51 protein-coding genes and 1 tRNA gene (1 of these 52 running past the window's edge) are annotated in these 57,671 nt (G+C 58.5%); 33 read left to right on the top strand and 19 right to left on the bottom strand.

The window, feature by feature from the left end; genetic code table 11:
* The 3 genes in view from ABWV79_RS13015 to tsaD are tightly spaced (at most 1 nt apart) and all read right to left on the bottom strand, a layout consistent with a single transcriptional unit that may run on beyond the window.
* Positions 1–192, bottom strand: the 5' portion of a protein-coding gene (locus ABWV79_RS13015) for a YciI family protein (protein WP_170355578.1). Its footprint begins 78 nt before the window's first position; the window shows 192 of its 270 coding nt (coding positions 1–192); the start codon lies at positions 190–192; the stop codon falls past the left edge of the window.
* Between the two features lies 1 nt (position 193).
* Positions 194–1,150, bottom strand: a complete 957-nt coding sequence (locus ABWV79_RS13010) for an NAD(P)H-dependent glycerol-3-phosphate dehydrogenase (RefSeq protein WP_353392471.1) — start codon at positions 1,148–1,150, stop codon at positions 194–196.
* Positions 1,147–2,241 (bottom strand): tRNA (adenosine(37)-N6)-threonylcarbamoyltransferase complex transferase subunit TsaD, encoded by a 1,095-nt coding sequence (tsaD, locus tag ABWV79_RS13005; protein ID WP_353392469.1) that lies wholly within the window; start codon positions 2,239–2,241, stop codon positions 1,147–1,149. The genes ABWV79_RS13010 and tsaD overlap by 4 nt, the downstream gene beginning before the upstream one ends.
* Before the next feature lie 97 nt (positions 2,242–2,338).
* Here tsaD and ABWV79_RS13000 point away from each other — a divergent pair, with 97 nt between their 5' ends.
* Genes ABWV79_RS13000 through ABWV79_RS12990 form a run of 3 tightly spaced genes read left to right on the top strand, consistent with a single transcriptional unit; the run spans position 2,339 to position 5,864 of the window.
* Complete coding sequence (locus ABWV79_RS13000) at positions 2,339–3,052, top strand: uroporphyrinogen-III synthase (RefSeq protein WP_353392467.1); 714 nt, start codon at positions 2,339–2,341, stop codon at positions 3,050–3,052.
* A gap of 54 nt (positions 3,053–3,106) precedes the next feature.
* The gene (locus tag ABWV79_RS12995; protein WP_353392465.1) at positions 3,107–4,357 is read left to right on the top strand and encodes a COG4223 family protein; all 1,251 of its coding nucleotides are present in this window, start codon (positions 3,107–3,109) and stop codon (positions 4,355–4,357) included.
* A gap of 10 nt (positions 4,358–4,367) precedes the next feature.
* Entirely contained in the window at positions 4,368–5,864 is a 1,497-nt protein-coding gene (locus tag ABWV79_RS12990; RefSeq protein WP_353392463.1) for a heme biosynthesis protein HemY, read from the top strand.
* 39 nt (positions 5,865–5,903) lie between these two features.
* Here ABWV79_RS12990 and ABWV79_RS12985 read toward each other — a convergent pair whose 3' ends face one another.
* The 5 genes from ABWV79_RS12985 to ABWV79_RS12965 form a co-directional block, all read right to left on the bottom strand.
* Positions 5,904–6,677 carry a citryl-CoA lyase gene (locus ABWV79_RS12985; RefSeq protein WP_353392461.1) on the bottom strand — a complete coding sequence of 258 codons (774 nt, stop codon included), beginning with the start codon at positions 6,675–6,677 and terminating at the stop codon, positions 5,904–5,906.
* Entirely contained in the window at positions 6,674–7,861 is a 1,188-nt protein-coding gene (locus ABWV79_RS12980) for a CaiB/BaiF CoA transferase family protein (RefSeq protein WP_353392459.1), read from the bottom strand. The genes ABWV79_RS12985 and ABWV79_RS12980 overlap by 4 nt, the downstream gene beginning before the upstream one ends.
* Positions 7,851–9,362 carry a tripartite tricarboxylate transporter permease gene (locus tag ABWV79_RS12975; protein ID WP_353392457.1) on the bottom strand — a complete coding sequence of 504 codons (1,512 nt, stop codon included), beginning with the start codon at positions 9,360–9,362 and terminating at the stop codon, positions 7,851–7,853. Before ABWV79_RS12975 ends, ABWV79_RS12980 begins: the two co-directional genes overlap by 11 nt.
* A 1-nt stretch (position 9,363) precedes the next feature.
* Entirely contained in the window at positions 9,364–9,846 is a 483-nt protein-coding gene (locus ABWV79_RS12970; RefSeq protein ID WP_353392456.1) for a tripartite tricarboxylate transporter TctB family protein, read from the bottom strand.
* A gap of 66 nt (positions 9,847–9,912) precedes the next feature.
* The gene (locus ABWV79_RS12965; RefSeq protein WP_170355568.1) at positions 9,913–10,893 is read right to left on the bottom strand and encodes a Bug family tripartite tricarboxylate transporter substrate binding protein; all 981 of its coding nucleotides are present in this window, start codon (positions 10,891–10,893) and stop codon (positions 9,913–9,915) included.
* A 108-nt stretch (positions 10,894–11,001) separates the two neighbouring features.
* Here ABWV79_RS12965 and ABWV79_RS12960 point away from each other — a divergent pair, with 108 nt between their 5' ends.
* From ABWV79_RS12960 to ABWV79_RS12905, 12 genes are all read left to right on the top strand, one after another.
* Entirely contained in the window at positions 11,002–11,670 is a 669-nt protein-coding gene (locus ABWV79_RS12960) for a response regulator transcription factor (RefSeq protein WP_170355567.1), read from the top strand.
* A complete protein-coding gene (locus ABWV79_RS12955) occupies positions 11,660–13,021 on the top strand; it encodes a sensor histidine kinase (RefSeq protein ID WP_353392454.1) in 1,362 nt (453 codons plus the stop codon). The genes ABWV79_RS12960 and ABWV79_RS12955 overlap by 11 nt, the downstream gene beginning before the upstream one ends.
* Complete coding sequence (locus ABWV79_RS12950) at positions 13,000–14,004, top strand: ABC transporter substrate-binding protein (RefSeq protein WP_170355565.1); 1,005 nt, start codon at positions 13,000–13,002, stop codon at positions 14,002–14,004. The genes ABWV79_RS12955 and ABWV79_RS12950 overlap by 22 nt, the downstream gene beginning before the upstream one ends.
* Positions 14,005–14,183: 179 nt before the next feature.
* Positions 14,184–15,269 carry an MHYT domain-containing protein gene (locus ABWV79_RS12945; protein ID WP_353392453.1) on the top strand — a complete coding sequence of 362 codons (1,086 nt, stop codon included), beginning with the start codon at positions 14,184–14,186 and terminating at the stop codon, positions 15,267–15,269.
* A gap of 139 nt (positions 15,270–15,408) precedes the next feature.
* Positions 15,409–16,242 (top strand): FAD binding domain-containing protein, encoded by an 834-nt coding sequence (locus ABWV79_RS12940; RefSeq protein ID WP_353392451.1) that lies wholly within the window; start codon positions 15,409–15,411, stop codon positions 16,240–16,242.
* 14 nt (positions 16,243–16,256) lie between these two features.
* On the top strand, positions 16,257–16,751 hold the full coding sequence (locus ABWV79_RS12935; protein WP_170355562.1) for a (2Fe-2S)-binding protein: 495 nt from the start codon (positions 16,257–16,259) through the stop codon (positions 16,749–16,751).
* Positions 16,748–19,165 (top strand): aerobic carbon-monoxide dehydrogenase large subunit, encoded by a 2,418-nt coding sequence (locus tag ABWV79_RS12930; RefSeq protein ID WP_170355561.1) that lies wholly within the window; start codon positions 16,748–16,750, stop codon positions 19,163–19,165. Before ABWV79_RS12935 ends, ABWV79_RS12930 begins: the two co-directional genes overlap by 4 nt.
* Before the next feature lie 103 nt (positions 19,166–19,268).
* Positions 19,269–20,135, top strand: a complete 867-nt coding sequence (locus tag ABWV79_RS12925; RefSeq protein ID WP_353392449.1) for an AAA family ATPase — start codon at positions 19,269–19,271, stop codon at positions 20,133–20,135.
* Entirely contained in the window at positions 20,135–21,322 is a 1,188-nt protein-coding gene (locus ABWV79_RS12920) for a vWA domain-containing protein (protein ID WP_353392447.1), read from the top strand. The genes ABWV79_RS12925 and ABWV79_RS12920 overlap by 1 nt, the downstream gene beginning before the upstream one ends.
* Before the next feature lie 12 nt (positions 21,323–21,334).
* The gene (locus ABWV79_RS12915) at positions 21,335–22,111 is read left to right on the top strand and encodes an XdhC family protein (RefSeq protein ID WP_170355558.1); all 777 of its coding nucleotides are present in this window, start codon (positions 21,335–21,337) and stop codon (positions 22,109–22,111) included.
* 97 nt (positions 22,112–22,208) lie between these two features.
* Positions 22,209–22,661, top strand: coding sequence for an SRPBCC family protein (locus ABWV79_RS12910; RefSeq protein WP_353392445.1), 453 nt, complete (start codon positions 22,209–22,211; stop codon positions 22,659–22,661).
* 118 nt (positions 22,662–22,779) lie between these two features.
* Positions 22,780–23,760, top strand: a complete 981-nt coding sequence (locus ABWV79_RS12905; RefSeq protein ID WP_353392443.1) for a hypothetical protein — start codon at positions 22,780–22,782, stop codon at positions 23,758–23,760.
* 606 nt (positions 23,761–24,366) lie between these two features.
* On the opposite strand, the gene ABWV79_RS12900 is transcribed toward ABWV79_RS12905, so the two are convergent.
* Positions 24,367–24,453, bottom strand: a tRNA-Leu gene (locus ABWV79_RS12900).
* Between the two features lie 199 nt (positions 24,454–24,652).
* Here ABWV79_RS12900 and ABWV79_RS12895 point away from each other — a divergent pair.
* Positions 24,653–25,636, top strand: a complete 984-nt coding sequence (locus tag ABWV79_RS12895) for a complex I NDUFA9 subunit family protein (RefSeq protein WP_353392441.1) — start codon at positions 24,653–24,655, stop codon at positions 25,634–25,636.
* Here ABWV79_RS12895 and ABWV79_RS12890 read toward each other — a convergent pair whose 3' ends face one another.
* Positions 25,637–26,440, bottom strand: coding sequence for an undecaprenyl-diphosphate phosphatase (locus ABWV79_RS12890; RefSeq protein WP_353392439.1), 804 nt, complete (start codon positions 26,438–26,440; stop codon positions 25,637–25,639).
* A gap of 230 nt (positions 26,441–26,670) precedes the next feature.
* On the opposite strand from ABWV79_RS12890, the gene ABWV79_RS12885 reads away from it, so the two are divergent.
* The 8 genes from ABWV79_RS12885 to ABWV79_RS12845 all read left to right on the top strand — a co-directional run bounded on the left by ABWV79_RS12885 (position 26,671) and on the right by ABWV79_RS12845 (position 38,903).
* A complete protein-coding gene (locus ABWV79_RS12885) occupies positions 26,671–28,104 on the top strand; it encodes an NAD(P)-dependent oxidoreductase (protein WP_353392437.1) in 1,434 nt (477 codons plus the stop codon).
* 22 nt (positions 28,105–28,126) lie between these two features.
* Positions 28,127–28,561 carry a GFA family protein gene (locus ABWV79_RS12880; protein ID WP_353392435.1) on the top strand — a complete coding sequence of 145 codons (435 nt, stop codon included), beginning with the start codon at positions 28,127–28,129 and terminating at the stop codon, positions 28,559–28,561.
* Entirely contained in the window at positions 28,558–33,090 is a 4,533-nt protein-coding gene (gene gltB / locus ABWV79_RS12875) for a glutamate synthase large subunit (RefSeq protein ID WP_353392433.1), read from the top strand. Before ABWV79_RS12880 ends, gltB begins: the two co-directional genes overlap by 4 nt.
* Positions 33,091–33,269: 179 nt before the next feature.
* Positions 33,270–34,220, top strand: a complete 951-nt coding sequence (locus tag ABWV79_RS12870; protein ID WP_353392431.1) for a Hint domain-containing protein — start codon at positions 33,270–33,272, stop codon at positions 34,218–34,220.
* 39 nt (positions 34,221–34,259) lie between these two features.
* Positions 34,260–34,994 (top strand): monofunctional biosynthetic peptidoglycan transglycosylase, encoded by a 735-nt coding sequence (gene mtgA, locus ABWV79_RS12860; protein ID WP_502949863.1) that lies wholly within the window; start codon positions 34,260–34,262, stop codon positions 34,992–34,994.
* Between the two features lie 58 nt (positions 34,995–35,052).
* Positions 35,053–35,718: an FtsZ-binding protein FzlA gene (fzlA, locus tag ABWV79_RS12855; RefSeq protein WP_170355737.1), complete on the top strand. Its 666-nt coding sequence runs from the start codon at positions 35,053–35,055 to the stop codon at positions 35,716–35,718.
* 72 nt (positions 35,719–35,790) lie between these two features.
* Positions 35,791–36,828: a tRNA epoxyqueuosine(34) reductase QueG gene (queG, locus tag ABWV79_RS12850; protein ID WP_353392429.1), complete on the top strand. Its 1,038-nt coding sequence runs from the start codon at positions 35,791–35,793 to the stop codon at positions 36,826–36,828.
* Between the two features lie 71 nt (positions 36,829–36,899).
* Positions 36,900–38,903, top strand: coding sequence for a hydantoinase/oxoprolinase family protein (locus ABWV79_RS12845; RefSeq protein ID WP_353392427.1), 2,004 nt, complete (start codon positions 36,900–36,902; stop codon positions 38,901–38,903).
* Positions 38,904–38,907: 4 nt separating this feature from the next.
* On the opposite strand, the gene msrA is transcribed toward ABWV79_RS12845, so the two are convergent.
* Entirely contained in the window at positions 38,908–39,417 is a 510-nt protein-coding gene (gene msrA, locus ABWV79_RS12840) for a peptide-methionine (S)-S-oxide reductase MsrA (RefSeq protein ID WP_353392425.1), read from the bottom strand.
* A complete protein-coding gene (gene msrB / locus ABWV79_RS12835) occupies positions 39,417–39,863 on the bottom strand; it encodes a peptide-methionine (R)-S-oxide reductase MsrB (protein WP_170355545.1) in 447 nt (148 codons plus the stop codon). Before msrB ends, msrA begins: the two co-directional genes overlap by 1 nt.
* A gap of 140 nt (positions 39,864–40,003) precedes the next feature.
* On the opposite strand from msrB, the gene ABWV79_RS12830 reads away from it, so the two are divergent.
* Entirely contained in the window at positions 40,004–40,525 is a 522-nt protein-coding gene (locus ABWV79_RS12830; protein ID WP_353392423.1) for a glutathione peroxidase, read from the top strand.
* Here ABWV79_RS12830 and ABWV79_RS12825 read toward each other — a convergent pair.
* On the bottom strand, positions 40,501–41,388 hold the full coding sequence (locus ABWV79_RS12825; RefSeq protein WP_353392421.1) for a DMT family transporter: 888 nt from the start codon (positions 41,386–41,388) through the stop codon (positions 40,501–40,503). The genes ABWV79_RS12830 and ABWV79_RS12825 overlap by 25 nt on opposite strands.
* Positions 41,389–41,582: 194 nt before the next feature.
* On the opposite strand from ABWV79_RS12825, the gene ABWV79_RS12820 reads away from it, so the two are divergent.
* Positions 41,583–41,816, top strand: a complete 234-nt coding sequence (locus tag ABWV79_RS12820; protein WP_353392419.1) for a hypothetical protein — start codon at positions 41,583–41,585, stop codon at positions 41,814–41,816.
* A 60-nt stretch (positions 41,817–41,876) separates the two neighbouring features.
* Here ABWV79_RS12820 and ABWV79_RS12815 read toward each other — a convergent pair whose 3' ends face one another.
* The 4 genes from ABWV79_RS12815 to ABWV79_RS12800 form a co-directional block, all read right to left on the bottom strand.
* Positions 41,877–42,164 carry an HU family DNA-binding protein gene (locus tag ABWV79_RS12815; protein WP_039533371.1) on the bottom strand — a complete coding sequence of 96 codons (288 nt, stop codon included), beginning with the start codon at positions 42,162–42,164 and terminating at the stop codon, positions 41,877–41,879.
* A gap of 130 nt (positions 42,165–42,294) precedes the next feature.
* Positions 42,295–43,758, bottom strand: coding sequence for an AMP nucleosidase (locus tag ABWV79_RS12810; RefSeq protein WP_353392417.1), 1,464 nt, complete (start codon positions 43,756–43,758; stop codon positions 42,295–42,297).
* Positions 43,755–45,557: an adenine deaminase gene (gene ade / locus ABWV79_RS12805; protein ID WP_353392415.1), complete on the bottom strand. Its 1,803-nt coding sequence runs from the start codon at positions 45,555–45,557 to the stop codon at positions 43,755–43,757. The genes ABWV79_RS12810 and ade overlap by 4 nt, the downstream gene beginning before the upstream one ends.
* Positions 45,558–45,696: 139 nt before the next feature.
* The gene (locus tag ABWV79_RS12800) at positions 45,697–46,572 is read right to left on the bottom strand and encodes a LysR family transcriptional regulator (protein ID WP_353392413.1); all 876 of its coding nucleotides are present in this window, start codon (positions 46,570–46,572) and stop codon (positions 45,697–45,699) included.
* 109 nt (positions 46,573–46,681) lie between these two features.
* Between ABWV79_RS12800 and ABWV79_RS12795 the strand changes: the two genes are divergently transcribed.
* Together ABWV79_RS12795 and ABWV79_RS12790 are read left to right on the top strand one after the other, a co-directional pair.
* Entirely contained in the window at positions 46,682–47,437 is a 756-nt protein-coding gene (locus ABWV79_RS12795) for a class II aldolase and adducin N-terminal domain-containing protein (RefSeq protein ID WP_353392411.1), read from the top strand.
* A gap of 10 nt (positions 47,438–47,447) precedes the next feature.
* Positions 47,448–48,437: a sterol desaturase family protein gene (locus ABWV79_RS12790; RefSeq protein WP_353392409.1), complete on the top strand. Its 990-nt coding sequence runs from the start codon at positions 47,448–47,450 to the stop codon at positions 48,435–48,437.
* Here ABWV79_RS12790 and ABWV79_RS12785 read toward each other — a convergent pair.
* On the bottom strand, positions 48,434–49,375 hold the full coding sequence (locus ABWV79_RS12785; RefSeq protein WP_353392407.1) for a GlxA family transcriptional regulator: 942 nt from the start codon (positions 49,373–49,375) through the stop codon (positions 48,434–48,436). The genes ABWV79_RS12790 and ABWV79_RS12785 overlap by 4 nt on opposite strands.
* 77 nt (positions 49,376–49,452) lie before the next feature.
* On the opposite strand from ABWV79_RS12785, the gene ABWV79_RS12780 reads away from it, so the two are divergent.
* From ABWV79_RS12780 to ABWV79_RS12770, 3 genes are read left to right on the top strand one after another with little or no spacing between them, the layout of a single operon-like run.
* Positions 49,453–50,613, top strand: a complete 1,161-nt coding sequence (locus ABWV79_RS12780) for an acyl-CoA dehydrogenase family protein (protein ID WP_353392886.1) — start codon at positions 49,453–49,455, stop codon at positions 50,611–50,613.
* Positions 50,610–52,622, top strand: coding sequence for an acetate--CoA ligase family protein (locus tag ABWV79_RS12775; RefSeq protein ID WP_353392405.1), 2,013 nt, complete (start codon positions 50,610–50,612; stop codon positions 52,620–52,622). The genes ABWV79_RS12780 and ABWV79_RS12775 overlap by 4 nt, the downstream gene beginning before the upstream one ends.
* Entirely contained in the window at positions 52,619–53,398 is a 780-nt protein-coding gene (locus ABWV79_RS12770; protein WP_170355534.1) for a carnitinyl-CoA dehydratase, read from the top strand. The genes ABWV79_RS12775 and ABWV79_RS12770 overlap by 4 nt, the downstream gene beginning before the upstream one ends.
* Here ABWV79_RS12770 and ABWV79_RS12765 read toward each other — a convergent pair.
* Entirely contained in the window at positions 53,395–54,027 is a 633-nt protein-coding gene (locus ABWV79_RS12765) for a class I SAM-dependent DNA methyltransferase (protein ID WP_353392402.1), read from the bottom strand. The two genes, ABWV79_RS12770 and ABWV79_RS12765, sit on opposite strands and share 4 nt — an antisense overlap.
* Before the next feature lie 90 nt (positions 54,028–54,117).
* On the opposite strand from ABWV79_RS12765, the gene ABWV79_RS12760 reads away from it, so the two are divergent.
* Positions 54,118–54,963 carry an SDR family oxidoreductase gene (locus ABWV79_RS12760; RefSeq protein WP_353392400.1) on the top strand — a complete coding sequence of 282 codons (846 nt, stop codon included), beginning with the start codon at positions 54,118–54,120 and terminating at the stop codon, positions 54,961–54,963.
* 239 nt (positions 54,964–55,202) lie between these two features.
* Entirely contained in the window at positions 55,203–57,404 is a 2,202-nt protein-coding gene (gene katG / locus ABWV79_RS12755; protein WP_353392398.1) for a catalase/peroxidase HPI, read from the top strand.
* Positions 57,405–57,671 lie beyond the last annotated feature (267 nt).

Below are 57,671 nucleotides of genomic sequence, written 5' to 3'. Positions count from 1 at the left end.
CCAGCTTTGGGCGGCGGCCATGTCTTCCACCTCAAGGATGATCAGCGATCCGATCATTGCGTCGCCATCCAACAGGGGTCCAGCCTGTGCAACGACACCGGTTTCTTCGATGTAAGCCAGGTGGTCGGCGCGATTGTCCAGCCGGGTTTGCAATGCGCCGTCCTTGTCACGGGCGATCAGAGCGATGAGCATATTATTCCTCCTTCAGGGGTCTGTTGAGCAGAGTATCAATGGCCTGCGCCACACTATATGTGCCTTGGCTCAGGTCGGCGACAGTAGCGCTGATAGGCATGTCCAGCCCCTCGGCCCGGGCAATGTCGGACATGGCACGCGCGGTTGCGACGCCCTCGACCGTGGTGGTGGTGTTAAAGGGCTGATTTCGACCCAAACACAGGCCAAAACGATAGTTTCTGGATAACTCGGACGAGCAGGTCAGCACCAGATCGCCCAGTCCCGACAGGCCCATAAGGGTTTCGGGCCGCGCGCCGCGCATTAGGGCAAAGCGCTGCATCTCGGCAAATCCGCGCGTCATCAGCGCGGCGCGGGCGCTGTCGCCCAAACCGGCTCCGATCGCTGCACCGCAAGCGATGGCCATGACGTTCTTCAACGCACCGCCCAGTTCCGCCCCGATCAGATCGGTGGTGCGGTACAGGCGCAGGTTCGCCGTGGTCAGGTCGTGCTGCAGCTCATGCGCATCCTCAGCGCAGGCCAGCGTCAGCGCGGTGGGCAATCCGCGTGCGATATCATCGGCAAAGCTCGGGCCGGTCAGCAGGGCAGGGCGCGCGTCGGGAATGGTCTGGCGGATGACCGAGATCGGACCCAGCCCGGTGGATAGCTCGATACCTTTGCAGCAGGCCACCAGCGTTTTCCCAGCCAGAACCACGCCGTGATCCGTCAGCACACCGCGCAGTTTTTGCATCGGTACCGAGACCAGTAACGTTTGACTGCGCGTTGCCTGCGTAATGTCCGCCGTTGCGGTGATCGCATCCGGCAAGGTCACACCCGGCAGCCGCGCCGCGTTTTCACGCGTGCTGTGCATCACCCGCGCCTGTTCCGCGTCTCGCGCCCAAAGCGTTACCGGTCCGTTTCCGGCCAGCGAAATTGCCAGCGCGGTCCCGAATGCACCCGAGCCCAGAACCGAAACGCTCATGCCTTGGCCCCTTTTTTGCCACTGCCAAGCATTGCGGGACTGGTATGGTCCAAAGGCCAGCGGGGGCGGGCGGTCAAGTCCAGCCCGTCGCGCGCGCCGGTGCGGAATCGCTCGATCCCGGCATAGGCGATCATGGCCGCGTTGTCGGTGCAAAGGGCGAGAGGCGGTGCGGTGAAACGCCCGCCTTTCTCATCGCATGCAGTCTCTAATGCTGAACGAATGGCCGAATTTGCCGCGACGCCTCCGGCCACTGCAATCACCGGCTCCGCGGGGTTTTCGTTTAAATACAGATCCATCGCTCGGCGGGTTTTCTCGGCCAGTGTATCGACAACGGCCTGTTGGAATCCGGCGCACAGATCGGCGCGGTCCTGACGGGTCAGCCCGCCTTTCTCGGCCACGACCTGATCGCGCATCCGCATCAGTGCAGTCTTAAGGCCTGAAAAAGACAGATCACATCCGGGGCGGTCCAACAAAGGCCGTGGAAAGCGGAACCGTGTGGGATCACCTGCGCGGGCCTCGGCCTCGACCGAAGGGCCGCCGGGTTGCGGCAAGCCCAGTAGACGGGCGGTTTTGTCGAACGCCTCACCCGGCGCGTCGTCGATGGTGCCGCCCAGACGGGTAAAGTGGTCCGGCCCGTGGGCGATCAGGTATTGGCAATGTCCGCCCGAAACCAGCAGCATCAGATACGGAAACGCGATCCCGTCGGTCAGGCGCGGCGTCAGCGCGTGGCCTGCCAAGTGGTTCACCCCGATCAAGGGCAACCCGGTCGCGGCACTGATCCCCTTGGCGCACATCACGCCGGACATGACGCCGCCGATCAAACCCGGCCCCGCAGTCACGGCTATGGCGTCCATGTCGGACAGAGCCAAACCGGCCTCCTCAAGCGCCTGCATGACGCAAGTGTCCAGTTTCTCGGCATGAGCGCGGGCAGCAATCTCGGGGACAACGCCGCCAAAGGCACTGTGCAGTTCGTTTTGGCCTTGAACGATCGAGGACAAAACCTCGGCCCCGTTTTCGCCATGGCGCACAACGGCTGCGGCTGTGTCGTCACAGCTGCTTTCCAACCCGAGGACAGTAAGTGTTTGCACCATTGGCCTGATCCGTTACACCTTGGTTGCCAAGCGGGGTATCACCCTGTGCGGATGCAAACAATCCCAAGGCCCAAGGCGCCGACCGTTGTATTTGTTGATGACCCGCCCGCGCGCGGCCTCTGAAAGGTTCGTTGCGCAGCTTCCGACCCGCGTCAGGTCTCGGGTGCAGGTCATCTATTCCCCGATTCTGGAAATCAAACCCCTGCCGGTTCGTGTGGATACGATTGATACGCGTGGGCTGATTTTCACCTCAGCCAATGCGGTGAACGCGGCGGCCTCGGCTGGGGTTGAGCGGTCTCTGCCTGCCTTCTGCGTGGGTCCTGCAACAACAGGTACGGCAAAAGGTGCTGGGTGGGACGCGCAAATGATGGGCCAGACCGCCGAGGAGTTAATCGCAGCCCTTTTGCAAACCCGACCGCTCAGTCCGCTACTGCACCTGCGAGGCGAGCACAGCCGGGGCAATATTGCCGCGCGGCTAACCGAATCCGGCCTGACCGTGCGCGAACAGCCCGTTTACCAGCAAAACCTGTTACCGCTGACACCCGAAGCGACTGCCGCCGCAAGCGGCAAATCCGCTGTTTTGGTTCCAATATTTTCACCCAGAACGGCGCGACATTTTGCCGACATCTGGCGCGGTTCTGCCCCGCTTTGGGTAGCTGCCATCAGCCAGGCCACGGCCGAACCCCTTTATTCTTTGCCCTATGCGCGGTTGAAGGTCGCGAAAGCGCCGACACCCAAGAAAATGCGTAAGGCCGTTAAAAAACTTGTGAAACATGCGTTGCGGGTTGAGGGCGACGTGGCCACCGACTAACTTAGCCGGGTCTGTTGTTCCAAGCATTTCGGATTCGATAAGGGGAATATTGCGGTGGCTGATAAGAAGAACTCCGATCAAAAACCGGTGGATGATCCCAAGACAGATGAGTCGGTTGAAGCTGTTTCCGCATCTGAGGAACCGACTATTGACGATGCAACAGGGTTAGAAGAGACCCTTTCCGAAGCCGAAGCCGAAGCCGAAGCCGAAGCCGAAGCCGAAGCCGAAGCCGAAGCCGAAGCCGAAGCCGAAGCCGAAGCCGAAGCCGAAGCCGAAGCCGAAGCCGAAGCCGAAGCCGAAGCCAATCTTGAACGTTTCAAGGAGAACCTGTCCGAACGTCAGTCGGAAAAGAAAGGTGGCTTTGTTCCGGCGTTGATCGGCGGTGCGATTGCAGCCGCAATCGGGTTCGCGGCGGGCAGCGCTGGTTTGTTCGACTCCGGCAGCTCGGACGCGTTGACCACGCTCGAGACAAAGCTGACCGATCAAGCCAACCAAATCGATGCGCTCTCGAAATCTCTGTCCGATGGCTCGGACTTGGAAAGCAAGATTGCTGCTTTGACAGAACAGTTGGCTCCGATCACGTCGGATCTGTACGCCGTTCAATCCGGCCTTGATGGTTTGTCAGGACAGATCCAGCCTCTGGCTGATCGCTTGGCCGCGCTGGAAAGCGGCGCGCTGACCCAAGGAGCCACCCCCGAAACCACAGCCGCATTTGAAGCCGAGCTGAAAAAACTGCAGGACTCGCTGGTTGCCCAACGCGCCGAGGTTGAAAAGATGGTTGCGGAAGCTCAGGCTCTGGAAGCAAAAGCTTCGGATGAGGCTTTGGCCGCGACCAATGCAGCGATACTGTCTAAGCTCCACGGGCAGTTGGATGCAGGGCAACCCTATTCCGACCTTCTTTCCGAACTGTCTGCTGGCGGGGTCGAAATCCCGGGTGCGTTGTCCGCGGCCGCGGACAATGGAGTTGCGACGGTTTCGGCCCTGCGTGAGGATTTTGCGCCAGCCGCCCGCGCTGCTCTTGCCGACGCCCGAGAGGCGGAGAAAGGCACGGGGATCGTCGCGTTCCTCCAGCGCCAGACGGGTGCGCGTTCGGTAACACCGCAAGAGGGTGATGATCCGGATGCGATCTTGTCTCGTGCGCAAGCGGCGCTGTCCGCCGGCGATGTGGCTGGGGCTTTGAACGAACTGAAATCTCTGCCCGAGGCGGCCCGTGCTGCGCTGGCTGAATGGGAACAAGCGGCGCAGACACGGGTATCTGCCGTGGATGCCGCAGATGCGCTTGCTTCTGGCGCGAACTCGAACTGAAGGACCTGCCATGCTGTGGTCACTGATAAAAATCCTTGTATTTGTTGCCATTGTTGGCCTTCTGGCTATTGGTGCCGGGTTCCTGATGGAAACCAGCGGCGGTATTCAGATCACGGCGGGTGGCACGGAATACACTCTGGGGCCTTTGCAATCGGTTATTGCGCTGGGCGTGTTGGTCTTTGCAATCTGGGTGTTCTTCAAACTGCTGACCCTGCTGATCGCCACGCTGAAATTCCTAAATGGCGATGAAACCGCCCTGTCGCGCTATTTCGACCGCAGCCGTGAACAGCGCGGCTATCAGGCGCTGGCTGATGGGCTGATGGCACTGGCTTCGGGCGAGGGGCGCATTGCCATGTCCAAGGCCACCAAGGCCGAAAAACTGCTGAACAAGCCTGAACTAACCAATCTGCTGGTGGCACAGGCGGCCGAGATGAATGGTGACACCAAGAAAGCCTCGGACACCTATAAGAAACTGGTGACGAACAATGCCACCCGGTTTGTGGGCGTGCGTGGTATCTTGAAGCAGAAACTGGCCGAGGGTGATGACGATACCGCCCGGAAGCTGGCCGAAAAGGCGCTGGCGATCAAGCCGCGCCACGCCGAAACACAAGACATCCTGTTGGGGCTGCAAACCAAGTCGCAGGATTGGGCAGGCGCGCGTTCGACTCTAACGGCCAAGCTCAAGGCTGGTCATCTGCCGCGCGACGTGTTCAAACGCCGTGATGCAGTGCTGGCTCTGTCCGAAGCCAAGGGCATTCTGGAAGAAGGTGCCACGGTCGAACAGCAAGAACACGCGATCGAGGCCAACCGATTGTCGCCTGATCTGGTTCCTGCCGCTGCGATGGCCGCGCGGGCCTATATCGAAAAGGGCAAGCCGCGCGCCGCGACCAAGATCCTGAAAAAAGCGTGGGAGGTGCAGCCGCATCCCGATCTGGCCCATGCCTTTGCGGAAATCGCGCCGGATGAAACGCCGGATGCGCGGATCAAGCGGTTCACCGCCCTGACCCGTATCCACCCGGAAAACCCTGAAACGCGCCTGATCCTGGCCGAGTTGAACATCGTGGCCGAGGACTTCCCCGAAGCTCGCCGTGCGCTGGGCGATGTGGTCGAAAAACAAGCCGATGCCCGTGCCTATACGCTGATGGCGGCGATTGAACGGGGCGAGGGCGCCTCGGACGCGGTGGTGCAGGGATGGCTGGCCAAAGCGTTGAACGCGCCGCGCGGGCCGCAATGGGTCTGCGACAACTGCCATGATATCCAGCCCGAATGGGCTCCGGTCTGCCAGAACTGCCACAGCTTTGACACGCTGAGCTGGCAAACCCCGCAAACGCCCGAGATCGCCTCGGCGACCGGTGTTCACATGCTGCCCCTGATCGTTGGCGCGCTTGAAGACAAGGTCGAGCCGGAGGTTGAAGAGCCGGAAGAAGAAGTTGCGCCCGACGTGATCGAAATGGAGGCCGAACCCGTGCGCCCCGATGTCGAGCCTGCGGTCGAAGAGAAGGTCTGAGGACTCGGATCAATGGACACTTTAGAACCTTGATGCCACTTACGTGTCGCTGGGCAAGTACGTCCAGCGATACTTTGGCGGGGTCGGTCCTTTGTTTCGGCCACCCTGCTGAGATTGTTCCCACGCATGTGCAAGAATGCCGACAGAACGGGACAGGCAAAACAGGCCACGCGCCAATGGCGCGTCAAAACCAAGCTCGGCATAGATCACCGCTGTGGCTCCGTCGATATTCATCGGAACGGGTTTGCCTTTGCGCTGCGCCAATTCGCCTTCGATGTCGATCGCGACAGATTTGTAGCGCCCATCACAGGCACCTGCCTCAATCGCTTCGTCCACAAGGCTCATTAAACGTGGTGCGCGTGGATCCGTTGGGGTGTGAAAGCGGTGGCCGAATCCGGGCAGAATTTTCCCTTGCGCGGCAATCCAGTCATCCAGCGCCGGGCCAACGGCGGACGGGTGAGCATTGACAAACTGATACAGGGTCACCGCTTGTTCACCAGCGCCGCCGTGGATGTCCCCTAGCATATTCACCGCGCTTGCCATGGCATTGTTGAGCGGCAGTCCACACGTTACTGCCATTCGGGCCGTAGCGATCGAAGGGGCTTGTGGCCCGTGATCCACGGCAGAAACCAAGGCGGCCTCGAACAATTTCAACTGTGCGGCGGATGGCCTGTCTCCGCGCACCATGAACCAGATTATTTCCGCGAAACCAAGGTTGCCGATAAGGTCCTGAATAGGTGTGCCCCGCAGGTCTATTCGTCCGGGTTCCATGTCGATGATGGATGTTGACCACCAGTCAGCGACATCGCTCATATGATCCCCTCCTTCGTCAACGCATTTATTTCGTCGTGGCTCAGACCAAGCTCAGACCAGATCACGGCATTATCTGCCCCCAAGTCCGGTGGGGCGGCCCGGGGCATTCTGCGTTGACCATCCATCACAACAGGGCTGCCGGTCAGTTTCAGCTCGTCGCTTTGGGACGGCAAAGATCCAATCAATCCGCGGCCTGTCAGCTGTTCGTCGGCCAGCGCTTCGGGCACGGTCATCACCTGCCCGGTCGGAACGCCAATCGCGTTTAACTCGCGAACCCATTCCCGAGAGGGTCGGGTTCGCAGCGTGGCTTCAAGATCGTCCCTAAGGTTATGGCGGTTCCTCTTGCGATCTTCACGCGAGGCATAGTCAGGGTTGCCCAGCAAATCTTCCCGTCCAAGGTGTCGAGCAAGCGCCTGCCATTGTTCGTCACGATTGGCCGCGATGTTGATCGGGTTATCCGCAGTGGCAAAGGTTCCTGACGGGGCGGATGTGGTGTTTTCGTTGCCATGCGCTGCCGGTGTGACATCCCCGATCAGGTAGTTCGACACCACCCAGCCCATGGTGGAGATCACCGCCTCGGACATTGCGATATCCAGAAACGTGCCGCGTGGTCTGGCGTTCAGGGCCGCACTGATCGCAAAAGCGGCCGTTAGCCCCCCGACGGTATCGGCCAGCGGGTAGCCGACGCGATAGGGCGCTGTATCGGCTGCTCCGGTGATCGACATGACACCGCTGATACCCTGAACGATTTGGTCGTAGGCCGGGTCTTTTTTACGAGGACCATCCTGCCCAAAACCGCTGATTGCACAATAGATCAGGTTGGCATTTTCAGCGCGCAGAACGTCATAGCCAAGGCCAAGCCGGTCCATTACACCGGGCCGGAAATTTTCGACCAGCACGTCGGCGGTTTGAACCAGCTTCTTCAGCAAGTCTTTGCCCTTTGCCGGCTTCATATCCAGCGTGACGGATTTCTTATCCGCGTTCTGGGCGAGAAAACTGATGCCCATCCCGGCCTTGTTGCGGTCTGGGTCTGCGCCCAACACCCGAGCAAGGTCGCCGCCCTCAGGCCGTTCGACCTTGATCACCTCGGCCCCCATCAAGGCAAGCTGATAGCAGCAATACGGGCCCGCCAGAACATTCGTCAGGTCAAGAACTCGTATTCCTGCCAAAGGCTCAGTCGCCATCGGCGACACCGGCAGCCCGTGCCCGTGCGCGACGCGCGCGATAGCTGGGCAGCAACACCAGCAGCGCGGCGATGACCAGCAGGCCCAGCGTCATGGGGCGTTCCCAGATAAACCCGATCCCGTCATAGAGCTGCATGGACCTTGCAAAGTTGTCTTCCATCATTCCGCCAAGGATGAACCCGATCAGAAGCGGGGCCAGCGGATAGTCGGCAAATTTCAAAGCCGTGGCACAGACGCCGAAGCCCACAAGGATCAACAGCTCCGTTGCATTGTTCTGCCCGATATATGCGCCCATCAGGGTGAAGAACAGAATGAACGGGATCAAGTAGTTGCGCGGGACCGAGAGTACCTTTGCGATGTAAGGGATCAGCGGCAAGTTCAGGATCAACAGGACAAGGTTTCCGATAAACATGGACATGATCACAGCCCAGAAGATTTGAGGCTCATCCAGCATCAGACGCGGACCGGGTGTCACGTTCAGAGCAATCAGCGCGCCCAGAAGGATCGCCGTTGTGCCGGAACCTGGAATGCCCAAAGTCAGCAGTGGAACGAATGATCCGGTGCAGGCCGCGTTGTTTGCTGTTTCCGGGGCTGCCAGACCCTTGATCGAGCCTTTGCCAAATTCTTCTTGTTCCTCTTTCGGAGCGATGTTGCGTTCAACCGCGTAGCCTAGGAAACTGGCAATCGTCGCACCGGCGCCAGGAAGAACGCCGATGAAGAAACCTTGTACGGACTGCCGTCCCACAACTGGTGCAATTGCCTTGGCTTCTTCCTTGGTGATGCGCAGGTCCTTGATCTCGCCATCATCACCTTTCAGATCTTTTGGCTTCAGGACCAGAAACAGCGCTTCGGGCAAGGCAAACATGGCCATGGCCAGTGTGATGAAGCCGAAGCCCGATTGCAGGTCCATGATTCCCATGGTGAACCGAGGCAGGTTGAACAACGCGCCCTCACCAACGGTAGCCATGATCAGCCCCAGTACCGTCATGATGACAGCTTTGGCGACTTGACCGCTTCCGGCGAAGGCAGCGATGGCTGAAAGACCAACGACCATAAGGGCGAAATACTCGGCCGAGTGGAACAGCAGCGCAACAGAAGACAAAGCCGGTGCAAACACCATAAGCAGGACGGCACCCAGCGTACCGCCTGCGAAACTGGCGATTGCGGCGATTGTCAGTGCTTTCCCAGCCTTGCCTTGGCGGGCCATCGGATAGCCATCAAAACTTGAGGCCACCGTACCGGCGACGCCCGGCGCGTTCAGCAAGATGGATGACGTGGAACCGCCAAAGATCGCTCCGTAATACACCCCAGCCAAAAGGATCAGTGCGGCGGATGGGTCGCCCATCGAGATTGCAACCGGGATCATGATGGCGATGATCGACATCGGTCCAAGACCGGGCAACATCCCGATGAATGTGCCGATCAGACACCCAGCGATGACCATCAGTAGGTTTTGGATTGAGAATGCCGTTTGCAGGCCGATCAGAAGTCCTTCAAGCATGTCAGCCTCCGAAAATGCCCGGCAGCGGGCGCATGTAAATGCCAAGAACTTCCTGAACCAGATACCAGACGGCCCCCGTTGCGATGAATGCAACAGGCAGCATGATATGCCACTTGCGCTCACCCAGAATGATAGAGCCAAGTATCAGGAATGCCGACGTCGAAATCAGAAAGCCCACGGGTCGCAGGCAAAGGGCATAAATGACCATCAAAGCCAGCAGCATCAGCGCCTGATCCAGATGGTAGTCACCCAGCCGGCGATAATCGATGTCGGCTTCCTTGATCTCGGACTTTTCAAAGCCCAGCAGGATAATTGTCGTCGTGATGATACCCAGAATGGACAGCACTTTGGGGAAGGTGCTTGGCCAGATGGGATTTCTTTGCATGAAGGGGGGGAGGCTACCGTCCATCGTGAACCAGGCGGCGTAGCCATATGTTAAACAAACACCCAGCAGAACGAGCGCGATCCAGCGATCCAACGCCATGATGCCCCCTCCTTTTTTGTTGTATTTGGGGAAGGCAGAGCGGCGGTCCGCTCTGCCGATTTTTAGTTAGAGGAAGCCCAGCTTCTTCATCAGATCACCGATTTGCTGTTCCTGCTGCTCAAGGAACGTCTGGAAGTCAGCTCCCGAGTTGTGGATGTTGACCCAACCGTTACGCGCCCGAACTTCTTCCCATTCAGGAGTGTCGTACATCTTGGCGATTGCGTCTTGATATGCCGCCAGCTTGTCTTCCGGCAGGCCGGGTGCTGCGAAGAAACCGCGCCAGTTGACGAAGGTGGTATCAATACCCTGTTCCTTCATGGTCATCGCATCAGGAGCAGCGTCGACGCGTTCTTCCGATGTGACACCGATGATTTTGACTTCGCCCGCGTTCGACAGGTCAACAGCCTCTGAGAAACCGGTCGACAGAGCCGCGATTTCACCGGACAGAAGCGCCGCCATGGCTTTACCGCCTGCGTCATACGGAATGTACTTCACGCCCAGAGCGTCTTTTCCAGCGGCTTCCATGACCATGGCTGCAACCAAGTGATCCATGCCGCCCGGTACCGAACCACCACCAATTGCTGTGGCCGAAGGATCAGCGTCAAAAGCCGCCAACAGATCGTCCATCGAATTGATCGGGCTGTCTTTACCCACAACAATCGCCGCATAGTCACCGATGGTGCCTGAAACCAGAGTCAGGTCGCGGAAGTTATGCGGGAAAACACCAGTCAGCGAACGGATTACGATGGGCGTTGAGTTCACCATCAATGTGCCGTGATTGCTGTCAGCGTTTTCAATCAGAAAGCCGATGGCCTTACCGCCGCCGCCGCCTGACATGTTCTCATAGGATGCAGTGCCAACAAGACCCGCATTCGTAAGGGCTTCACCCGTGCCGCGGGCAGTTCCGTCCCAACCGCCACCGGCACCACCGGGGATCAGAAAGTGGATGCTGTCCACAACTTGATCTTCGGCCAACGTCGGGCCGGTCAGGCCGATTGCGGCCACAGCTGCGATTAGGGCGCGACGGCCCAGTTTAATCGTTGTCATGATTTCCTCCCGTTTGACAACCGGCCGCATGGCGGCTCAGATTGGATGGAACAAAAACACACCAACCTGACATCAACCTGTCACGCGGCAAAATACTGAAAAAGCCTGATGAAATTTCTACTTGTCGAAGACAACTTGGACCTCGCGAACGCGGTCAGTTCGCGCATGCGTCTGGACGGCCATGTCATTGATCACGCAGCGAATTTGGAGGACGCAACCGCCTTTGTCGAAACCGAAGAATATGACCTGATTCTGCTGGATATCATGCTTCCTGATGGGGACGGGCGAGACTTTCTGAAACGGCATCGGGCAAGTCGACTGGACACTCCCGTGATTGTATTGACCGCGCGCAGTCAGGTTTCTGATCGAATCGGTTCTTTGGATCTTGGGGCCGACGATTACGTCACAAAACCATTTGATCACGCTGAACTCGAGGCTAGATGCCGTGCCGTTTTGCGTCGCAAGTCAGGCATCACAAAAACGACGATCGAGATGGGCGGCATTGTCTTCGATCCGGTCGCGGGGCATTTGGTCGTCGCCGGGGACATTGTTTCTTTGCGGAATCGTGAATTGCGTATGATGGAGCTGTTCATCAACGCACCTGGTCATGTGTTCTCGAAACAGAAGCTGGCAGATCGGTTGTTTTCCTACGATGACAACATTTCAGACAACGCCATCGAGGTCTATGTGGGCCGATTGCGCAGGCATCTTGAAAAGTCGGACCTCAAGATAACTACTCTGCGCGGTCTGGGGTATAGGCTGGATCATGACAACTAATCCGACCGTTTCTGGGTCATTGCGAAACAGGCTGGTGCTCGCGTTGATTGGCGGTGCGGCTGTTCTTGCAATTCTTCTGTTTTTCACAGTTCGCAATTACGCGGCGCAGGTGGCACAACAAGGTCAGGACAACATACTTGAAGCTTCAGTCACATCAATACTGGATGCTGCGGCGCTCAGAGATGGTGCACTCGAGGTAGATATCCCGTACGCAGCATTTTCAATGCTGAGTACACCGTCAGATGACCGAGTGTTCTATGCGATCTTTCAGGACGGTGAGTTCCTATCAGGCTACGAAGACCTTCGGTTTGCTGGTGGGCTCGGAGAAAGCGATTGGTCGTTCAAAACTGGCGAAGTTCGCGAAGAACTTATCCGACAGGTCAGCGCCAGCCGGACTCTTGTTGGACTTGACCGACAAACCGAGGTCGAAGTCGTACTGGGTCAAACACAAGATGCGCTTTCCGAAACTCTTGATCAGATTTCGCGCAATGCTGCTTTTCTTGGGTTGGGGTTCTTTCTACTCACCGCAGCTTTATCTTTCTGGATCACGTCGACAACCATTGGTCAGCTCAACAAGTTGACGACTTCGGTAACCCGAAGGGGGCCGCAGGATCTGAGTCCTTTCAAAAAACCAGTGCCACGAGAAATGGCGCCGCTTGTCATGTCCTTGAATTCCTTGATGGGCCGGTTGGATCAGTCGCTTAGCCAATCCGAGGACTTTATCGCCGAAGCAGCCCACCGCGTCAGGACACCTTTGGCGACTGTCAGATCATACGCCGAAGCCACGCTCCACCGCGTGGAAAGAAAAGAAAACCGCGAGGCGCTGCGTGCTATGGTTCGCGCGATTGACGAAAGCTCGCGCGCGGCAGGTCAACTTTTGGATCACGCCATGATTACGTCTCGCGCGGACCGGCTAGAGCGCGAGAATGTTGACCTTGTCGAGTTGATCCAAGAGCTGGTTCAGCGTTTGACGCCCATCGCTGAAATGAAGGAACTGTCGCTCTGTCTGACGGGCGATAAATCGGTTCCGTATTCTGGAGATCCTATTCTTATTCAAAACGCTGTCAGAAACATGATCGACAACGCGTTGAAATATGCACCTGCAGACAGCATCGTAGAAATAGAGGTCACAGCGAAACCCGAGATTAAGGTCAGCGACACGGGGCCCGGCTTTCTTCCCTGCGAAGTTGACAGACTTACCCGGCGATTTGAGCGTGGGGAAAACGCTGTAGGAACCATTGGCTCTGGACTGGGACTAACCATTGCAAAGGATGTGGCGACTGCACATGGGGGGATACTGGTTTTATCGAACCGGCCAAAGGGGGGCGCATGCGTTACATTATCGCTTTGATGCTGGCTTTTCTGCCCGGCGCTGGATGGGCAGAAGACTGGGAAGATCAGTTGATTTTCAACGAGGGTGCAGAGGGTCCCAGGCTGCGGGTAATATCGAGCACGGACACAGTTCTATTTGCGCCACTGATCGAGGAGTTTGTGGCGAAGAATCCCTCAATTAGTGTCGAATACCTGGTCTCGGGCACGGCCGATATCAACATGCGGGTCCGAGCCGCTGCTGATGCATTTGACGTAGTAGTGTCCAGTGCGATGGATCTGCAACTCAAACTGGCCAATGATGGGTATGCCCTACCAATCGACGACATCGATACACCGCACTGGGCACAATGGCACAACAGCCTTTTCTCGTTCACCACTGAGCCGGCGGCCATTGTGATCAACAGGGCGGCATTTGAAGGCCAGCAAGTTCCCGTAACGCGCCAAATGTTGATCGAAGCTTTACGTAAACGCCCGGAAGAATTCCGTGGCAAGGTAGGCACTTATGATGTTCGCCAGTCCGGTTTGGGTTACCTCTTTGCAACGCAGGATGCGCGAGCTTCGGAAACCTATTGGCGCTTGATGGAAGTTATGGGCGGGCTTGATGTGCGGTTGTATTGTTGTTCGGGCGAAATGATCAATGATCTGGCCGATGGCACGATTTTGGTCGCATACAACGTGTTGGGCAGCTACGCCGCTGTCCGAGCCGAAGGTAAAGATGCGCTTGAAGTTATTTTTCCGACTGATTTTCAAACGATTATGATGCGTACAGCTTTGGTTTCCAATGCAACTCAGGAACCAGACGCAGCAGAAGCTTTCATCCGCCATCTCGTTGCCGAAAAATCTGCCGCGCAGGAAACGCAGTCCTCCCTCCCGCCGCTGACGTCTCCGGGAGGGGTGACTGACAGAGAAACGATTGGATTGAACCCGGCTTTGCTGACTTTTTTGGATGACCTTAAGCGTAAAAAGTTTCTTTCCGCATGGGAAAATGCGGTGATTCAATAGGCAGCGGAGACCATCAAGTAGATCTGAGCGCGAACTTGTAACGCGCTGAATTTCTAAGTCGCAAACGAAAAAAGGTTACGGCCGAGGCGAGCACCGAATTCGTGTTCAAGAGCCAATTGTCCCAATCAAATCCGTTTGCTAACGTCGTCCACGCGTCGGGGAGGGCGCCTAAACCAAAGATGCTGGACTATTCGCATAACGCTTGGCTTGTGGCAGCCTCGTTAGCTGTGGCGCTCATGGCGGGGTTTACTGGCCTTTATCTTACGCATGGCGCATCGAAGCTGGACGACCAACGCCGTAAGATCATCGTGGCGCTGGCTGCGGTGGTTCTGGGCGGCGGCATCTGGTCGATGCATTTCGTCGCCATGCTGGGCCTGCAACTTCCGATCCTGTTCTACTATGACGCGCTGATCACACTGATTTCGGCCCTTGTGGCGATCCTGATGGTAGGTTTGGCGCTGCTGTTGCTGCATTTCCGGCCACGTTCGGTGCAGACCATAGTGGGGGCGGGCGTGATCGTGGGCCTTGGCATCGTTGTGATGCACTATATAGGCATGGCCGGGATGGAGTTGTGTCGCCCGGTCTACAACGTGTGGGACGTACTGTTGTCAACGCTGGCCTCGGTCTTGCTGTCGGTTGTGGCGATCTGGGTGGCCTACGACAACCGCACGCAGCGTAACATCTTGCTGGGAACGGCCTGTTTCGGATTGGCGGTGTTTACAATGCACTTCGTGGCCACCGGTCTGACCGATTTCACCGTCAGCGACAGCACCGGCGGGGCCGGTCCGGCACTGAACAATCAGGTGCTGGCGATGGGTGTCACCGTGGCTGTGTTCCTGATCTGTGGAGCGTTTCTGTTAACCGGCGTTAGCTTCCTTGAACCTGCTGCTGTTGCGGCCCCTGCTGCGCCCAGCTCCGAACCCGTGACCTTGCGGGCGGGCATTCCGTTTGAGCGCGAAGGCCAGACCTTTTTCGCCACCCCGACCGAGATCGCCGCGATCCGGGCCGAAGGGCATTATACCGTGCTCTATATCGGGGCCGAGAAACTGTTCTGTCCCTGGTCCATCACCGAGGCTGAAACCCGCCTGACGCCGGACGGGTTTTTGCGCGCCCATCGCAGCTATCTGGTGAATCCCAAACATGTCTCCAGTTTCGAACGTCACAAGGACAATGGCACTTGTTATTTCGACGGTGTGGACGCGTTGACCAAGGTGCCGGTCAGCCGGTCACGCCTATCTGACATTCGCGACGCGCTGGGCCTTTGATCGCAACTCGTGCAGCCTATTCGTATTTCGTGAAACAAGCTGCGCGCCCCGTTCTCGTTGACTGGAACGGCTGACGCCGGCGTTCTTTCCTGACGTCAGGTCCCCCAAGGCATATTGCTCGGACCCAGGGAGGAAAAACATGATACCAGCCGGTTTTGAGTATCACCGGCCAGGCGATATCGCCTCGGCCATCGGCATTTTGCAAGAACACGGAGACGAAGCGCGCGTGATCGCGGGCGGGCACAGCCTGATCCCGATGATGAAGCTGCGCATGGCCGAGATGGGCCATCTGGTCGATCTGCAAGCCATCGACGAACTAAAGGGCATCGAGGTCGGCGCCGACACCGTGACCTTGGGTGCGATGGTCACGCAGCACGAGTTGATCACGCATGAAGGTCTGGCCGCTGCCATTCCGCTGATCCGCGAGGCGGCTTTGCAGATCGCTGATCCGCAGGTGCGCTATGTGGGCACCGTCGGTGGCAATGTGGCCAATGGGGATCCGGGCAATGACATGCCGGGGTTGATGCAATGCCTGAACGCCACATTTGATCTGTCCGGTCCCGATGGCAATCGCAGCGTCGCCGCGCGTGAGTTTTACGAGGCCGCGTATTTCACCGCCCGCGAGGATGAGGAAATCCTGACCCGTATCTCGATCCCGGTGCCCAGCGCGGGAGTCGGTCAGGCGTATGAAAAGCAAAAGCGCAAGATTGGCGACTATGCCACGGCTGCGGCTGCTGTGATGGTGGGTAACGGAACGGCCTCGGTCGCGATGACCAATCTGGCTGACACACCTGTGTGGTCCGAAGGCGCAAGCGCTGCGCTGGCGGACGGTGATGTGAATGGCTGCGTTGCTGCCATGTTGGATGCGATTGATCCGGTTGCCGACAATCGTGGCCCCGTCGAGTTCAAGAAACATGTGGCAGGCGTCATGCTGCGCCGCGCCATCGACCGCGCCCAAAGCCGCGCGGGTTGAGGGGAGGAGAACCCATGTCAAAAATGCACGTCAAACTCACCGTGAACGGCAAAGAGGTCGAAGGTCTGGCCGAGCCGCGCACGTTGCTGATCCACTTCCTGCGGGAAGATCTGAAAATCACCGGCCCCCATATCGGATGCGAAACCAGCCATTGCGGCGCTTGCACCGTTGATATCGATGGCAAGTCCGTCAAATCCTGCACCACCTTCGTGGCGCAGGTGAACGGTGCCGATATCACAACGGTCGAAGGGCTTACCAACGACGATGGCAGCCTTGGTGTGCTGCAGGAGATGTTCCGTGAACATCATGGCCTGCAATGCGGTTTCTGCACGCCGGGCATGATCACCCGCGCGCATCGCTTGCTGCAGGAAAACCCGAACCCGACCGAGGAAGAAATCCGTTTTGGTATGGCTGGGAACCTGTGCCGCTGCACCGGATACCAGAACATCGTCAAGGCGATCTCGGCCTCGGCTGACATGCTGAACGCTCAGAAGGAGGCCGCGGAATGAACGATCAAACTCTGACCCCCGAAGAACGCGCCGCCAACCTCAAAGGGATGGGCAGCTCGCGCAAACGCGTCGAGGACGTGCGCTTTACCCAAGGCAAGGGCAATTATGTCGATGACATCAAGCTGGATGGCATGCTGTTCGGCGACTTTGTGCGCTCCCCCTATGCACATGCCCGCGTTGTCAGCGTGAACAAAGAGGCGGCGCTGGCGCTGCCCGGCGTGATCGCTGTTCTGACTGCCGAAGACTTGTCGCCGCTGGGCCTACATTGGATGCCGACACTGGCAGGCGATAAACAGATGGTGCTGGCCGATGGCAAAGTGCTGTTCCAAGGTCAGGAGGTCGCTTTCGTTGTGGCCGAGGATCGCTATATCGCAGCGGATGCTGCGGAACTGGTCGAGGTTGAATACGAGGAACTTCCTGTTCTGACCGACCCGTTCGAGGCGCTGAAATCCGATGTGGTCCTGCGTGAAGACCTTGAGGGTCAGACCGAAGGTGCGCACGGGCCGCGCAAGCATCACAACCACATCTTCACCTGGGAACAGGGCGACAAAGACGCGACGGAGGCTATTCTGGCCGAGGCCGATGTGGTGGCTGAAGAGATGGTCTATTACCACCGTACCCATCCTTGCCCGCTGGAGACCTGCGGGTCGGTCGCGAGCATGGACAAGGTGACCGGCAAGCTGACGCTCTACGGTACGTTCCAAGCCCCGCACGCGATCCGGACGGTTGTGTCGCTGATCTCGGGCATTGCCGAGCACAATATCCGCGTCATCAGTCCCGATATCGGTGGTGGCTTTGGTAACAAGGTTGGGGCCTATGCGGGTTATGTCTGCTCGGTCGTGGCCTCGATTGTCACCGGCAAGCCAGTGAAATGGGTCGAGGACCGGATGGAGAACCTGATGTCCACCGCCTTTGCCCGGGACTACTGGATGCAGGGCAAGATCGCGGCCACCAAGGATGGCAAGATCACTGGGTTGTGGTGCCACACCACGGCAGATCACGGCGGCTTTGACGCCTGTGCCGACCCGACCAAGTTCCCTGCTGGGTTCATGAATATCTGCACCGGGTCCTATGACATCCCGACCGCTTATCTGGCCGTGGATGGGGTCTATACCAACAAGGCGCCGGGCGGGGTGGCCTATCGCTGTTCCTTCCGCGTGACCGAGGCCGCCTATTTCATCGAACGCATGATCGAAGTTCTGGCCATCAAACTGAACATGGACGCGGCCGAGCTGCGCCGGATCAACTTTATCAAGGCCGATCAGTTCCCGTATCAATCGGCGCTGGGCTGGGAATATGACTCGGGCGATTATCACACCGCTTGGGACAAGGCGCTGAAGGCCGTGGACTATGACGGTTTGCGCGCTGAACAAGCGCAGCGGGTCGAGGAGTTCAAAGCCGGTAAGACACGCAAACTGCTTGGCATTGGTCTGACGCATTTCACAGAAATCGTGGGGGCGGGTCCGGTGAAGAATTGCGACATTCTCGGGCTTGGCATGTTCGACAGTTGCGAAATCCGCATCCACCCAACTGGCTCTGCTATCGCACGGCTGGGGACGATCTCTCAAGGTCAAGGTCATGCCACGACCTTTGCACAGATCATCGCCAGTGAGATCGGGTTGCCAGCCGATGACATCACGCTGGAGGAAGGCGATACCGACACAGCACCCTATGGTCTGGGGACTTACGGGTCTCGGTCCACTCCTGTGGCCGGTGCGGCAACGGCAATGGCCGCGCGTAAGATCCGCGCTAAGGCGCAGATGATTGCGGCCTATCTGCTGGAGGTCCATGACGACGATGTCGAGTGGGACGTGGATCGGTTCTCGGTCAAGGGCGCGCCTGAGCGGTTCAAAACGATGAAGGAAATCGCCTTCGCCGCCTATAATCAGGCAATCCCGGGGCTGGAACCTGGTCTGGAGGCGGTCAGCTATTACGACCCGCCGAACATGACCTATCCGTTCGGGGCCTATATCTGCGTCATGGAGATCGATGTGGATACCGGCGAATGGGATGTTCGCAAGTTCTACGCGCTGGACGATTGCGGCACCCGGATCAACCCGATGATCATCGACGGGCAGGTTCATGGTGGCGTGACCGAAGCGCTGGCCATCGCGATGGGGCAAGAGATTGCCTATGACGAGATGGGTAATGTGAAGACCGGCACGCTGATGGATTTCTTCCTGCCGACCGCGTGGGAGACACCGAACTATATCACCGACTATACGGTGACGCCGTCCCCGCATCATCCGATTGGTGCAAAAGGTGTGGGTGAGAGCCCGAATGTTGGGGGCGTGCCCTGTTTCTCGAATGCGGTGCATGATGCGTTCCGGCCCTTTGGGTTGGTGCAGAGCCATATGCCGCATGACCACTGGCGCATCTGGAAGATCGCCAATGGGTTGGGGATGCACGGGTGAATGGGTTCGGATCGGCTTGGCCGATCCGACCGAGCGGAGGGGGCCAGCCCCCTCCGAGCCTCCCCCGAGGTATTTTTTGCCAGATGAAGAATGGATCCTGGTTTTGACTTTGAGTGATGTGCAGAACGGATTGGCCGCGCAAGGCTATGTTGCTGATGATCGGTTGGCGATGGCGCTGCATCTGGCGCAGACTTTGGGGCGGCCCTTGTTGCTGGAAGGTCCGGCCGGGGTGGGTAAGACCGAGGTGGCCAAGGCTGTGGCAGCGTCGCGTGAGGCGCGTTTGATCCGCTTGCAGTGCTATGAAGGGCTGGATGCCAGCCATGCGATTTATGAGTGGAATTATCAGCGGCAACTGCTTGCGATCCGGGCGTCGGAGGCGCAGGGAGGGGTTGGCGAGGCGCAGTTGTTTTCCGATGCGTATTTGCTGAAAAGACCTTTGTTAGAGGCTATTTCGCAGGACGAGCCTCCGGTTTTGTTGATTGATGAGATTGATAGGGCGGATGAGGAATTCGAAGCTTATTTGCTGGAAATCCTGTCCGACTTTCAGATCACCATCCCTGAGCTTGGGACGGTCGAGGCGACGGCCCGGCCCATTGTGATCCTGACCGCCAATGGGACGCGTGATTTGTCGGACGCCTTACGTCGGCGGTGTCTTTACAGTTTCCTTGATTACCCCTCGAAAGAGGTTGAAATGGCGATCCTTCGGGCGCGGATGCCCGAGGTTGAAGGCGTGCTGGCGCGGCAGATCATTGGGGTCGTACAGGCGTTGCGCAAAGAAGATTTGGAAAAGACGCCGGGCATTGCAGAGATGTTGGACTGGGCTGCAGCCCTGTCAGGTTTGGGTGTCAACGACATGGCGCAATCGCGCGATGCTGTGCAGGCGACGCTTGTATGTTTGTTGAAGACGGCTGCGGACTATGACGCGGCTCCGCCCGAGGTGATGGACCGGCTGATCGGAAAGGTGGCGTGATGCAGGTCACGCGGTTTCCTTCTCGGGCCGATGGGTTGGCAGATCGGATGTCTGGGTTCATCGCGCATTTGCGGTCGAACGGGCTTCGAGTTGGTCCGGGTGAGACCGCGGATGCGTTGTCTGCATTGTCTCAGATCACGGCGACGGATGCGGATCAGGCCCGCCGGGCGCTATGTGTGTTGCTGGCGAGCGACGCCGAGGATTGGCGCCGTTTTGACGATTTGTTCGATGCATATTGGTTCAACGTTGGAAAGCAGCGAGAAGGGGTCGCACAAACGAGCCACGTGAGGGTGCAATCTGCCAAACCCATGATTTGGCAGGATGCCGCGCATTCCGACGAACAGGGTGCGGAAAGCGCAGAGCAAGAGGGTTCTGCCGATCAGGGCGAAGGCGATGCCGAGGGGACTGATGGCAAGTTGATTGCGACACGCACAGTCAACCTGTCACGCAGGGACCTGCGCGAGTTGATGGATGACGAGGCTCTAAGACAGGCTGAAAAGGCGGCCTTGATGTTGGCACGTGCCATTCGTGATCGGCGGTCGCGTCGCAGAAAGCAAGCGTTGCGGGGCGCTACGTTGGATATGCGGAGGATACAACGGGCAAGTCTTGCACGAGGGGGTGAGCCGATTGATTTGTATCGCCGCGCCAAGCCGCCGCGTCCGATGCGGATCGTAGCGCTGTGTGATGTCAGCGGGTCGATGACTGTTTATTCGCGGGTGTTTCTGGCCTTTCTCAAAGGTCTGATCGGTAGCGGGACTGAAGCGGATGCTTATCTGTTTCACACGCGCCTGATGCGGGTGACGGACGCCCTTCGTGATCACGACTCGATCCGTGCAGCTGGGCGGTTATCCTTGATGGCCGAGGGGTTCGGCGGCGGCACCGACATTTCGGGTAGCTTGGAAAGCTTTCTGAACGGCTATGGCGCGCGTGCTTTGAACGGGCGGACCATCGTTCTGATCCTGTCGGACGGCTATTGCAGTTCGGATCCGCAGGCGCTGAGCGCAGTTCTGGCGCGCATCCGGCGCAAGTCACGGCGCATCGTCTGGTTGAACCCGTTGAAGGGATGGAAAGACTACCAACCCATCGCAGCGGCGATGCAGGCGGCCGAACCCCATTTGGACGCGCACTTGCCTGCCAACACACTCGAGGCGCTGGCAGCGCTTGAGCCGCAGTTTCGCAAGTTGTGAAAGGAGTCTGATATGGCAAATTTCGACATATTCGACACGATCGAAACCCTGCGCCGAACCGGTGAGCCTTTCTGCGTCGCCACGGTGCTGCGCACAGCGGATGCAACCTCGGCCAAGGCCGGGGGAAAGGCGGCGATTGCGCGCGACGGGCGGATATTGGGTCATCTGGGCGGTGCCTGTGTGCAGCGCGCGGTGCGCAGTTCAGCGATACAAGCGCTGGTCAGCGGTGCGCCGCAGATGATCCGCGTGAAACCCTCGGACAAGGTGGTCGACATGACGGACCCGGATGGCGTGCAAACCTTCAAAAGCGGCTGCCCCTCGGGCGGGACGGTGGATTTGCTGGTTGAACCGTATCAGCACGCGCCAAGATTGGTGATCTTTGGCACCTCGTTGATTGCCAAGGCGCTGGGCGAACACGGGACGCTCGCCGGGTTTCGGGTGACGAGCAGCACGCCCGAGACGGTCGAAGACTTGGGTATCGAGGCGCGCGACTTTGTTGTCGTGGCCTCGCAAGGTCAAGGAGACGGCGCAGCCCTTGGGGCCGCGCTGAACACGCAAGCCGCGCGGGTGTCGATGGTGGCCAGCCGCCGCAAAGCCGAAACACTCACGGAAAAGCTGATTGGTCAGGGTCTGGATCCAGCCCGCGCGGCGCGTCTGAAATCCCCTGCCGGGCTGGACATTCATGCTATAGATCCGCACGAAATCGCCCTGTCAATCCTGGCCGAGATCGTGATGTGGCGAAACACGGACAAATCGACGGAGGTTTCTCAGGATGAAAAACTTGCTTAAGCGCCTGTGGCCCGAGCGCCCGAAACAAACACCGGAACAGGCGACGGAAACCGCCCTTCTGGTTTTTCCGAAATGCTGTTGAACAGAGGAAACGTGAATGGAACTAAGTGACGAAATCCGCATCGCAGCCCCGCGCGACGTGGTTTACAAAGCGCTGAATACGCCCGAGATATTGCGGGAGTGCATTCCGGGTTGTGAAGAATTGATCCAGAACTCGCCCGAGGATCTTGAGGCCAAGGTGGTCCTGAAAATCGGTCCGGTCAAAGCGAAATTTGCCGGGCAGGTCACATTAGACAATTCCAACGCTCCCAGTGGATTTTCTTTGACCGGAGAAGGCAAGGGCGGAGCGGCTGGTTTCGCCAAAGGTGGCGCCGAGGTCACGTTGACCGAGGACGGGGCTGAGACAATTCTGGCCTACACCGCGAAGGTCGATGTCGGCGGCAAGATCGCCCAGCTTGGCAGCCGTCTGATTGCAGGAACGGCCAAAAAGCTGTCGGGCAAGTTCTTCACCCGATTTGGCGAAATCGTAGCGGAACAAGCGGTGTCCTGATCAAAAAAGGTCAAGAACCGGCACAAACTGCCGGTTCTTGCGCATTTGAGTTGACGACAGGCGTGATGAGGGCGATCACCTTGCTGGCAGAGAGTTTCTCTGTTTCAGGAGAGGTGTGATGTCCGTCGACGCGCAAGTTAGGCAGCTTGAACAATGGGTTGCGATTAAACCAGATGATGGTGCCAGTGTCCGGCGGCTTGTGAATCTGTTGGAAACACCCCGAGGATGCACGACAGCTTTTGGCGCATTCGGAACGGCCCAAAGCCAGATAAATGAATCTTTGGGGTTTGATTGGCGATTGGGCATGTTGGACCGCAGAGTATACGGCGATGCCTACCGTCAGTGGATGAGTGTTCTGGAAACCTTGGGTATTACTCAGGTTGTCCCTGTGGCCCAGATGTTCTCTGGTCGGGTCTTGACCATCAATGGTCAGCATACGCATTGCGACGTGCGTTTGAAATTCTTCAAAGAAACCAAAGTTATCCCGAGCTTGTGCCACGATTGTTTCAAAGTTCAGATTTTGCCCGAGAATCTGGATGATCTTTTTCTGGCTTATTTTCTGCTACTCAACCTCGATCTGCCGAACGACAACGCACGAAAATGCATGATAGAGCTGAGGAGTGGCATAAAGTATCCCTACAAGGGTTATATTTATTGTCAGAGCCTTGCCGAAGCTAAAAGCTGTCTTGCTGCTTTTGACGACTTGAAAACCAAGCATGCGATCTGTGGTCTGCCCGCAAAAATCTCGCACGGGTGTTCCGAGTTCGGACAGGAATATCCTGATTTCAAATACGAAGGTTCGGATGAGCAGAAGCCGTTTAAGACTCCGCAAGGCTGGGCTGCAGATGAAAAGAATTATTTCCGGGATCTAAAACTTGCGAAACCTGGACGGCAGACAAACAACAAGTCAATAATCAGTCTGCGCGATGTTTTTGTGTTCCGAACATGGGTCAGATACGCTCAGCTGATAGGGGACGAAACAAGTGCAAGATTTGGTGTCGACTCTGGTCCAAGTTTATTTCCCGCGTTCGACCAGCGTGTCAGGCGACAGTCAAAAACCAGAAACGCCGAAATGAACGAGTTGGAATGCAGATCCTGATATAGTCAATTGGTTAGGTCATGTGGGCAGTATCAAGACGGAAGTCTTGAAAGAAAACTCCGCTACGGGTGTTGTCACAACGGCGTCAAAAGTGCCCATGAAGCCCTTAGACTTAAATCACTGGTTTTCAAAACAAGTGCATTCGCTACTTGGCCAATTCTGAGGGGATCTTCGAAGGTTGATCACTTAGAGCAAGCATTCAACTTGAAAGCCCATTGCTCGTCTCAAGTAGGAAACCGCTTCATTCTAGTCCGTGCGCTCGGCTTTGTATCAGGCAGTTCGCACAGTCCGACTATTGCCGGAAAGATCAGGTTCTAGCGTGAATTTACCAACCATATTGCCAGAGGCTGTCAGACATTCGTTCAATTGGCTCAGAACGGTTTCGACTTCATCCCCATCTTTACGGATCACTGTCTGGACCGAGCCACTTACCAGCGCGCGGTCCTCGTTGTTAGTGTTTCAGGAGACCCCGAGGAACCCGCCTCTAAAGTAATAGATGCCGTTCTTGTTGAACGAAAAAGAGGACCGAATTGTCCTACGCCATGTCCTTCACCCGCACAGTTAGGACAAGTAAACTGAGAGCAATTAATACGTTATCGGGGGATTTGGTGCCCAGGAGAGGACTCGAACCTCCACGTCCATACGGACACTAGCACCTGAAGCTAGCGCGTCTACCAATTCCGCCACCTGGGCAGGTGTCGTGGAGGGGCGTTTAAGCCCACTGGCGAGGAGGGTCAACCGGATTCGGGAAGTTTTTTGAAAGTTTTTTGACCCCATCCAAAACGCACCCGAAAAAGGCAGGGTTTTTCCCCTACACGCGGCGTTATTGCGCCTTGTTCCGCGCCTCTTTGGGCGGTAGATCGGATCAGGAGCCAAAAGCAGGAGCCCTTCTATGTCAAAACTGGTCACGATTTATGGCGGATCCGGATTTGTCGGCAGGTACGTCGCGCGACGTATGGCGAACGAAGGGTGGCGTGTTCGGGTCGCTGTCAGGCGCCCGAATGAAGCGATGTTCGTTAAACCTTACGGCGTGGTTGGACAGGTTGAACCCATCCTGTGCAACATTCGCGACGATGCCTCGGTCGCGGCGGCGATGCAGGGCGCGGATGCGGTGGTGAACTGCGTGGGTGTGCTGAACGAGCTGGGCAAGAACGCGTTTGACGCCGTACAGGCCGACGGGGCCGAACGGATCGCGCGGATCGCAGCCGAACAAGGGATCACGCGGATGGTCCATATTTCTGCCATTGGTGCAGACGCGGATTCGGACAGTGAGTATTCGCAAACCAAGGCACAGGGTGAGGCCGGAGTGCTTGCTCATATGCCCAATGCCGTGATCCTGCGCCCCTCGGTTATTTTCGGGACCGAGGATCAATTCTTCAACCGCTTTGCCGGGATGACCCGGATGGGGCCGTTCCTGCCGCTGGTCGGGGCCGAAACGAAGTTTCAGCCGGTCTATGTCGATGATGTGGCCAAAGCTGCTGTTCAGGGCGTTCTGGGGCAGGCTGCGGCCGGCACGTATGAACTGGGCGGCCCTGAGGTCAAGACATTCCGTGCGCTCATGCAGCAGATGCTTGACGTGATCCACCGCCGCCGCGTGATTATCGGGATGCCTTTTTTTGCCGCGCGGATCATGGCCGGGGTTCTGGACATCGTTAAGTTCGTCAGTTTCCAACTGTTCCCGAATAGCATTCTGACACGGGATCAGCTGAAAAACCTTCGCCGCGACAACGTCGTGTCGGATGGGGCGAAAAGCTTTGCCGATCTTGGAATCCAGCCGGCCACGTTGGAGTCGGTTCTGCCGGACTATCTTTGGAAGTTCCGCCCCTCGGGTCAGTATGACGAAATTCAAAGATCCGCTGACAACCTGCGGACCTGATCAACTGTAGGCAATGGCCAGCAGAACTACGCCCAAAACAACGCGGTAAATTACGTATGGCGTAAAGCTGACGCTGCGCAGCAAGCGCATCATGAAAGACAGCGCCAGAAGGGCCGCAACAAAGGCAAAAAGCGCGGCGATTGCTCCGTCAATAGCCAGTTGAGCGTCGGCTTCTTTGATCACATCGACTGAAAGCAATATGCCCGATGCCAAGATAGTCGGAATCGACATCAACATCGCGATCCGCGCGCTGTCTTCTCGGGTGTACCCCAAGTGCCGGGCGCCCGTAATCGTGATGCCAGACCGGGATGTGCCGGGGATCAGCGCCAGCATTTGCCACAAACCCATAATGGCCGCATCTTTCAGACCCCAGTCATTTGCCTTTTTTCTTTGCTGTCCTTTCTGGTCCATCCAATAGAGCAGCAGACCAAATCCCAACATGGTCCATCCAATCACCGCCATCGAGCGCAAAGACTGGCTGAGCCCGGTTTGATAAAGTATGGCGCCAAGGACAACCGTCGGAATCGTCGCAATGATCAGACCAAGCGCAAGCCGCGCCTGTGGCGTGTCTGTTTGACCCCGCAGCGCGTCTGGCAAACCTGCTGCGGCTGATTTGACGTCAGACCAAAAATAAAGAACCACTGCGCCTAGGGTGCCCACATGAACCGCCACATCAATGGCAAGGCCTTGATCCGCCAGACCGGTTAGGTTGGGCAGCAGAATCAGGTGCCCGGATGACGAAATCGGCAGAAATTCGGTGATACCCTGAATGATCGCCGCAAGAATCAGTTGAAATAGACTCATTAACCTGCCCGTGCCATCGTCACGTGTTCTTTGCGATTCATGGGTATAAGCGTGATGAAGAAAAGGAAAGAACGCATATAGGTCCGATTCGGATCTAAATTTTTGCTTTTTTCATGCGACCCTAGGATTTTTGATCGCAAATTCACTAAATAGGTCAGCATAATTGACTTTTCATCCTAACTTGCATCACTTAAAGAAACTCGACCAAGCCAATTCATGGAGTCTGACCCGTGGCCAAGCAACCGATGCTGAAATTTGTGCAAGTCGATCGCGCCATGCCTGAAAAGCGTGCCGCTGACACGCGCAAGGAAGACTTTGACGAGATCTATGCCGAATACGCCTCGGCCAAAGCCGAAGAGCAGGCCAGCCGCTGCAGCCAATGCGGTGTGCCCTATTGTCAGTCGCATTGCCCGTTGCACAACAATATCCCCGACTGGTTGCACCTGACCGCCACTGGCCGTCTGGAAGAGGCCTATCAGACCAGCCAGGCGACCAATACCTTCCCCGAGATCTGTGGCCGCATCTGCCCTCAAGATCGCCTGTGCGAAGGCAATTGCGTGATTGAACAGTCCGGTCACGGGACAGTAACCATCGGCACGATCGAGAAATACATTACCGATACCGCATGGGACAAAGGTTGGGTCAAACTCACCGTCCCCACGGCCGAGCGCAGCGAAAGCGTTGGTATCATCGGTGCGGGCCCTGGTGGGCTGGCGGCCGCTGACATGCTGCGCCGCGCAGGTATTCAGGTGACAGTCTATGACCGCTATGACCGCGCCGGAGGCCTGTTGATGTACGGTATTCCGGGCTTCAAACTGGAAAAGGACATCGTGCAGCGCCGCAACGACCTGCTGGCCGATGGCGGCGTGGCATTCGAGTTGAATTGTGACGTCGACGCCGCGAAATTCGAAGACATTCGTGGCAAGCATGACGCGGTTATCATTGCCACTGGCGTTTACAAGTCGCGTGACCTGTCCATGCCGGGCAGTGGTCTGGCCGGGATCGAAAAAGCGATCGACTTCCTGACCGCCTCGAACCGCAAAAGCTTTGGCGATGCGGTCGAAGACTTTGACAATGGCCGCTTGAACGCCTCTGGTAAAAAGGTCGTCGTGATCGGTGGCGGGGATACTGCGATGGATTGCGTGCGCACCTCGATCCGTCAAGGTGCGACCTCGGTCAAATGCCTGTACCGTCGCGACCGCGCGAATATGCCTGGCTCGCAGCGTGAGACTCAGAACGCCGAAGAAGAAGGCGTGGTGTTTGAATGGCTCAGCGCGCCCAAGGGCTTTACCGGCGACGACAAGGTGCAGGGTGTGATGGTGCAGAAGATGCGTCTGGGCCAGCCCGACGCGACAGGCCGTCAGGCACCTGAGGTGATCGAAGGTGCGGATTATGTCGAAGACGCCGATCTGGTGATCAAGGCGCTGGGGTTTGAGCCCGAAGACCTACCCACCCTGTTCGGTCAGCCCGACCTGCCCGTGACACGTTGGGGCACCGTCAAGGCCGCCTTCCAGACCGGCGAGACCGAGATGGACGGTGTTTACGCCATCGGTGACATCGTGCGCGGGGCCTCTCTGGTCGTGTGGGCGATCCGTGACGGGCGCGACTGTGCCGATGCGATCATCGACCGTTTCAACGCCAAGGCTGCGGTTGCAGCCGAATAACCCAGCAATCAGGAGCGCCGGAATGCCCGAGTTGCAAGGCCAATGCATGTGTGGCGCGGTCACCGTGACCGCCACCCCGGCGCAAAATGCGCTGGGCGCGTGCCATTGCGACCAATGCCGCCGCTGGACCAGCTCGATGCTTGTGACGTTTGAGGCTGAAGAGGGCTATGCCGCGCTAGGGTCGGTAAAAACCTTCGCCTCGTCCGATTGGGCCGAGCGCGCCTTCTGCGCCGAATGTGGCTCGGTGCTGTGGTACCGGATCACCACAGAAGGTGAGATGCATGGCCAGACGCTTATGGCCGCTGGGTTGTTCCCGGATACCGGGCACGGCCTGACACATGAACTTTTTATCGACAAAAAACCCCAGGGTTATGCGTTCGCAGGTGAACGCCAGCAAATGACCAAAGCCGAGGTTGAGGCCATGTTCGCCCCCTTGGAAGAAGGAGACAGCCAATGACCAAATACGATGCCGATTGGGTGCGCGCCGAAGAAGCCAAACGTCAGTGGATGGCGGAAAACGGTCTCTATTCCAAAGAGGAAGAACATTCTTCCTGCGGCGTAGGCCTTGTTGTGTCCGTCGACGGCAAGCCTTCGCGCAAGGTTGTGGATGCGGGGATCGACGCGCTCAAGGCGATCTGGCACCGGGGCGCTGTGGATGCCGATGGCAAAACCGGCGACGGTGCCGGCATCCATGTGCAGATTCCGGTCCCCTTCTTCTATGATCAGATCCGTCGCACCGGTCACGAGCCCAACCTGGACGAGCTGATCGCTGTTGGTCAGGTCTTTTTGCCCCGCACCGATTTCGGTGCGCAGGAAAGCTGCCGGACCATCGTGGAAACCGAAGTGCTGCGCATGGGTTACTACATCTATGGCTGGCGCCACGTGCCGGTTGATGTGACCTGTCTAGGCGAAAAGGCCAACGCGACCCGCCCCGAGATTGAGCAGATCCTGATCTCGAACTCCAAAGGCGTGGACGAAGAAACCTTTGAGCGTGAGCTGTATGTGATCCGTCGCCGGATCGAAAAAGCGGCGGCAGCGGCTGGGATTTCGGGAATGTATCTGGCGTCGCTGTCGTGCCGCTCGATCATCTACAAGGGCATGATGTTGGCTGAACAAGTGGCCGTCTTCTACCCCGACCTGATGGATGAGCGTTTCGAATCCGCCTTTGCGATCTATCACCAGCGTTATTCCACCAACACCTTCCCGCAATGGTGGTTGGCGCAGCCCTTCCGCATGTTGGCCCATAACGGCGAGATCAACACGCTAAAAGGCAACGTCAACTGGATGAAAAGCCATGAGATCCGCATGGCATCCTCGACCTTTGGGGACTATGCCGAGGACATCAAACCGATCATCGCGGGCGGATCGTCGGATTCAGCCGCACTAGACTCGGTTTTCGAGGTTCTGGTACGTGCAGGCCGGTCTGCTCCGATGGCGAAAACCATGCTGGTGCCGGAGAGCTGGTCCAAGCAGGCGGTTGAACTGCCGCAGGCGTGGCGTGACATGTATTCCTATTGCAACTCGGTGATGGAACCGTGGGACGGCCCCGCCGCGCTGGCCATGACCGATGGCCGTTGGGTATGCGCCGGTCTGGACCGGAACGGCCTGCGTCCGATGCGCTATGTGGTGACTGGCGATGGTCTGGTTATCGCAGGGTCCGAGGCCGGCATGGTGCCGATTGATGAGGCATCGGTGACGGAAAAAGGCGCGCTGGGCCCGGGTCAGATGCTGGCCGTGGATATGAAGCGTGGCAAGCTGTACCGCGACACGCAGATCAAGGATAAACTGGCCCGTGCTCTGCCGTTTGGTGAGTGGGTTGGCAAGATCAACGATCTGAATGAAAGCCTGTCAGGCGTGACAGAGACCGCGAAGTTCAGTGGAGAGGAACTGCGCAAGCGCCAGATCGCGGCTGGTTATTCTGTTGAAGAATTGGAGCAAATCCTTGCCCCCATGGCTGAAGACGGCAAGGAATCACTGGCCTCGATGGGCGATGACACCCCGTCGGCAGTTTTGTCCAAACAATACCGCCCGCTCAGCCATTTCTTCCGCCAGAACTTTAGCCAGGTGACCAACCCGCCGATCGACAGCCTCCGCGAATACCGCGTCATGTCGCTGAAGACCCGGTTCGGAAACCTGAAAAACGTGCTGGACGAAGACAGCAGCCAGACCGAGATCATCACGCTGGACAGCCCCTTTGTAGGCAACGCCCAATGGGACCGGCTGGTGGAAAACCTCGGTTCGCCGCTGGCGGAAATCGACTGTAGCTTTGAACCCGGTCGGGGCGCGCTGAGCGCTGCTTTGGTCCGTGTTAGAGCCGAAGCAGAAGAGGCCGTGCGCTCGGGCGCGGGGCATCTGGTGCTGTCCGATATGAACTCGAGCGAAGGCCGCGTGGCGATGCCGATGATCCTGGCGACCAGTGCCGTTCATTCGCATCTGACCCGTCAGGGACTGCGGACTTTCTGTTCGCTGAACGTGCGTTCGGCGGAATGTGTTGATCCGCACTACTTTGCCGTTCTGATCGGTTGTGGCGCGACCGTTGTGAACGCTTATCTGGCCGAAGACTCGCTGGCTGACCGCATTGATCGCGGCTTGCTGGATGGCACTTTGACCGAGAATGTCGCGCGCTACCGCGAGGCGATTGATCAGGGCCTGCTGAAGATCATGGCCAAGATGGGGATTTCGGTGATCTCCTCGTACCGCGGTGGCCTGAACTTTGAGGCCGTGGGCCTGAGCCGCGCCATGGTCGCCGAGTTTTTCCCGGGCATGACCAGCCGGATTTCCGGCATCGGTGTCACCGGTATTCAGGCCAAGGCCGAGGAAATCCACGCCAAAGGTTGGGACAGCGGTCTGGACGTGCTTCCCATCGGTGGTTTCTACAAAGCGCGCAAATCGGGTGAGACCCACGCTTGGGAAGCGAGCTCGATGCATATGATGCAAATGGCGTGTAACCGCGCATCCTATGAGCTGTGGAAACAGTACTCGGCCAAGATGCAGTCAAACCCGCCGATCCACCTGCGTGACCTGATGGATTTCAAACCGCTGGGCAAACCGGTGCCGATTGAAGAGGTCGAATCGATCACCTCGATCCGCAAACGCTTTGTCACGCCGGGCATGTCACTGGGTGCTCTGAGCCCCGAGGCGCATAAGACGCTGAACGTGGCGATGAACCGAATCGGAGCCAAGTCTGACTCTGGTGAAGGCGGCGAAGATCCGGCGCATTTCGTGCCGGAGCCCAATGGTGACAACCCGTCAGCCAAGATCAAACAGGTGGCCTCGGGCCGGTTCGGCGTGACCGCTGAATACCTGAATCAGTGTGAAGAGCTTGAAATCAAGGTTGCCCAAGGGGCGAAACCCGGTGAGGGTGGTCAGTTGCCGGGTATGAAAGTGACCGATCTGATCGCGCGCCTGCGTCACTCGACCAAGGGTGTGACCCTGATCTCACCGCCGCCGCACCACGACATCTACTCAATCGAGGATCTGGCGCAGCTGATCTATGACCTGAAACAGATCAACCCGCGCTGTAAGGTGACGGTGAAACTGGTTGCGTCCTCGGGCGTTGGCACGATTGCTGCCGGTGTGGCCAAGGCGAAGGCGGATATCATCCTGATTTCGGGTCACAATGGCGGTACGGGCGCGTCGCCCGCGACGTCGATCAAATACGCTGGTCTGCCGTGGGAGATGGGCCTGACCGAGGCGCATCAGGTTCTGGCGATGAACAACCTGCGCGACCGCGTGACTCTGCGGACCGATGGCGGGCTGCGCACCGGGCGCGATATCGTGATGGCTGCGATGATGGGGGCCGAGGAATACGGCATCGGCACCGCTGCCCTGATCGCGATGGGCTGTATCATGGTACGTCAGTGCCAGTCGAACACCTGCCCGGTTGGCGTGTGTACGCAGGACGAATCCCTGCGCGCCAAATTCACCGGCAATGCCGACAAGGTCGTCAACCTGATCACCTTCTACGCGCAGGAAGTGCGCGAGCTGCTGGCCAGCCTTGGTGCGCGCTCGATTGACGAGATCATCGGACGGGCCGATCTGCTGGCGCAGGTCAGCCGTGGCTCGGCGCATCTGGACGATCTGGACCTTAACCCGCTGCTGATCACCGTCGATGGCGCACATGACATCGTCTACAACCGCGACAAGGATCGCAACGCAGTGCCTGACACGCTGGACGCCGAGATTGTGCGCGACGCGGCGCGGTTCCTGAAAGACGGTGAGAAGATGCAGCTGTCCTACGCGATCCAGAACACGCACCGGACAGTGGGCACTCGGGTGTCCAGCCATATCGTGCAGAACTTTGGTATGCGGAACACATTCCAAGACGACCATCTGCATGTGAAGTTGCAGGGCTCGGCTGGTCAGTCGCTGGGGGCTTTTGCGGCGCCGGGTCTGAAACTGGAAGTGTCGGGTGATGCCAATGACTATGTCGGCAAAGGTCTGTCGGGCGGCATGATCGTCGTGCGCCCACCGCAGGTCAGCCCGCTGAAGGCAGATGACAACACGATCATCGGCAACACGGTTCTATACGGCGCCACCGACGGCCACCTGTTCGCAGCGGGTCGCGCAGGTGAACGGTTCGCGGTTCGGAACTCGGGTGCCAAAGTGGTGATCGAGGGCTGCGGCTCGAACGGGTGCGAATACATGACCGGCGGTGTGGCCGTGATTCTGGGCGACATTGGTGCCAACTTTGGCGCGGGCATGACCGGCGGCATGGCGTACCTGTACGATCCCGAAGGCAAGGCGCAGGCGTTGATGAACATGGAAACTCTGGTGACCTGCCCGGTGACGGTGAATCACTGGATGGATCAGATGAAAACGCTGATTGAACGCCATGCTTTGGAAACCAACAGTCGCAAAGCTGCAGATATCCTGCAGCATTGGGATGTGGAAAAGGCAAACTTCCTTCAGGTCTGCCCAAAGGAGATGCTGAACAAGCTCAGCCATCCTCTGACCAACGAAGTTGAAGCAGTTCCTGCGGAATAAGACCCTGTCTGATCGTTAATCGAAAAACCCGCGTGTCTCCTGAAACACGCGGGTTTTTCTATTTTTGGGCATTTTTGACGGTTTTCTTGCGTTTTTAATCGTTTCACGCCTAGCTAACGAAAACGTTATCTCGGCGCTCTGGTCGCCAGCCCATTTAACGCGTCGCAGGGAGCAGGCACATGCCAACAACCTACACAGATCAGTTTTTTGTCATCGACCCGGCCAATCCCGGAGCGAACGGTACGACACCTGGCTCGACCCTGACGGTTCAGAAATTCGACATCGTCGACCAGAACGACAACGGCCTGATCAACCGGCTGAACAACGACTCGGTCGACGGATCAGACATTACGGCGTCCTATTTCGATGACATGGTGACCATTGAATTGGATGACGGCTCTCAGATCACCTACACGGGTGTGACCTTCTATCTTGCCGATGGGCGCGAGGTGTTTACACCCACCGACGGACAAGTTTTGGAAAGCGGGACGTTCGTCAGCTCATCTGCGACTGATTTCAGCGACACCGGAGGTTCATTTGGTTCGGTCGATATCGGAGCCGGCGATCTGGGCCCACCGTGTTTCACGCCCGGCACAATGATCGAGACGGCATCCGGCCCTCGCCGGGTCGAGGACTTGCGCCCCGGTGATCTGGTTCTGACCTCTGACAACGGGGCACAGCCTTTGCTTTGGGTCGGCAGAACAACGGTCAAGGCCCAGGGAAAACTTGCCCCGGTACGCTTTGAAGCCGGTGTTTTGGGGACGAACAAACCGCTGATCGTCTCTCCGCAACACCGTATTCTGATCGAGGACTGGCGCGCGCCCTATCTATTTGGGCATTCCGAAGTTCTGATTGCGGCGCATTGTCTTGTGAACGGCAAAACGGTCACGCGCGTCGAAGGTGGCGAGGTCGAATATCTGCATCTGCTGTTTTCACGACATGAGATCGTGACGGCAAATGGCGCAAAAAGCGAAAGTTTTTATCCGGGTCATGCCGTATCAATGGCCGACAGCCAAACGCAGGCCGAGATTTTGACCTTGTTTCCCGAGCTTGGTCGCGAAAACCCTGTTTTGCCGGATACCGCCCGTCCGGTAGTACGCCCGCGCGAAGCCCGCGTAATCGCGATTTAACCCGTTCCATACCCGTCTTCGGCGTCGTATAGCAACAGCATGGCAAAAAAAGCAGCGCGCAAATCGAGCAGCAAGAAACGCAAGGCCTCTAAAAGAAAAACACCGATTATTCCGAGAATCCGCAGCTGGGTAGGGCGTGGGTTTTTGGTGGTGATCGCATGTGTTGTTGGGCTGGTGGTTTTGTATTCGGTGGTGAATCCACCGGTGACCCACACGATCTGGTCCGAGTGGCGGCGCCTAGGCAAAGTCGAACGGGATTGGGTTCCGATAGAACAGATTTCTCCGGTCATGGCGCGCTCGGCTGTGGCGGCGGAAGACGCCAATTTCTGTCTGCACTGGGGCTTTGATGTCGAAGCCATTCGCGATGCACTTGAGGACGGAGGGTCAAGGGGTGCGTCAACGATTACACAGCAGGTGGTGAAGAATGTGTTCTTGTGGCAAGGGCGCAGCTGGGTACGCAAAGCGCTTGAAACCTCGATCACACCGGTTGTCGAAATCTTTTGGAGCAAACAACGTATCCTTGAGGTGTATCTGAACGTGGCCGAGACCGGGAATGGCGTTTTTGGAGTCGAAGCAGCGGCTCAGCGTAACTTCAATGTAACCGCCTCCAAGCTGTCGCCGGTTCAGGCCGCGCGGATCGCTGCAATTCTGCCCTCCCCCCGAAACAGATCGGTCACTGATCCATCAGTACGCACACGTAGGCGGGCGGCCTCGATCCTGGATGGGGCGGCCACCATCCGCGCAGATGGTCGCGCAGATTGTTTCGAGGATTGAAATACTAACCCTCTCGGCGCTAAAGCTGGATTGTATTCACTGGTTCGATTGGAAGCTCATGGCGCGTCTGTTTCACGTTCCCCTGTCCCCATATTGCCGCAAGGTCCGTCTGTCGCTAGCGGAAAAGAAGATCGAGGTTGAGCTGGTCGAAGAGAAGTATTGGGAGCAAGACCCGGATTTCCTGCGTCGCAATCCGGCGGGTAAAGTTCCCGTTCTGCGGTTGGACGGTCAGGTGATGGCGGAAAGCGCAGCGATTTGTGAATACATTGAGGAAACGCGCCCCGAGCCATCTTTGATGCCGAAAACCCCCGAAGCTCGGTATGAGGTGCGGCGATTGGTGGGTTGGTTCGATGACAAGTTTCATCACGAGGTGACATCGAAACTGTTGTATGAACGGGTCAACAAGAAGATGACCGGTCAGGGATACCCGGACAGCAAGAACGTGAAAGAGGGTGCCAAGGCCATTAAATATCATCTGGATTATATGGCATGGTTGCTGGATCATCGGCGTTGGTTGGCTGGCGATCAGATGACGCTGGCGGATTTTTCGGCGGCTGCGCATTTGTCGGCGTTGGACTATATCTCGGATGTGGATTGGAACCGGTCGGCGGCGGTGAAGGATTGGTATGCCAAGATCAAGTCCCGGCCCGCGTTCCGGTCGATACTAGCGGATCAGGTGCCAGGGTTCCGGCCTCCGCCGCATTACGCGGATCTGGATTTCTGATAGGGTGGCAGGGGGGCTGTCTGCCCCCCATCGCGCCGGGGCGCGATTCCCCCCGAAGGTATTTTTAGCCAGATGAAGAGCGGATCGGATTTAAAGCGCAAGGTGGTCGCTCGGGCATTGAGCGAGGGGTTTGTGTCCTGTCGGATTTGTCGGCCGTGGGATGTGCCCGAGGTGCCCGCGCGCTTGCAGGCGTTTTTGGATGCTGGGTATCACGGGCAGATGGGGTGGATGGCAGAGCGGACCCATTGGCGGGGCGATCCGTCGGCTTTGTGGCCCGAGGCGCAGTCAGTGATCATGTTGGCCGAGAGCTATGCGCCTGAACATGATCCTACCGAGGTTTTGAGCCATCCAGACCTGGCTGCGATTTCGGTTTATGCGCAGAACAAGGATTACCATGATCTGGTGAAAAAACGCCTGAAGCGGTTGGCGCGGTGGTTGATTGCCGAAGGTGGCGGCGAGGTGAAGGTGTTTGTTGATACAGCGCCGGTGCCTGAGAAGGCCCTGGGCCATGCGGCGGGGCTGGGATGGCAGGGGAAGCATACGAATCTGGTCAGCCGTGATTGGGGAAATTGGGCCTTTATAGGCTCTGTTTTCACCACATTGGACCTGCCTGCGGATATGGCAGAGGTGGATCATTGCGGATCGTGTCGCGCTTGTTTGGATGCCTGTCCAACGAATGCGTTTCCTGCGCCCTATCAATTGGATGCGCGGCGCTGCATCTCTTATCTGACTATCGAACATAAGGGCCCGGTGGACGAAGAGCTGCGCGGCAAGTTGGGCAATCGGATTTACGGATGCGATGATTGTCTCGCAGCCTGTCCGTGGAACAAGTTTGCCGTTGCGGCCAGCGATATTCGCTATGCTGCGCGGGATGATTTGGTGGCTCCGCCTCTGGCTGAGTTGGCGGGGTTGGATGATGCGGCGTTTCGGGTCAAGTTCTCGGGCTCGCCAATCAAGCGGATCGGACGGGATCGGTTTGTGCGCAATGTGCTTTATGCGATTGGCAATTCCGGTTTGCCCGCGCTGAAGCCGGTGGCGCAGGGGTTGGTGGAAGATCCGGATGCATCCGTGGCTGATGCCGCGCGCTGGGCGGTGCAACAACTGCCATAAGTGCCGCAAACAGGCTGGACGTGTCGGTCCAAACCGCTACACCCAATTCAGCGAACAGGAAGGAGAACCCGATGGCGCTGGCTTTGGGGGTGGATACGGGCGGAACCTATACGGATGCGGTGCTGATCCGGGATGAAGCTGAGGTGATCGCCTCGGCCAAGTCGTTGACCACGCGGGCAGACTTGGCAATCGGCGTGGGCAAAGCGATTTCGGCTGTATTGGAACAGGCGGCAGTTGGCCCTGAGCAAATCTCCATGGCATCTTTGTCGACCACTTTGGCCACCAATGCTCTGGTCGAGGGGCAGGGCGGGCGTGTGGCGCTGGTCTATATCGGGTTCAAGGAAGGCGATTTGGATCGGCACGGGTTACGCGACGCGTTGAAAGGTGATCCAGCCTTGGTTATTGCTGGGGGTCACAGTCATGCGGGGGGCGAAGCCACGCCGTTGGATGTGGCCGCGTTGGAGGCCTTTTTAGACACTCATAAAGGCATTTCCGGCTTTGCTGTGGCCGCGCAATTTGCCACGCGCAACCCCGCGCATGAGTTGGAAGCGGCGCGGATTATTACCGAGCGGACGGGGGCTCCGGTCACCTGCTCGCATCACCTGTCGGCCAAGCTGAATGGGCCGAAACGGGCGGTGACGGCGGTATTAAACGCACGGCTGATCGGAATGATCGACCGGCTGATCGGACGGGCGCAGGATCAGTTGCTGGCGCTGGGCATCACCGCGCCAATGATGGTGGTGCGCGGTGACGGCGCGTTGATGAGCGCCGAGCAGGCGCGGGAGCGCCCGATCGAGACGATCCTCAGCGGGCCTGCAGCCTCGATCGTGGGGGCCAGTTGGTTGACCGGGGCTGAGAATGCCTTGGTATCGGATATTGGCGGGACAACCACGGATATTGCGCTGATCCGCGACGGTAAGCCCGCGATTGATCCCAATGGTGCGCAGGTTGGCGGTTTTCGCACCATGGTCGAGGCGGTGGCGATGCGCACCCATGGTTTGGGCGGCGACAGTCGGGTCCATGTGGTGACCGAGGGGCTGGGAGGCGGCGTGGTCCTTGGGCCACGTAGGGTATTGCCAGTGTCGCTGATCGCGGCCGAGGCCCCGGATGTGGTGCATGCTGAGTTGGACAAACAACTGCGCGCGACCACGGTAGGTGAACATGACACGCGGTTTGCCCGTCGCGTGCCCGGTATCCATGCCGAGGGGCTGGGTGCGCGGGAAGAGGTGTTGTTGGACCGTCTTGGCGATCAGGTTTTGCCGCTGAGCGACCTGTTGCGCACACGGATGGAGAATGGGGCTCTGACGCGGTTGGTGGATCGCGGGATCGTTCAGGTCTCGGGCGTGACGCCGTCGGATGCCAGCCACGTTTTGGGGCGGCTGGACGCCTGGGATGCCGACGCCGCGCGCAAGGCGTTGGAACTGGTGTCACGCAAACGGGTCGGGTCGGGTGATGTGCTGGCGAAAACGCCCGAGGCTTTGGCGCAGATGATCGTGGATCAGTTGACCGAACAGACCTCATTGATTTTATTAGAGACTGCTTTTGCCGAAGAAGCCGGGGATTTTGGTATCCCTTCCGCCGATCTGGCGCGGCATGTTCTGACGCGCAAGGGGTTGGCCAGGCATCGGGGCCTGCTGGCGTTGGATGCGGGGCTGAACGTGGATGTGATCGGGCTGGGTGCCTCGGCCCCCAGCTATTACCCGGCGGTGGGGGAGCGTTTGAATTGCAAGATGATCCTGCCCGAACATACTGGCGTGGCCAATGCCATCGGTGCGGTCGTCGGTCGCCTGACTTTGCGCCGGGCGGGGACAGTCACGTCGCCGTCCGAGGGCAGGTTCCGAGTGCATCTTGAGGACGGGCCACAAGATTTCAACGATTCAGAGGCGGCGCTAACCCTGCTGGAATCCGTGCTAAGATCCGAGGCCGAAGGCGCGGTGCGTGACGCCGGGGCCGAGGATATTCGCGTGATCGTTGACCGCGACATCCGCACTGCCCGCGTTGAGGCGCAGGAGGTCTTTGTCGAGGCCATGATCACGGTTGAAGCCAGCGGCCGCCCAAGGGTTGCCGCCGGATGATCGCTTATTCCGCCGCGTCGCGTTTGGGCAGAACCCAGTCGGGGCGCGGGAAGTGGCAGGTATAGCCGTTGGGGATACGCTCCAGATAGTCCTGATGCTCGGGCTCGGCGTCCCAGAAATCACCGACGGGCTCCAGCTCGGTCACGACTTTGCCGGGCCAGATGCCGCTGGCGTTCACATCGGCAATCGTGTCCAAGGCCACCTGTTTCTGTGCGTCATCCACATAGTAAATAGCCGAACGATAGCTCATCCCGCGGTCATTGCCCTGACGGTTTACCGTGGTCGGATCGTGGATCTGGAAGAAGAACTCCAGCAACTCACGATAGCTGATCTGCGCGGGATCAAAGAAAATCTCGATCCCTTCGGCATGGGTTCCGTGGTTGCGATAGGTGGCGTTGGGGACATCGCCGCCGGTATAGCCGACGCTGGTGCGGGACACGCCCGGCAGTTTGCGGATCAGGTCCTGCATTCCCCAGAAACAACCTCCGGCCAGGACAGCGCGTTCTTCGGTCATCAGATTTCCTCCACATGGATCAGATAGTCGGCATAGCCTTCGGCCTCCATGTCATCGCGGTGGACAAACCGCAAGGAGGCTGAGTTGATGCAATAGCGCAGCCCGCCATGTTCGCGCGGACCGTCGGGGAAGACGTGGCCCAGATGGCTGTCGCCGTATTTCGAGCGCACCTCGGTTCGGATCATGCCGTGGGTGGCGTCGTGAAATTCTTCCACATGTTCATGCACGATGGGCTTGGTGAAACTGGGCCAGCCACAGCCGGATTCGTATTTGTGGGTCGAGGCGAACAGCGGCTCGCCCGAAACGATATCCACATAGATCCCCGGTTCCTTGTTGTTCAGCAGCTTGCCGGTGCCCGGACGTTCGGTCCCGCTGTTCTGCGTGACATGGTATTCTTCAGGTGAGAGGGCGGCGATGGCCTCGGGGGATTTGGTGTATTGGGTCATGGATCCTCCGGTCGGTTGGGTTGCAACATTATTTGGGGGTTGAGGCGCAGAAATCAAAGCCTGATTCACGCACCTCGCGTCCTCGTGCGTTGATCCGGTGTGCGATTTGGCGCGTATACTGGGGCAGAGGAGAGTTCACAATGTTCCGCATCTTGCTGTTGACCGCTTTGATTCTGACCGGGCGCACCGTGCAGGCCGCGCCGCTGACCGGGGAGTTTAATTCCATCGACGGCGGCACCCTGTCGATCGCGGATTGGCGGGGGCAACCGGTTTTGGTGGTGAACACGGCCTCGCATTGTGGCTTTACCGGTCAATATAGTGCGCTACAGAAGGTGCATGAGGATTATAGCCCGCGTGGGCTGGTGGTGCTGGCGGTGCCCTCGGATTCCTTCAATCAGGAGTTGGGCTCGGCGGAAGAGGTCAAGGAATTCTGTGACTTCAACTATAACCTGACCCTGCCAATGACCGACATCACCCCGGTTCGAGGCGCAAAAGCGCATCCTTTCTATCAACAGGTCGCGGAGCAGACAGGATTTGAGCCCAGTTGGAACTTCAACAAAATCCTTCTGAACACTGAAGGCGAAGTAATAGCGACCTATGGCGCAACCATGCGCCCCGATTCCCGGCAAGTGCTGTCTCAGGTCGAGGCTTTGCTGCCCTGAGCAGGTTGCCGCGATAACTGCACGGCCAAAATCCCGGCGGTGGTGATCAGTACGCCAACGGCATCCAGTGGGCCGAGTTTCTCCCCCAGTAGCAACGCAGCAATCGTCACGCCAAAAACAGGGTTAAGGAAGTGGAAGGTGGCTGCGCGGGTCGCTCCGATCCGGTCCAGCAACAGGAACCAGATCAGAGTGGCCAACAAGCCGGGGAAAAGGGTTGTGTAGGTGAAAGCCAGCGCCAACGGCACCGTGGGGTGGATATAGATCGTCTCGAATACGGGAGCCGCGACGAACAGAACGGCTGAACCAACCAGCATCTGCAACCCCACAACCATCATGAAATTCCCGCCCGAGGTCGCCCCGCGCACCGCCAAGGTGGCGAAGGTCAGCGCCAAGGCTCCAACACCGCAGAGCATCACGCCGAACATATCAACGCCCGCGCTGATGCGGCTGCTCATGATCAGGGCGACGCCTGCAAACCCTGCCAGAAGGCCGATCACGCCCATGTGCCGCAGACGATCGCCCAGAAACAGCCAACTTGCCAGCGCCACCAGCAGTGGCATGGTCGAGGCGATAATGGCGGCAACCGACGCCTCAATCGTTTGCATTGCGTAGAAATTCAGACCCAAATACAGGGCATTTTGGCAGATTCCAAACAGGATGGTCGCGTACCATTGTTGCGGCGTCAGCCGCCAACTCTGTCCCATTGCGCGTGCAATGGCCACGCCGATCAACCCGGAAATCAAAAAGCGCAGTGCCAGCGAAAACAACGGTGAAGCGTCCATCACGATGATCCGCGCCGAAGTAAAGGCCGACGACCAGATCAGTGCAAATGTCAGCCCCATGGCCAATGCGCGCAGATCCATCGCCCATCCCCTTTGTTGGTTTCGCGCACTGTTCCTTAAATCAGTAAGGGTCGCAAGACGTACTGTCTGGCCGTAGTAACTAGGAATCTCATAAGGGCACCACACGCGCGGCGCACAATTTAATTCTCACCGGAGTTGGAGTTACTTTTCGGCACGCTAGATTATAAGTGGCGATGACAAAGGCGTAGCTTGTTATGTTGCAAGAGAAGCGAAAAGACCTGGATTCAGAGCGGCAGAAAAAGCTGCTGTTTAGGCTTGTGGATGAACTCAGCCAAACCTCGCCTGATCTGTACTATCGCCCAACCAGTGAGATCGCGACGTACCTTGAAACGTATATTCGTAAGGAAGCAAAACTGTCTGCAGACGATCGGGCCTTGATGAACCGGCTCAGCCGTCGTGATCTGGAAGTGCTATTAAGTTTGCACTGATCCCCAAGAAAAAGGGCCCCCAAACGGCGGCCCTTGATCGTATCTTTGCGACAGCTGAGATCAGCCGTTGACGCTGTCCTTAAGTGCCTTCGCAATGGTCATCTTGACTACCTTGTCGGCCTCTTTCTTGAACTGCTCGCCGGTGGCGGGGTTGCGCACCATGCGCTCGGGGCGCTCGCGGCAGTAGATTTTGCCAACGCCGGGCAGGGTCACTGCGCCGCCGGCGGATACTTCGCGGGTGATCAGGCCGGTCATGGCCTCCAGCGCGGCATTCGCGGCTTTCTTGTCAGTCCCCATTTCCTCAGCGAGAGCAGCAACCAGCTGAGTCTTTGTCATAGGCTTTGCCATTTCTTGGTCTCCTTAACGTGCCCGATGTCTTGGGCCTCACCGCGTAACTGTAACGGGATATTGTGGGCGAACACAACGAATAGTAGCGCGGAAAACCCTAAAAATAGGGGGAAAACGTTGCTTTTTTGCGTCAGAGAAAGGCGGTTTCGTCGAAAGAACGCAATTTCCGGCTGTGCAGACGCTCAAGCGGCATGCCTCGCAGGTGTTCCATCGCGCGAATTCCGATTGCCAGATGGCGGCTGACCTGTGTGGTATAGAAATCCGAGGCCATGCCCGGAAGCTTCAATTCCCCGTGCAGCGGTTTGTCCGAGACACAGAGCAAAGTGCCATAGGGCACCCGGAACCGATATCCATTGGCGGCGATCGTGGCGCTTTCCATATCCAGCGCAATCGCGCGAGACTGGCTGAGGCGCTGTACCGGACCGGACTGATCGCGCAGTTCCCAGTTGCGGTTGTCGACCGAGGCGACAGTGCCGGTGCGCATGACGCGCTTCAGCTCGTACCCGTCCAGCTCTGTCACTTCGGCCACGGCACGTTCCAGCGCGACCTGTACCTCGGCCAGCGGCGGGATCGGTACCCAGACCGGCAGGTCGTCATCCAGCACCTTGTCCTCGCGCAGATAGGCATGGGCCAGTACGAAATCCCCCAGCGCCTGCGTGTTGCGCAAGCCGGCGCAATGGCCAACCATCAGCCACGCATGTGGTCGCAGAACTGCGATATGGTCGGTCGCGGTTTTTGCGTTGGATGGCCCTACCCCGATATTGACCAGCGTGATCCCCGACCCATCGGCGCGTTTCAGGTGGTAGGTCGGCATCTGAGGCAGCTTCAGAGGCTGCTCCAAAACGCCATCGGCCGAGGTGATCTGCGCATTCCCGGTCGACACAAAGCTGGTATAGCCGCTTTCCGGGTCGGCCAGTTGTTCGCGGGCGTAGTTCTCGAACTCGGACACGTAGAACTGGTAGTTGGTGAACAGCACATGGTTTTGGAAATGGCTGGGATCGGTGGCAGTGTAATGCGCCAGACGGGCCAGCGAATAATCCACGCGCTGGGCGGTGAACAACGCCAGCGGGCCAATATCGGTTTCGTGGTCATGCACTCCGTTGACGATATCGTCATTGGTGGTCGTCAGATCCGGCACATCGAACACATCGCGCAAGGTGAACCCGGCTGCGCCTTGATGGGGCACCACAAGGTCAGGGTTATTGGCCACGGCGAAATGGACCGGGATCGGAGTATCCGAGGCACCAATCGTCACTGGTTGGTCATGGTTTTTGATCAGTAGGGCAATTTGTTGGGTCAGATAGGCCCGGAACAGATCGGGCCGTGTGACCGTTGTGGCATGGGTGCCGGGTTCCGAGACGTGACCAAAGCTCAGACGGCTGTCCACATGCGCGTACGAGGTCGTTTTGATGCGAATCTCTGGGTAATAGGCTCTGAATCGCTCGGTCGGAGTGCCTGCCTCCATCGCTTTGGCGAAGTTTTCACATAGAAAACTTGTGGCCTTTTCGTACAGCTCTTCCAGGCGCGCCCCAGCGGCGGCAGGGTCGGTGAACTTCTCGGGGCTCGGGACGTCGGGTGTTCTTATTATTGTCATGCGAGGGGTTCCAAAAGGTCGATCTTTTCAAATGTCCGCACATCCACCAGCCCAAGGTCGGAAATCCGCAGTTCCGGGATCACGACAAGGGCCAGCAGCGAGTGCTGCATATACGCGTTGTTCAACTGACAGCCACAGTCCTGCATCGCCTGAACCATCCGGTCCGCCTTGGCGGCCACATCGGCGGCGGGACTGTCGGACATCAGGCCGGCAATCGGCAGTTCCACCAGCGCCAGTTCCTCGCCATCGCGGAACAGGGTGATGCCGCCGCCCACCTCTGCCAGACGGTTCGCCGCCAGTGCCATCTGTTCGCGGTCGGTCCCCACCACGATCATATGGTGGCTGTCATGCGCCACGGTCGAGGCCATGGCCATGCGCCCTCGATACCCAAAGCCCGAGACAAACGCGTTCGTGACCCCTCCGGTCGCGCGGTGGCGTTCGACCAGCGCGATCTGGCAGACATCGCCTTCGCCCTCGACCAGCCCGCCGATGATGGGTAATTCCGCCTTCAGCGCCTTGGTTGGGGCTTGGTTCTCCACCACGCCGATCACATTGGCCCGCACGAGGTTTGCACCCTCTGGCGCTTTGATTTCAAAATCCGCATCAGCCAGCACATGGCCCAGATGCACCGTATTTCGCGCGTTGTCCGGCCAGTTCAGATGCGGGCAATCCACGGTGATCGCGCCATTTTCGGCGACGATCTGGCCGCGGGCGATGACCACTTCGATCGGCAGCTCTGTCAGATCGGAACTGAGGATAATATCCGCCCGCCGGCCCGGTGTGATTGACCCGATCTCGCGTTCCAGCCCGAAATGGGTGGCGGTGTTGATCGTCGCCATCTGCAATGCGATCAGCGGGTCACAACCGCAGGCAATCGCGTGATGCACCACGCGGTTCATATGCCCCTCATTGACCAAAGTGCCCGAGTGGCAATCGTCGGTACACAGGATAAAGCCGCGCGGGTCCAACCCTTTTTCAGTCACGGCGGTGATCTGGCTTTCCACATCATACCAGGCCGAGCCCAGCCGCATCATCGATCGCATCCCCTGCCGCACCCGCGCAATGGCGTCGGCCTCGCAGGTGCCTTCATGGTCGTCAGCCGGGCCGCCCGCGACATAGGCCGCGAAATCAGGCCCCAGATCGGGCGAGGCATAGTGTCCGCCCACGGTTTTGCCCGCAGTCTGAGTTGCCGCGATTTCCGCCAGCATCTTGGGGTCGCCGTGGATCACACCGGGGAAGTTCATCATTTCACCCAATCCGATGATGCCGGGCCAGTTCATCGCTTCGGCCACGTCCTCGGGGGTGATCTCATAGCCCGTGGTTTCAAGCCCTGGGGCCGATGGCGCGCAGGATGGCATCTGGGTGAAGATGTTCACCGGTTGCATCAGCGCCTCGTCATGCATCATCCGCACGCCATCCAGTCCCAGCACATTGGCAATCTCATGCGGGTCGGTGAACATTGACGTCGTACCATGAGGGATCACCGCGCGGGCAAACTCGGCCGGGGTCAGCATCCCCGATTCGATATGCATATGCGCGTCGCACAGACCGGGCAGCATATAGCGCCCATTGGCTTCGATGATCTGCGTCTTTGGGCCGATGCAATGCGAGGCATCCCGCCCCACAAAGGCGATGCGCCCGCTGGCGATCGCGATGTCGTGATCCGGCAGCGCCTCACGTGTGTGAACATTCACCCAGATCCCTCCGTGCACGACCATGTCGGCTGGATCACGTCCAGCGGCAACAGCGATCAATCGGGGGGCGGTATCGGGCCAACTTGGGAAAGGCGTATATTCCATGGCTCAACTTTTCTGAATGTGTCCGAAGGTGCAACCCCTGCCGAACATCTATCATCAAACCGTCACGCAGCGCGTCAGCGCTGCCCGGCCCAACCGAAGGAGGGCGCGAGCAAGCGTCCCTGACGATGGGCGGGAGCGCCTACCCCGCCAGATCGCGGGCAATTTCCCGCCTTACCCAATCGGCGAACAGGACGGCACCCGGCGTTTCCTCGGCCTGAGGCGACAGCAGCAGGTAATAAGCCTCGGGCATCTCCGCACGATACTCAAACGGAGCCACCAGTTGTCCGCGCTCGATCAGGTCGCGAGCTATGGTGTCATGGGTCAGGCAATACCCACCCCCGGCCATCGCAACAGACAGGCTAACCAGATATGTTGTCGAATAGGTAATGGGAGGTTTTTCCCAAGTTAGGCCCTGTTCACTGATCCAGTTCTGCCAATTCGACAACAGATTCGAGCAATCAAACAGGGGTTGTTCCTGAATATCTTCCAGCCGCACTTCATAGCCCGGCGCGCAGACCGGGTAATAGTGATCGGTGCGCAGTAACTCGGTGCGCACCGTGTCGGACGGGCGCAGGGAATAGCGGATTTCGACCGCCGCGCCCTCGGCCATTTCGCGCGGCTCCCAAAGTTCGGTGAAAATGTTCAGCTGCACATCCGGGTGCGCGGCGCGGAACCGGGGCAGACGCGGTCCCAGCCAGTTCACGGCAAAGGTGATGTTGCTTTGAACCTGCACCGCATTTTGCTGCGCGCCGGTAACGGCCTGCGTACCACGCACCAGCGTGCGAAACGCCTCACGCACTACGGGCAGATAGGTGATTCCGGCCTCGGTCAGCTCTAGCGCGCGGGGACGGCGCAGAAACAGGGGTTGGCCCAGATAGCCCTCAAGCGATTTTATCTGCTGACTGACCGCGCTTTGCGTCATGTTCAGATCACGCGCCGCACCGGTGAACGACAAGTGTCGCGCGGCGGCCTCGAACGTGCGCAGCCAGCCCAGCGGAGGAAGCGATGTCTGCATTGGCATAACCTCACCATTAGCTGAGCTTATGGGATAGGCGAGAATTTTTCGTTGGTCAAATCTGCCTTGCGTCGCCACCTTCTTGAGAAACCAGATGGAGGAGCCCGCCATGACCGTCACCGAATTGCGTCCTAATATCGACCACTGGCCCGAGAGGGTCGACCTGGCTGCCACCTTCCGCTGGACCGAACGCCTGAACATGCACGAGTCCGTGGCCAACCACTTCAGTTTAGCCGTCAACGAGGACGGAACGCAGTTCCTGATGAACGCCAATCAGATGCATTTCGCACGGATCAAGGCATCGAACCTGTTGCTGCTAGATGCCAATGATCCCGAAGTGATGGATCAACCCGGCGCGCCCGACCCGACCGCTTGGGGTCTGCATGGCTCGATTCACCGCCATTGCCCGCATGCGCGTTGCGTGATGCATGTGCATTCGATTTTTGCGACCGTTCTGGCCTCGTTGGCGGACAGCACTCTACCGCCGATCGACCAGAACACGGCCACCTTCTATAACCGCTATGTGGTGGACCAGGAATTCGGCGGACTGGCCTTTGAAAGCGAAGGTGAGCGCTGCGCTGCGATGCTGTCGGACCCGAAGAAGAAGGTCATGATCATGGGCAACCATGGCGTGCTGGTGACTGGAAGCGACCCGGCCGATACGTTCAACCGCCTCTATTACTTCGAACGCGCGGCCGAGACATATATCCGAGCGCTGCAGACCGGCCAGCCCCTGCGTGTCTTGTCTGATGAGATTGCGGAAAAGACCGCGCAGGAACTGGACGACTACCCCGATCAGGCCGAGGCGCATCTGCGGGAAATCAAGGCTCTGCTGGATGCAGAGGGATCGGACTACGCCAGCTAAAGGGATTTCAATGACTGATTCTGCACAAGACCCCGAAGCCGCCCGCTGGCACTATCACCCCGAAGGCCCTGTGGGTTTGAACCCGCTGTTCGCATGGCCTCCGCGCCCCGCCTCCGTGCTGAAGTGGTATAGCGGGGCGTGGTTGCAGATTACCTCACTGACCCTGTGTATGGGGCTGGCGGTCATTGCCTATGTCGTATTTTTCCCTGGGTTAGAGTCGATGAAGAGCTTTGCTCCGGGGTGGATGTTCCGCATTTGGCTGCTGAACATGGTGCCTCAGATCTTGGTGGCGGGCGGGCTGCATTGGTGGCTTTACATGCGCAAGGGGCAGGGCATGTACAAAAAGTTCGACCGTCGCGACCTGACCCGAGACAACGGCAATTTCACCTTCCGCAATCAGGTCTGGGACAATATCTGGTGGACGCTGGGCAGCGCCATGACCGTGGCGACCGTGTATCAATGGGTGATCTATTGGGCGATGGCTAATGGGTATGTGCCGACAGTCACTTGGGCCAGCGCGCCGATTTGGTTTATCGTCTGGATGTTGTTCATCCCGATGTGGTCTGGCTTGCATTTCTATTGGGTGCATCGGCTGGAGCATCACCCAAAGCTCTATAAACACGTCCACGCCGTGCATCATCGCAACGTCAATATCGGCCCGTGGTCGGGGATATCGAACCATTGGTATGAAAACCTGCTGTATTTCACGACCTATTTCATCCATCTGATCGTGCCGTCCCACCCTCTGCATCTGCTGTTTCACACGTATTTCCAGCAGATCAGCCCGGTTCTGTCTCATTCAGGGTTTGAAAAGCTGAAAGCCGGAGAAACTGAAGCGGCCCGTGCGGGGGACTTTTTCCACCAGCTTCATCACAGGTATTTCGAGTGCAACTATGGCACCTCGGAAATCCCCTTCGACAAGTGGTTCGGCACCTATCACGATGGGTCTGCCGAGGCGACGACGCGGACGCGGGCCTATAAAAAGCAGATGTATACCTAGCCGGATCGCATTGCGCGCGGGGTGGTCCCGAACTCGGTCCGAAAAGCGCGGGTCAGGGCGCTGGGGTCGTCATAGCCTGCGCGCAGTGCGATCTCGGCGATGGTCAGGTCGGTCTCGGTTGCCAGTTTCCGGGCCAGGTTCAGGCGCAGGCGGCGATAGACCTGTGCGGGGCCTGCGCCCAGTTCGGTTTGCATTCGGGCCGCCAGTGCCTTTTGCGATCGTCCAACCCGGCGGGCGATCTCGGGGATAGGCAAGGGCGTTTCCAAATGTTCCTGCATCAGCGCCAGCGCTTTGGTCACATAGCTGCTGGTCGCACCCGCCCCGCCGGAATGAGACCTTGCGGAATCGCGTGTCATGAAAAGCTGCGCTACCTCCAGCGCCAAAGCCTGCCCGTGGTCTCGCCCAATCAGGTGCAGCACCAGATCAAACGCCGCCATCGCGCCAGAACAGGTAATGCGGTCGCCGTCGATCACGTAGCGTTCGCGCTGTGCGTCTATCTCTGGGAACCGCTCGGTAAAACTGCCCAATTCTTCCCAGTGGATCGTCGCACGGTGCCCGTCCAGTAATCCGGCCAGCGCCAACAACCAGCTTCCTGTGTCCAGCCCGGCCAGCGCACTGTAACGCCCCGCTGCGGATCGCAACCCCGCCAGCGTCCGCCACCCGCCATGGGCGCGAAACCCGTAAGAGGGCATGACGAGCAACGTATCGCCCCGTGCATTCTGCAAGATGTCATGTGGTGCGACTTGCAGCCCCGAAGATGACGTGACGGGCGCACGATCTAGTGACAGAAATTGCCAGTCATACAGCTTGCGCCCACCGATGGAATTCGCAGCCCGCAAGGGTTCGACCGTATTCGCCAGGCAGTGGTTGGAAAAGCCGTCGAACAGAAGCACTCCGAATTGCTGCGGCGCAGCGGGCGATTTGATCCATCTTTGCATGATTTAGGTCTATTTCTGCATGTTCAGCTTGGCAAGCCACGTCAGGATACCCGCAACCCCAGATGTGGAGACCCCAGATGCAATATGGCCTGTCCGACGAACAAGAGATGATCGCCGCGACCGTTCGCAGCTTTGTCGAAAACGAAATCTACCCGCATGAAGAGCTGGTCGAGCGCACCGGCGAGGTCCCGCACGAGATTGCCGCCGAGATCAAACGCAAGACGATCGAGTTGGGCTTTTATGCTTGTAACTTCCCCGAAAGCGTCGGCTGTGCCGGGCTGAACCATCTGGAGTTTGCGCTGGTCGAACGCGAGTTGGGCCGGGGATCCATGGCGCTGAACCATTTCTTTGGACGGCCGCAAAACATCCTGATGGCCTGCGAGGGCAATCAGGTCGACCGTTACCTGATGCCTGCCGTCCGGGGTGAAAAGATGGACGCGCTGGCGATGACTGAACCCGGTGCGGGCTCGGACGTGCGGGGGATGAAATGCGCTGCCGTGCGTGATGGGGGCGACTGGGTGGTCAATGGCACCAAGCACTTCATCTCGGGCGCGGAACATGCAGACTTTATCATCGTCTTCATCGCAACCGGTGAAGATCAGACGCCGAAAGGCCCCAAGAAACGCATCACTGCCTTTCTGGTCGATCGCGGCACTCCCGGCTTCACAATCCGGGATGGGTACAAGTCGGTCAGCCATCGCGGCTACAAGAACATGGTGCTGGACTTCGACGATTGCCGCCTGCCGGATGCGCAGGTTCTGGGCGAGGTCGATGGCGGGTTCGAGGTGATGAACACCTGGCTTTACGCCACCCGGATCACCGTTGCCGCCATGTCGGTCGGGCGCGCGCGGCGGGCGTTCGACTATGCGCTGGACTATGCCGCCACGCGTGAACAATTCGGCCAGAAGATCGGCAAGTTTCAGGGCGTCTCATTCCAGATTGCAGACATGATCACCGAGATTGACGCCGCCGATCTGCTGACCCTTGCCGCCGCCGATCGTCTGGACAAGGGGCTGCCCGCCAACCGTGAGATCGCCTCGGCCAAACTGTACGCCTCTGAAATGCTGGCCCGGGTGACAGATGCGGCGATTCAGGTGCATGGCGGGATGGGTCTGATGGACGACTACCCGCTGGAGCGATTCTGGCGTGACGCGCGTGTCGAACGCATCTGGGACGGAACCAGCGAGATTCAGCGCCACATTATCAGCCGCGATCTGCTGCGGGCGCTGGGCGCATGACAACAGCGCTGGCCCGAGCGCTGAACCCTAAAACCATCGCCGTGATCGGCGGAGGCGCGTGGTGTGCGGCGGTCATCGAGCAGGCCCGCAAATTCGGGTTCAAGGGCGAGATTTGGCCGGTCCATCCCAAAGCGATCGAAGTTGCTGGGGAGCGGGCGTTCGCAACGCTCGAAAATTTACCCTCTGCACCAGACATGGCATTTATCGGGATCAACCGCCACGCAACCGTCGAGGCGGTTACGGTTCTGTCCGCGATGGGTGCAGGCGGCGCGGTCTGTTTTGCCTCGGGTTTTACCGAGGCTCTAGCCGAAGACCAATCAGGCGCGGGCTTGCAGGATCAACTGATCGCCGCCGCCGGTGAGATGCCGATATTGGGGCCGAACTGCTATGGTTTCGTCAACGGTTTGGATCGCGTGGCCGTCTGGCCCGATCAGCACGGCATGCGGCCCGTGGATCGCGGGGTGGCGATCCTGACGCAAAGCTCGAACATTGCGATCAACATGACCATGCAACGCCGCGCTTTGCCGTTGGCCTTCATGTTGACCTGTGGGAATCAGGCACAGACGCATCAGGCCCAGATTGCCTCGGCGTTGTTGGATGACGACCGCATTACGGCCATCGGCGTGCATATCGAAGGGTTTGGCGATCTGCGCAAATGGGAGGCGCTGGCTAAAAAGGCTCGTCAGCGCGGTGTCCCGATTGTCGCGCTGAAGATGGGTCGGTCGGTCCATGCCCAAGCGGCAGCGATTTCGCATACGGCCTCGCTGGCGGGTCAAGACGCGGGTGCGCAGGCGTTTCTGGATCGGTTGGGGATTGCCCGATTGGATGACATCCCCAGCTTTCTGGAATGCCTCAAGCTGTTGCATGTAACCGGGCGTCTGGACAGTAACGGGCTTGGTACGATCAGCTGCTCGGGGGGCGAGGCCAGTTTGGCCGCGGATATGGCTGAGGGGCGCGATCTGCACTTTCCGCCTCTGACGGATACGCAACGCACCGATCTGCGCGCAGCATTGGGGCCGATGGTGGCGCTGGCGAACCCGCTGGACTACCACACCTATATCTGGCGCGACACGCAGGCGATGACGCGCGCCTGGTCGGCGATGATGGGGCCGGAACAGGCTCTGACCATGGCCATTGTGGACTACCCGCACACGGATCAAACGGATTGGAGCTGTGCGACGCAGGCCGCGTTGAATTGCGTGGCACAAACCGGGCGGCCCTTTGCAGTGACCGCAACTCTGCCCGAGTTGATGCCCGAGGACGTCGCGCAGCGACTGATGGATGGCGGCGTTATTCCCTTCGCCGGGCTGCATGAGGCACTGTCGGCTGTCGAAGCGGCGGCGCGCCCTGCAGGTCAGGACTCTGATCCGGTGGTCCTTCCCAGTACTGCCAATCCAAACGTTACGCTGACCGAGGCGGAGGCCAAGGACCAGCTTGCAGCCTTCGGTGTGTCCACTCCGAAAAGGTTGGTGATTCAGGCCGATGCCGCCAGTGCGGGTGACCTGACCGGTCCTTTCGCCGTCAAGGGCGTTGGACTGGCCCATAAGTCGGACCACGGGGCGGTTCAGTTAGGAGTCAGCGCCGACGATCTGCCAGCGGTCGCGGCCCAGATCGGCACCTCTGAGGTTCTGATCGAGGAAATGGCACCCGAAGGCGTGGCAGAGTTGCTGGTCGGTGTCACCTGCGATCCGGCCCATGGATATGTTCTGACCTTAGGCGCGGGCGGGGTATTGACGGAAATCCTACGGGACTCGGTGTCTCTGCTGATCCCGTCGCCTCGGAATGTAGTTGAAAAGGCGCTGGGCGAGCTGGCCTGTGCGCCGTTGCTGGCTGGCTATCGCGGCAAGCCCGCCGCAGATATAGGCGCGATCCTGGATACGGTCGAGGCCGTTCAGGCCTATGTTATTGCCAATGCCACCCATGTCAGCGAAGTTGAAATCAATCCGCTTATCTGCGGGCCGGAAGGTGCCGTGGCAGTGGATGCTCTGATCCGAAAGGCACGCACATGAACCCGGTCAAAACCCAGCGCGACGGCGCTATATTGCAGGTCACTCTGGACCGCCCCAAAGCGAATGCGATTGATCTGGCCACCAGCCGCGTTATGGGCGAGGTGTTTCGGGATTTCCGCGATGACCCGGACCTGCGCGTGGCGATCATCACCGGCGGCGGCGACAAGTTCTTTTGCCCCGGCTGGGATCTGAAGGCTGCGGCGGATGGCGACGCAGTAGATGGCGATTATGGTGTGGGCGGCTTCGGCGGGTTGCAAGAGCTGCGCGATATGAACAAACCGGTGATTGCCGCCGTGAACGGAATCGCCTGCGGTGGCGGGCTGGAACTGGCGCTGAGCGCGGACATGATCATCGCCGCAGATCACGCCAGCTTTGCCCTGCCCGAAATCCGATCCGGTACCGTTGCGGATGCGGCCAGTGTCAAACTGCCCAAGCGCATCCCCTATCACATCGCGATGGAATTATTACTGACGGGCCGCTGGTTCACCCCGGATGAGGCCAAGAACTGGGGTCTGGTCAACGAAATCGTACCCGGCGATCAGCTGATGGACCGCGCATGGGAACTGGCGCGTTTGCTGGCCAGCGGGCCGCCTCTGGTCTATGCCGCGATCAAAGAGATCGTGCGCGAGGCCGAAGACTCCAAGTTTCAGGACGCCATGAACCGGATCACACGGCGGCAGTTGCCGACCGTGGATACTCTGTACGGATCCGAGGACAATCTGGAAGGTGCCCGCGCCTTTGCTGAAAAACGCGATCCGGTCTGGAAGGGGCGCTAAACTCGTTCGAACAGGGCGATCAAAGCCGTATCGTCCTTGTTTGGGCCGTTGGCAAGTTCGCCGTAGATTCGAACCTCGGGTAGGGCGAGATTCCTAATCTGGCCCTGTGCCAGTTTGTGCAGAGCTTCGGCAAACCCCAGTTTTTCATAGTGCTGAGCGTTGATCGACAGGGCGAATTGCGCTCCGGGGCGGGCGACGCGCAGCAAGGGCATCAAAGCCTCGGGGCCCAGATGGCCATGGGTGAACGTGCCTGACGACACGACGCCCGAGTAGTTTTCGCGCGGAACCGGGATACCCTCGTTCAGGTCAGCTTCTATCGCGTCGCGGTAGATATCCTTGCGCATGGCCTGATCCAGCATCTCGGCGCTGATATCGGTGGCGTCGATAGGTCCGACACCCAAACCTGCAAGAACGGCTCCGCACAATCCTGTTCCGGCTCCGACATCCAGCACTGGACCCTGACCTCCTGCGCCGACAAACGCGCGGGCGGTGCGGATATGCAGCTGGTAATCCTCTCGGGTGGCAAAGCCTTCGTCATAGTCCCCGGCCCATTCGGCATATAGCCGTCGGTTATCTTCGGGTGTTTCAAGCGCATAAGCCGTGTGCAGATCGGGGGTTTTGTCACTCATGCCTAAAAGAAAGGCGCATTGAGAGATTCGAATCAAGTACCCCGTCGACCCCGCTTGCATCCGGTGGATTTGCGGATCATCAATGGCGGCATGACAGGTACTCTATTTTCGTTTGGTCATGGCTATTCCGCGCAGGAGTTGACGCGACTGCTGGCGCCCCATGGATGGCGGGCTATCGGAACCACGCGGGATCCGGCGCAATCACCGGCTTTACGGGCATCTGGGGCGGAACCAGTTGTCTGGCCGGGACAGCAGGTCAATCTGAACGGGGTGACGCATCTGCTGATCTCAACGGCACCCAATGCTGATGGCGATCCGGTTCTGGCAGCGCTGCAAAACGAAATCACGGCACGGGCTGCACAGTTCAAGTGGGTTGGATACTTGTCTACAACCGCCGTTTACGGTGATCATCAAGGTGCGTGGGTGGATGAATCCACGCCTGCGACGCCCACCGCCCAACGCGGCAAATGGCGGGTTCAAGCCGAGCAACAATGGTTGAGTATTCCGAACCTGCCGACCCATATCTTTCGGTTGGCCGGGATTTACGGCCCCGGACGCGGTCCATTTTCCAAACTGAAACGCGTTGGGATGCGGCGGATCATCAAGCCGGGTCAGGTATTTTCTCGCATTCATGTGGCCGACATTGCGCAGGTTCTTGCTGCGTCCATGTCTGCGCCCAATCCGGGGGCCATATATAACGTCTGCGATGATGAGCCGGTCCCTCCACAAGACGTAATTGCCTATGCGGCGGAATTGCAGGGGCTGCCGCTACCACCCGCGGTCCCGTTTGATGAGGCGGAACTAACCCCCATGGCGCGTAGCTTCTACAATGAGAACAAGCGCGTCAGGAACGACCGGATCAAGGATGAACTGGGCGTGAAACTTCTGTATCCTGATTACCGGGTTGGTTTGGACTCATTAACGCGAGACGGATGATCTATTTGTGATAATTTTTAGTTATCACAATCATCCGAAAACAAAACTTTTTAGCATAGCTTGAATTTGCTAGGAGTGGCGTCGACAAGACCCGAGAGTCGCTGTTGCCCGCCCTGCTGCCTGCGCGAATTTTCGCGGCGCCTGTAGGATGGATAAAAGTGTCATCTATATGTGTTCTTGACCGACCGAGTTTTTAGCGGCGCCACAGCGCCGGAATTTTGCCAGGAATGGAGATCGACATGGACGGAAGTGATAACCCCAAAGCAGGCGGATGCCCTGTCATGCACGGCGCAGGAACCCGGTCTAACCGGGACTGGTGGCCGAACCAGCTGAACCTGTCGATCCTGCATCAGCACGGACCGGCCTCGAATCCGATGGATGCGGATTTCGATTACGCCGAAGCGTTCAAGGCTCTGGACATGAAGGCGCTGAAGGAAGACCTCTATGCGCTGATGACGGATTCGCAGGACTGGTGGCCTGCGGACTATGGCCATTACGGCGGGTTCTTCATCCGTATGGCGTGGCACAGCGCGGGCACCTACCGGACGGCAGATGGCCGTGGCGGTGCTTCGACCGGTAACCAGCGGTTTGCGCCGCTCAACAGCTGGCCGGACAACGGCAACCTGGATAAAGCGCGCCGTTTGCTGTGGCCGATCAAGCAGAAATACGGCAACCAGATTTCCTGGGCCGACCTGATGATTCTGGCGGGCAACTGCGCCATCGAGTCGATGGGCGGCAAGACCTTCGGTTTCGCCGGTGGTCGCGAAGACATCTGGGCCCCAGAGGAGGACATCTATTGGGGTTCGGAAACCGAATGGCTGGCCCCGACGGACAACCCGCATAGCCGTTACTCGGGCGAGCGGGATCTGGAAAACCCACTGGCCGCCGTGCAGATGGGTCTGATCTACGTGAACCCAGAAGGTCCGGACGGACAGCCCGACGCGCTGGCCTCGGGCCGTGATATCCGCGACACCTTCGGTCGTATGGCGATGAATGACGAGGAAACTGTCGCTCTGGTCGCAGGTGGCCACACCTTTGGTAAGGCCCATGGTGCGGGTGATCCCGATCTGGTCGGTCCCGATCCAGAGGCCGCTCCGATTGAAGAGATGGGCTTTGGCTGGATTAACAAGTTTGGCTCGGGCAAGGGTGACGACACCACCACCTCGGGGATCGAGGGCGCGTGGACGGCCAACCCCACTAAGTGGGACAACGGCTATTTCGACCTGCTGTTCGGCTATGACTGGAACCTGACCAAAAGCCCCTCGGGCGCGTGGATCTGGGAGCCGGTGAACGTCAAAGAAGAAGACATGGCCCCGCAAGCGCATGATCCGTCGAAAAAGGTCAAAACCATGATGACCACCGCCGATATGGCGATGCGCATGGACCCGATCTATGGCCCGATCTCGAAACGCTTCCACGAAAACCCGGAAGAGTTCGCCGATGCCTTTGCTCGAGCATGGTTCAAGCTGACCCACCGCGATATGGGCCCCCGCTCGGCCTATATCGGTGAAGAGGCCCCGACCGAAGAGCTGATCTGGCAGGACAACGTCCCCGCTGTGGATCACGATCTGGTGGATGACGCGGACGTAGCCGACCTGAAAGCCAAGATCGCGGCAACCGGCCTGTCGGTGTCGGAACTGGTATCGACCGCTTGGGCTTCGGCCTCGACCTTCCGCGGGTCGGACAAGCGCGGTGGTGCCAATGGTGCCCGTATCCGCCTTGCCCCCCAGAAAGACTGGGATGTGAACGAGCCGATGAAATTGTCCAAGGCGCTGTCCGCGCTCGAGGGTGTTCAGGCCGCGTTCAACGATGCGCAGTCGGGCGGCAAAAAGGTCTCGCTGGCGGATGTGATCGTTCTGGCCGGTGCCGTAGGTATCGAACAGGCGGCCAAGGCTGGCGGTCAGGATGTCGAGGTTCCGTTTACTCCGGGCCGCACTGATGCGTCGCAGGACCAGACGGATGTCGATAGCTTTGCTGTGATGGAGCCCATCGCTGATGGTTTCCGCAATTACCAGAAAGGTGACTATACCGTTTCACCCGAAGAGCTGCTGGTCGACAAAGCCCAGCTGCTGACCCTGTCCGCGCCCGAGATGACAGCACTTGTCGGTGGCCTGCGTGTGATGGGTGCCAATTTCGGCGATACCACGCACGGCGTGTTCACGGATCGAGTCGGTACCCTCAGCACCGACTTCTTCACCAACTTGCTGGACATGAGCACCGAATGGAAACCCGCAGGCAAGGACGTCTATGAGGGCCGCGACCGCGCCGGCGGTGAGGTCAAGTGGACCGGCACCCGTGTTGATCTGGTCTTTGGCTCGAACTCGCAACTGCGGGCGCTGGCCGAGGTCTATGGCCAGTCCGGGGCCGAAGCCAAGTTCACCGCCGACTTTGTGTCCGCCTGGACCAAGGTGATGAATGCGGACCGGTTCGACTTGAAATAATTAAGACTACCACCACTCACAAAACGACGCCGCGCGAGGGAACTCGGGCGGCGTTTCTCTTGGCTGGATCCAGCAGGCGTACCAAGCATTGGGTACGATTCCATAGAAAGCGATCGTGCTTCAGGATTAAGACGCGTCCATGGTCGGTTTTTTGATCCTGTTTGTGAAGGTAACTTATTGTTTTTATTAAGGTCAGGAAGTTTCTTCTGAGAAATGTAAAGTTTTTTCAAAATGGGGGTTGCAGGTCCCAGACCTAATCCGTAAATA

Origin of the sequence: Ruegeria sp. HU-ET01832, from assembly GCF_040371315.1 — a bacterium.
Lineage (GTDB): Bacteria > Pseudomonadota > Alphaproteobacteria > Rhodobacterales > Rhodobacteraceae > Ruegeria > Ruegeria lacuscaerulensis_A.
The sequence above is the reverse complement of the archived record's forward strand: the minus strand, read 5'-3'. Positions and strand labels throughout refer to the sequence as shown.

Coding starts and splice junctions, on each gene's coding strand:
- ABWV79_RS12990 (WP_353392463.1), top strand. CDS start 4,368: ATGCTGTGGTCACTGATAAAAATCCTTGTATTTGTTGCCATTGTTGGC.
- ABWV79_RS12785 (WP_353392407.1), bottom strand. CDS start 49,375: ATGCAAAGATGGATCAAATCGCCCGCTGCGCCGCAGCAATTCGGAGTG.
- ABWV79_RS12950 (WP_170355565.1), top strand. CDS start 13,000: ATGCGTTACATTATCGCTTTGATGCTGGCTTTTCTGCCCGGCGCTGGA.
- katG (WP_353392398.1), top strand. CDS start 55,203: ATGGACGGAAGTGATAACCCCAAAGCAGGCGGATGCCCTGTCATGCAC.
- ABWV79_RS12960 (WP_170355567.1), top strand. CDS start 11,002: ATGAAATTTCTACTTGTCGAAGACAACTTGGACCTCGCGAACGCGGTC.
- ABWV79_RS12800 (WP_353392413.1), bottom strand. CDS start 46,572: ATGCAGACATCGCTTCCTCCGCTGGGCTGGCTGCGCACGTTCGAGGCC.
- fzlA (WP_170355737.1), top strand. CDS start 35,053: ATGGCGCGTCTGTTTCACGTTCCCCTGTCCCCATATTGCCGCAAGGTC.
- ABWV79_RS12845 (WP_353392427.1), top strand. CDS start 36,900: ATGGCGCTGGCTTTGGGGGTGGATACGGGCGGAACCTATACGGATGCG.
- ABWV79_RS12930 (WP_170355561.1), top strand. CDS start 16,748: ATGAACGATCAAACTCTGACCCCCGAAGAACGCGCCGCCAACCTCAAA.
- ABWV79_RS12890 (WP_353392439.1), bottom strand. CDS start 26,440: ATGAGTCTATTTCAACTGATTCTTGCGGCGATCATTCAGGGTATCACC.
- ABWV79_RS12920 (WP_353392447.1), top strand. CDS start 20,135: ATGCAGGTCACGCGGTTTCCTTCTCGGGCCGATGGGTTGGCAGATCGG.
- ABWV79_RS12770 (WP_170355534.1), top strand. CDS start 52,619: ATGAACCCGGTCAAAACCCAGCGCGACGGCGCTATATTGCAGGTCACT.
- ABWV79_RS12945 (WP_353392453.1), top strand. CDS start 14,184: ATGCTGGACTATTCGCATAACGCTTGGCTTGTGGCAGCCTCGTTAGCT.
- ABWV79_RS12905 (WP_353392443.1), top strand. CDS start 22,780: ATGTCCGTCGACGCGCAAGTTAGGCAGCTTGAACAATGGGTTGCGATT.
- ABWV79_RS12940 (WP_353392451.1), top strand. CDS start 15,409: ATGATACCAGCCGGTTTTGAGTATCACCGGCCAGGCGATATCGCCTCG.
- ABWV79_RS12820 (WP_353392419.1), top strand. CDS start 41,583: ATGTTGCAAGAGAAGCGAAAAGACCTGGATTCAGAGCGGCAGAAAAAG.
- msrB (WP_170355545.1), bottom strand. CDS start 39,863: ATGACCCAATACACCAAATCCCCCGAGGCCATCGCCGCCCTCTCACCT.
- mtgA (WP_502949863.1), top strand. CDS start 34,260: ATGGCAAAAAAAGCAGCGCGCAAATCGAGCAGCAAGAAACGCAAGGCC.
- ABWV79_RS12815 (WP_039533371.1), bottom strand. CDS start 42,164: ATGGCAAAGCCTATGACAAAGACTCAGCTGGTTGCTGCTCTCGCTGAG.
- ABWV79_RS12935 (WP_170355562.1), top strand. CDS start 16,257: ATGTCAAAAATGCACGTCAAACTCACCGTGAACGGCAAAGAGGTCGAA.
- ABWV79_RS12955 (WP_353392454.1), top strand. CDS start 11,660: ATGACAACTAATCCGACCGTTTCTGGGTCATTGCGAAACAGGCTGGTG.
- ABWV79_RS12895 (WP_353392441.1), top strand. CDS start 24,653: ATGTCAAAACTGGTCACGATTTATGGCGGATCCGGATTTGTCGGCAGG.
- ABWV79_RS12795 (WP_353392411.1), top strand. CDS start 46,682: ATGACCGTCACCGAATTGCGTCCTAATATCGACCACTGGCCCGAGAGG.
- ABWV79_RS13000 (WP_353392467.1), top strand. CDS start 2,339: ATGACCCGCCCGCGCGCGGCCTCTGAAAGGTTCGTTGCGCAGCTTCCG.
- ABWV79_RS12985 (WP_353392461.1), bottom strand. CDS start 6,677: ATGAGCGATGTCGCTGACTGGTGGTCAACATCCATCATCGACATGGAA.
- ABWV79_RS12880 (WP_353392435.1), top strand. CDS start 28,127: ATGCCCGAGTTGCAAGGCCAATGCATGTGTGGCGCGGTCACCGTGACC.
- ABWV79_RS12790 (WP_353392409.1), top strand. CDS start 47,448: ATGACTGATTCTGCACAAGACCCCGAAGCCGCCCGCTGGCACTATCAC.
- ABWV79_RS12870 (WP_353392431.1), top strand. CDS start 33,270: ATGCCAACAACCTACACAGATCAGTTTTTTGTCATCGACCCGGCCAAT.
- ABWV79_RS12965 (WP_170355568.1), bottom strand. CDS start 10,893: ATGACAACGATTAAACTGGGCCGTCGCGCCCTAATCGCAGCTGTGGCC.
- ABWV79_RS12775 (WP_353392405.1), top strand. CDS start 50,610: ATGACAACAGCGCTGGCCCGAGCGCTGAACCCTAAAACCATCGCCGTG.
- gltB (WP_353392433.1), top strand. CDS start 28,558: ATGACCAAATACGATGCCGATTGGGTGCGCGCCGAAGAAGCCAAACGT.
- ABWV79_RS12760 (WP_353392400.1), top strand. CDS start 54,118: ATGACAGGTACTCTATTTTCGTTTGGTCATGGCTATTCCGCGCAGGAG.
- ABWV79_RS12970 (WP_353392456.1), bottom strand. CDS start 9,846: ATGGCGTTGGATCGCTGGATCGCGCTCGTTCTGCTGGGTGTTTGTTTA.
- queG (WP_353392429.1), top strand. CDS start 35,791: ATGAAGAGCGGATCGGATTTAAAGCGCAAGGTGGTCGCTCGGGCATTG.
- ABWV79_RS12810 (WP_353392417.1), bottom strand. CDS start 43,758: ATGACAATAATAAGAACACCCGACGTCCCGAGCCCCGAGAAGTTCACC.
- ABWV79_RS12765 (WP_353392402.1), bottom strand. CDS start 54,027: ATGAGTGACAAAACCCCCGATCTGCACACGGCTTATGCGCTTGAAACA.
- ABWV79_RS12980 (WP_353392459.1), bottom strand. CDS start 7,861: ATGGCGACTGAGCCTTTGGCAGGAATACGAGTTCTTGACCTGACGAAT.
- ABWV79_RS12910 (WP_353392445.1), top strand. CDS start 22,209: ATGGAACTAAGTGACGAAATCCGCATCGCAGCCCCGCGCGACGTGGTT.
- ABWV79_RS12825 (WP_353392421.1), bottom strand. CDS start 41,388: ATGGATCTGCGCGCATTGGCCATGGGGCTGACATTTGCACTGATCTGG.
- tsaD (WP_353392469.1), bottom strand. CDS start 2,241: ATGGTGCAAACACTTACTGTCCTCGGGTTGGAAAGCAGCTGTGACGAC.
- msrA (WP_353392425.1), bottom strand. CDS start 39,417: ATGACCGAAGAACGCGCTGTCCTGGCCGGAGGTTGTTTCTGGGGAATG.
- ABWV79_RS12975 (WP_353392457.1), bottom strand. CDS start 9,362: ATGCTTGAAGGACTTCTGATCGGCCTGCAAACGGCATTCTCAATCCAA.
- ABWV79_RS12915 (WP_170355558.1), top strand. CDS start 21,335: ATGGCAAATTTCGACATATTCGACACGATCGAAACCCTGCGCCGAACC.
- ABWV79_RS13010 (WP_353392471.1), bottom strand. CDS start 1,150: ATGAGCGTTTCGGTTCTGGGCTCGGGTGCATTCGGGACCGCGCTGGCA.
- ABWV79_RS12780 (WP_353392886.1), top strand. CDS start 49,453: ATGCAATATGGCCTGTCCGACGAACAAGAGATGATCGCCGCGACCGTT.
- ABWV79_RS12830 (WP_353392423.1), top strand. CDS start 40,004: ATGTTCCGCATCTTGCTGTTGACCGCTTTGATTCTGACCGGGCGCACC.
- ade (WP_353392415.1), bottom strand. CDS start 45,557: ATGGAATATACGCCTTTCCCAAGTTGGCCCGATACCGCCCCCCGATTG.